We start from the raw sequence: 55,858 nt of genomic DNA, 5'->3' as shown, positions 1-55,858 counted from the left end.
TACAATCCGCATGGACTCTGAGTACCTGCCGGCCGGCGACCAGCCGACCGCGATTGCAGACCTCGTGGAAGGCATCAATTCCGGCGAGCGCAGCCAGGTGCTGCTCGGCGTTACCGGCTCCGGCAAGACCTTCACCATGGCCAAGGTCATCGAGGCAACCCAGCGCCCAGCCGTCATCCTCGCCCCCAACAAGACGCTGGCGGCGCAGCTCTATTCCGAATTCAAGAACTTCTTCCCCGACAATGCGGTGGAATATTTCGTTTCCTACTACGATTATTACCAGCCGGAAGCCTATGTGCCGCGCTCCGACACCTTCATCGAGAAGGAATCCTCTATCAACGAACAGATCGACCGGATGCGCCACTCCGCCACCCGCTCGCTGCTGGAGCGCGACGACTGCATCATCGTCGCTTCGGTCTCCTGTATCTACGGTATCGGCTCGGTGGAAACCTACACCGCCATGACCTTCCAGATGCAGGTGGGCGACCGGCTGGACCAACGCCAGCTTCTGGCCGACCTGGTGGCCCAGCAATACAAGCGGCGCGACATGGATTTCCAGCGCGGTTCGTTCCGTGTGCGCGGTGATACCATCGAAATCTTCCCGGCCCACCTTGAGGATGCCGCCTGGCGGATCTCGATGTTCGGCGACGAGATCGATTCCATCACCGAATTCGACCCGCTAACGGGCCAGAAGACCGGCGACCTGCAATCCGTCAAGATTTACGCCAATTCGCACTATGTCACCCCGCGCCCGACGCTGAACGGCGCGATCAAGTCGATCAAGGAAGAGCTGCGGGTTCGTCTCGCCGAGCTGGAGAAAGCCGGTCGCCTGCTGGAAGCCCAGCGACTGGAGCAGCGCACCCGCTACGATATAGAGATGCTGGAAGCGACCGGCTCCTGCGCCGGCATTGAGAACTATTCGCGTTACCTCACCGGCCGCAACCCCGGTGAGCCGCCACCGACTTTGTTCGAATATATCCCTGACAACGCGCTGCTGTTCATCGATGAAAGCCACGTCTCGGTCAGCCAGATCGGCGGCATGTATCGCGGCGACTTCAGGCGCAAGGCGACGCTGGCCGAATATGGCTTCCGCCTGCCCTCCTGCATGGACAACCGACCGTTGCGATTCGAGGAATGGGACGCGATGCGCCCGCTCACCGTCGCAGTTTCGGCCACCCCCGGCTCATGGGAAATGGAGCAGTCGGGCGGCGTCTTCGCCGAACAGGTCATCCGCCCGACCGGCCTCATCGATCCGCCGGTGGAAGTGCGTTCCGCCCGCAGCCAGGTGGACGACGTGCTCGGCGAAATCCGCGAGACCGCCGCCAAGGGTTATCGCACGCTCTGCACCGTGCTGACCAAACGCATGGCCGAAGACCTGACCGAATATCTGCACGAACAGGGCGTGCGCGTGCGTTACATGCACTCGGATATCGACACGCTTGAGCGTATCGAGATCATCCGCGACCTGCGCCTCGGCGCTTTCGACGTTCTCGTCGGCATCAACCTGTTGCGCGAAGGCCTCGATATTCCCGAATGCGGTTTCGTGGCGATCCTCGATGCCGACAAGGAAGGTTTCCTGCGCTCGGAAACCTCGCTGATCCAGACCATCGGCCGCGCCGCCCGTAACGTCGACGGCAAGGTCATCCTCTACGCCGACAACATCACCGGCTCGATGAAACGGGCGATGGAGGAAACCTCCCGCCGCCGCGAAAAGCAGATGGCCTATAACACCGAACACGGCATTACGCCGGAATCGGTCAAGGCGAAGATCTCGGATATTCTTGATTCAGTTTATGAGCGCGACCACGTAAGGGCCGATATTTCAGGCGTTTCCGGCAAGGGCTTCGCCGATGGCGGCCACCTCGTCGGCAACAATCTGCAGGCCCATCTCAACGCGCTGGAAAAATCCATGCGCGATGCCGCCGCGGACCTCGACTTCGAAAAAGCCGCCCGCCTGCGCGACGAAATCAAACGCCTCAAGGCCGCCGAACTGGCCACCATGGATGACCCCATGGCCAAGGAAGAAGCCCGCGCTGTTGAAGGCGGCGGAAAAAACAACAGACGCAGCCGCTTGCCAATCTCCCCCCCTGAGGGGGAGATGTCCGGCAGGACAGACGGGGATGAGCCACCCGCCGCAACCTCCCTCTTCGCCAAACCCGAACTGGACGAGATGGGTCCCGGCTCGGATGCTGGAAAGCCGCTGTTCCGCCGAAACACACTGGACGAAATGACCGTCGGCCGCACCGAAAAACCGGTGCGCGGCGAGGTTCCCGGCAAGCCCGAGACTGAAGCCGGCAAACGTTTCTCACCCCTGCTGGAAGGCCAGCCGGAGCGCGCGACGGACGATCCGAGGCCGCTGGTACGCGGCAAAGTCGGCGCAGGGTCTTATGAGGACCCCGGCGAACAGAAACGGAAAAGCCGGACGAAAGGGAAGACGGGACGGCCGGGACGCTGACCCGGACGACAGGCCGAACAGGCCCAATAGTTTCGAACACTGCTTCAGCTTCTTGCGCTGCAGGATGATCGTTCCGGGAGATAGCCAGAGCGCTACGTGCTCTGGCGACAACGACTAGCTTTCGCAGCGGCTGACCCGCGTCGCAATCTGCGCTGCTCCAAACACCTTCACCAGATCCGCATCGACGGACATCGGGATATAGTCCTCGTTTTCCGCGGGCTTGATATAGGTCGAGAAATAGATTGGCCCACTCGGCAGAGTGCCGGCGACGCAGACCCGCAATATCTCTATCTCCGTGCTGCCGCGGATACGCGGCCCATCAATGCGCGAGCGGCGCACCTTCTCCTGCAATGCAGTGAGCCGTGCAATATCCTCGGGCTTTATTCTCCACACGCTTGTGCCCCATCCGGCCCGGCTTTTTACGTTGAAGCGTGCGCGATCAGCCTCAGCCATATTTTCTTCGATCAGCCCGAATGTTTCGACAGACTTGTCCTTCACCCCATCAGTGGCGCTACGGATGATCATCACCGCATCACTGGAGCGTAATGAAAGGAAGGTTGGGAGCTGCAACCCCACCCGCACATGCTCAAAATTCATCGTCAGAAAATCGAGTCGCATCAGCTTGGGAATACTGGAAATCGGCGTGGTCATGCAGCCGGAGAGGAATACGAGCAAAATAAGCAATGGTTTGAAACGCGATAATGTCAATGTCATCATGAAACCTTGAAGGCTATGGCGCGATATGAACGACCGCCGCATCGAGGTTTCCGAAGCTGAAGCCATTAGATCGCCCGCAAACTTGCAAGGAGAGCATTACCGCAACATTATGCCCAGACCACGCGGTTCCCGCGATGTTGATTATCGTCTGGAAATGGCGGCAGGGAGACACGGCATGCATCGAAAAAATCTGGCAGCCTTCTGCCTTTTGCTTTCCTGCGGACCAGCCTTCTCCGGCCAGATCGAGGATGCCACTTTCCACAGCGCCGCCCTCAACGCACCGCTTGCCGTCAACATCTACCGCCCGGATGGCGCGCCGCCGGAAAACGGCTGGCCGGTGCTGTATCTCCTGCACGGCCATGATGGCGACCAGAACAGCTGGCGCGATCTTGGCAATATCGAAAAGACGCTCGATACCCTGATCGCGGCAGGCGCCATCCGCCCGCTGGTGGTTGTCATGCCCGGTGTCAAAAACAGCTGGTATGTCGATTCCGCCGCCGTTGGCGGTCCGGGCGACTACGAAACTGCCCTGACCGGCGATCTGCGCCACCAGATCGAAAAAACCCTGCCGGTGCGGAAAGATCGCGAAGGCCGCGCCATTGCCGGCCTTTCGATGGGCGGTTTCGGCGCATTGCATCTGGCCTATGGTCACGAAGACCTCTATGGCGCCGTCGCCAGCCTGTCGGGCGCGATCTGGCAGAACGTGCCCGCCTCCGATCTCGACAAGACACCCGCTGAACTCAAGCTCATTCAGGACAGTGCCTTCTTTCACCGCATCGACCGCACCACCGTCACCAGCGGCATCGTGCTGCCCTCCACCGGCGACCATTTCTCCGGCGCCTTCGGCACGCCTTTCGATGCAAGGCTCTTTAATGAAAAGAACGTCTTCACCCTCGTCGCACAACACGTCGCCGAAAGCCAGGATCTGCCCGCCACCTATCTGACCGTCGGCGACGATGACGGCTTCTTCCTCTGGCGCGGCGCCATCGCCCTGCATGAAACGCTACAGGCCGACAAGCGCAAATCCGAGCTGCGGGTCACCGATGGCGATCACGTCTGGTCGGTGTGGAAAGTCTCGATCATAGATGCGCTGAAATTCATCGATAGCGAATGGGACAAGGCGGCGGATGTCGCGCAAGATTGAGGAACCCGCTTGTCTTCTTACTGCCTGATCATTTCCCAGCCCGCTTTTTCCCGGTTTTTACCGACAGGTTCAACTCCACCGCCGCCCGGATCAGCGCCATCAGCGCTTCCTCATCCACCATGTCCCCTTCGTGAAAATCGATTGCCCGCCGCATATTGCCCTCAAGGCTCGAATTGAACAGACCCGCCGGGTCCGCGAGTGAAGCCCCCTTGGCAAAGGTCATCTTCACGGCACTTTTGTAGGTTTCACCGGTACACAGAATGCCCGCATGCGACCAGACCGGCACGCCGCGCCATTTCACTTCTTCAATCACCTCCGGATCGGCCTTTTTGATCAGCGCGCGGACATGCCCGAGCATGTCGCCCCGCCAGTCGCCAAGCTCCACGATCTTCCGGTCAATGAAGTCCGATGCTGCAATCTCCTCCGCAGCTATCGCCACCGTCGTTTTTGCCATGACACCCTCCCGATCTCACCGCGCCGCCGCTCCCGGCCTGCCTCGCGACTGTTTCATCTTTCAGCATAGACCAAATTTTCACGTCCTCCCACGCGGAACCAAATTCGCGCTTCACCGTTTCCTCCCCGAACGCAATGTTCAGCATACAAAGGGAAGAAACATCATGAAAATCAAAGTCATCGCGCTCGCTGCCGCGGCAGTGCTCTCTTCTTCCGTGGCTTTTGCCCAGACGGCAACCACGGCCCCTGCCGTCGGCGCGGATGCTACTTTGTCCGGCCCCGGCATCACCATGGGCACCAAGGCCACCGGCCCGCTGAAGTTCGTGAATGTCCAGAAGACCGATCTCACCGCCTCCCAGCTCGACGGTCTCGACATCTACAACGCCCAGAACGAAAACATCGGCGAAATCGAGGATGTCGTCATTGGCGACGGCAAGTCGGTGATTGGCCTTGTGGCCAGCGTCGGCGGTTTCCTCGGCATCGACAAGAGCTACGTGGTGCTCGACCCGGCCTCGGTCGCGGTCCACAACGACAACGGCACCTGGAAGGCCTATGTCGACACCACCAAGGAAGCGCTGCAAAATGCGCCGAAGCTCGACTACGACAAGCTGGACGACTGATTACCCCTGCAGTCGCAAGCTTGCCCCCGCGATCCGTCATCGCGGGGGTTTTTCATGCGTTATATTCCGGCCAGGCATCTGGCACTCCCATCGCACAGACCCTTGCCTGACAGCCCGCCTCTCGCCTATCTTCGGCTCGCAAATCACCAAGGATCCATGCGTGCCCGCCAAAATCGTCTCCGCCCTCACTACCAGCACCGTCATGATGTTGCTAAGCGCCGTTCCGCTGTCCGCGCAATCCACCGGCTGGAAACCCGCAGAGCAGATAAAAACCTATGCCCTCAGCGGCAATACCGGCGGTGCGTTGTACCAGTCGATCGGCGAACGCGGCCCGACCGCCGGTGTACAGGCGATCGCCCACACGACCTTCAAGCTGACCTGGCGGCGGGATTATCGTCCGCAGCCGGACGGCGCCTGTGTGCTGGCCACCGCAAGGCCCAATCTCACCATCATCTACACCTGGCCGAAAGCGCCGGCGCAATTGCCATCCGCCGTTGCCGCCAGCTGGAGAACCTTCATTTCCGGTGTCGAAACCCATGAGCGCGTCCATGGCGACCATATTCTCGACATGGTGCAGAAGATCGAAGCCTTCAGTACTGGTCTGAGGGCAGAAAACGATCCGAAATGCCAGAAGGTGCGCGTTGTCCTGCAGCAACGGCTAGGTGAGCTTTCCAACGAGCAGCGCCAGCGCGGCCGTGATTTCGACCGCGACGAGTTGTCCCCCGGCGGGCGGGTGCACAAGCTCATTCTCGCACTGGTCAACGGCCCCTGAAGAGCGATTATTCCGCCGCTTCGCCTTTCAGCAGCGGCTCGGAAAGCACCATGGTCTCCAGCTCATAGGAATAACCCTCGAGCATCGTATAGGCCTGCTCGATTGCCTCGATCTGAGCTTCCGCATTGCGGATGGCTTCGGCGATCGACTGGCTGCGGGCGCGCAGCATGGAACTCAGCACATCGGTCTCCGGCTTGCGGCCGAGACGATCCATGTGTTTGCGAACCCGCGTGCGGTGCCGTTCGAGTTCGAGAATATGGAAGCGGCTTTTGAGAATATCGTCGGTCAGCTTGCGGCGCATGGCCGCCACGGGATCAAAACTTCCCGGTTCGCGCTCATCCAGAATGAACTCGTTGACCAGTGTTTCCAGCATCAGCAGGCCCTTCAGGTCCTTGGCGTCGGCCAGCTGCGGGTCGTAACCGGTATCGTCGAACACCCTGCGCCGCACCGGGTCCTTCAAAAGCTCGTAAGCCGTCTGCAGCCGGGCGAATTGATCGGTATCGCCACCGCTGTCGGGGTGGGCGGCCTTGGCAACCTTGCGATAGGCCGACTTGATCGCCGCCTCGTCGGCATCACGCTCCACGCCAAGCAAAACATAGGGATCGATCACAAAAACACCTTCAAACGCAAACTGTTACCCGCATGCCTGATACCACCGTCACAGGACCTGCGGGCGGATCATAGGCCAAATCCACCCCGCGCGGCACCCCGCACCGGCGGTTAAACCGGCAAAGCCCACATAAAAGCCTCATGGCGCACCGCAGGACGACCGGCGGAAAAGCCCATGATGCCGAAATTTGTCGGACCCAAGGCGACTATAATGACAGGCGGGACAAAATTGTGGAAAGCGACAGCAAAACATGCCGCCACTCCACGCGTCGCCTTTGTGGCAGGCCACCGTAAAACACTTTTGCGAAGGCGTAAGGAGCGCGTTTTCAGGAGGTTATGGTGGAAACTCACCAACGGGTGTAAGCTCGGCTTTTGGATCTGAAGGGAGGGATGATCCGATGCCGCAAACCATTACCCAGACCGTCACGGACTATGTGCACGCCATGGCCTATGCCGATGAGGGCCTGATGCGTGACGTTTTCGATCCACGCGCCAACATCGTCGGCACCTTCGAAGGCGAAACCGAATGGCTGTCTCTGGAGGACTTCGTTGACCAGATGCGAAAAAACGAACGCGGCCTGCCCGATCACGACCCCACTTTCGAAATCATGGGCATCGACAAGGAGGGCGACAGCGCCTCGGTGAAGCTGACCACAAGTTTCGATGGCATGGATTTTTACGAATACCTGTCCCTGCTGGAACACGAAGGCAACTGGTCGATCGTGCACAAGCTTTACCACATCAAGCAGTAGCTGCGGTCAGGAAGAGCAACGGAAGTGCGAATGGGGCAGGCTCAAGCTATTGAAAATACTGGTGCCCCCGACAAGGTTCGAACTCGTGACCCCCTGATTACAAATCAGGTGCTCTACCAACTGAGCTACAAGGGCAATCCAGTGCCTTGCCAACTATCAGATTCTGACTTGGTGTAAAGCGAAAACTGATGACACGGCACCAGTGCATATCTTTTCCACATCACACGCGCCCATCGGTCCGAAGACCATCATCACGGCAAAGGCCCGGAAAATAAGCGAAGTATTTACGCAGCGCCGGTAAGATGGCGATGAAACATAACCATTGCAGTGAGAATTACGCCTCAGATGCGCGCGAGCATACAGAAAATACAGCTGACAGGCACGATCGTCATCGCCGCGAGTTCAATCCTGCTGGCCACTCTCGCCGCGGTGCCAAGTGTCTCCAATTATCTGCGTTACCGCACCAATGCCGCCCAGCTCACCCGTTTCGAAACCGCCCTTCAGTCCGCATGGCTGATCTCGGCCGAGCGCGGCCCTGCAAACAATCTGATGGGCGCACCCGCCCCCGATCCGAAGCTGGTCGAGGGACTTGCAGCTGCACGCAAGGCGACGGATGACAAGCTGTCGGAACTTGAAGTTTCCTTCATCGAGGAAATCAAGGCCCAGCCTGAATTCGCCAAATCACTTGCCGAAACCCGCCAGAAACTGGCGCAATCCCGCGAAGCGGTGGATCGCGTTGCCGCATCCCCCCCTTCCACACGCAGCCAAAGCGCCATGTCCAACGCGATTTTATCGATGTTCAACGCGGCTGATAGCGTCAACCTGCTGCGCGGCAAAGTGGCACGTGCCGTCATCAAGGTCACGCCCGACGTGGCGATCGACATCGCGATGACCGGCACCGCCGGCGTGATGCGCGACAGGATCGGGCGACTCGGCTCCTATGTGGTGATGAGCCTGCGGGCAAACAGGCAGGAAAAGCTGGGTTATCGCGCCAAATTCGATAATGAGATGCAGAGCCTGCTGTCGCTGAAAGCGTCGCTGATCAACTACACCGCCGCCTATCTGTCAACGCCGCAACTGGACACGGCGTTTCAGGATATGGAGACCTATTATTTCGGTCAGGCGCTGCGTTACGCGCAGAATACGATCGTGATAGCCATACCCTCCGCCCAGCCGGGCATTCTTGAATTCTCCAGGAACTATATTGCCGGCATGCGCTCGTCCGATGCGCTGCGCGATCTCATCCTCTCCGAAACCCGGGCAAGGCTCGAAAAAAGGAAGAATGAGGCTCTGGTGTTTGGCGGAGCATCCCTTCTTCTCGCCGCCTTCGCGGTTCTGGTTCTGCTGCGGCTCACGTCGGTCTATCGAACGATGCTGTTCCAGCCCATGCAATCCGTCCGGGCGCAGATCGCCGCGATCGCCGCCGGTGACCTTTCCGAAACCCGTTGTGAAGACAGGGTTGCCCCGGAAGTGAAGAAGATGTTCGAGGAACTTGATTTCCTGCGTGAGCAGCTTCGCCAGAAGGGCGAAATGGAAAACCAGCAGCGCGCGCTGGCAGAACAGCTGCGCACGCTCTCTGAAACCGATGCCTTGACGGGTGTCTTCAATCGCCGTGCGCTGGAACGGGCCGTTCGTGCCATATTGAGCGGCGAGGAACAGTATCAGTCGCTCGGCGTGATGATTGTCGATATCGACCACTTCAAATCGATCAACGACCGTTATGGCCACGCCATGGGCGACCTCGCGCTGCAAAAGACCGCGGGGCTTTTGCGCAGCGCATTGCGCAAGAACGATATTCTGGCCCGTTACGGCGGTGAGGAATTCGTCGTCGTGCTGCAGGACGTCAGCCACGCCACCGCGACGGCAACCGCCGACCGCCTTCGCCGCCTGATCGAAGCGCAGATGATCGATGAGCAGAGCGGCCTGTCGCTGACGGCAAGCTTTGGCGTTGTGTGGCAGGAAGCGCGGGCGATAAGCAGCTGGGACGAGTTGATCGCAATCGCCGACGACCGGCTTTATGAAGCCAAGCGCGCCGGCCGCAACCGAGTCTGGGCCACTTATTTCCCAAAGGTCGCCAACGGATAACCGGCATCAATCGGTATGCTGCCGGCGGCTAAAGCATTTCCACTAAAAACGGAATCGCTTTTATTTTGGAAAAAAACTTAAAAACAAATAGTTATAGCGCTTTCACGTTTTGAAGAGACGCAGAAATTCTCTAGATCAAGTCCAGCGTCATCACGACAGGGCAATGGTCGGAAGCCTTGGGACGGTCCCAGCCGGTGCGCGGATAACGCTCCACCTGCTGCCCCGGCGGAAAGATGGTGCGATACGGCTGGCCCGCCCGGATGATTTCAGGAGCCCTTGTAGCATTGATTTCAGCCAGACGCGGTGAAAGCCAGATATAATCCAGCTGGCACAGGTGCTGCTCCTGCGGCCCACGCGAATGGTAGAGTGTCCAGCGATCCATGACATCGCGGCGCAGCATCGGATTGGTGACGAAATCATCGGCGGTGAAGACATCGAGCGCGCTCCTCGCCTCCTCAACGGGCGCAAAACTATAGCCGTTGCGCCGGTCGCCGGAAATCGCCACACGCTCCTGATAGTCGTTCATATCGCCGCAAATGGCGAAATTCTTGTTGCGCGTATTGCCGACACCCCAGCGGTTTTCGATGATACGGCGCACGGCCATGGCTTCCGCCTCGCGGATCGGCATGGTGGCGAGCCGGGCGTCGACGGGGTCGCGGGAATTGGTCATGGATTTGAAATGCGTGACGTAAAGCGTCAGCGGCTTGCCGCCGATCCGAAGGTCAATTTCCAGGCAATCCCGTTTGAAAATCTTGTCATCGATCTGGTTGGTCGCAGCCAGCGCCGGATTGAAGAGATCGAGATTGCGATAGGTCAGCGCCGCATGGCTCTTGATGTCGACCACCTCGATCTTGTCGCCATCACGGGTCTGCTCGCGCATGACGACGGCGACGTCGATGCCGCGGCTGTCATTGCCCTCGACCAGATATTTCTGCAGATAGCCATTGCCGACCATGCGGTAAAGATAGCCATATTCGAAGGCCTGCAGCGCGGCCATGTTATCGACTTCCTGCAGGCAGAGAATATCCGCATCCGCGTCAGCTATGGCGAGCGCCGAAAGCTGGCGCGTATCGTCAGTTGAGGAGACGGTCCGCGCGCTTTCCAGCGCCTGATAGGTCGCCTCGTCCCTGATATCGAACAGCTGGATCGCCCTGTCGCGCCGTGTCTGGTTGCGAAAACCGGTGAAATCGAAACGGGTGAGAAGATTTTCGATATTGAAGGTGGCAAGCCGAAGCGACATGTTTCATTCCTGTTGCTGGAATAGGAGCTTAGCCGCTCCAACCCTGCCTCGCCAATAGTCTAAAGACGCCACGCCGCACGAATCGCAACCGGCACGCGATCTCCGACAGCGACCGCTTCCCGGGAATAGGCCCGAAGCGCCTGCCCGTCTGGCAGGTCGAGACGGAGAGCATAACGCTCGCCCTCGTAAAGAACCGAAGTAACTGTGCAGCTGACACCCTCCGCGTCCCGCACCACATCCTGCGGCCGCACGAGAATATCCGCCTGCGGCAAGTGTCTGCCACTCTCCATCGCCGCCCGAAGTGTCGTCCAGTCAAGATCGCGCGCAACCCCTTCCGCTACCGGCAGGGTCAGGATCGCCCCCTGCCCCACCAGCGAACCGACAAGCCTGCCCTCTGGCCGCGCATAAAGTTCTGCCGGTGCCGCCACCTGCAACAGCTTGCCCTGCGACATGACGGCAACATCGGTGGCGAGCGCCATGGCTTCGGCCTGATCATGGGTGACATAGATCATCGTCGCGCCGGAGCGGATGTGGAATTCGCGAAACGTCTCTTCCATCTCCTGGCGCAGATGGCGGTCGAGATTGGCGAGCGGCTCGTCGAGTAGCACCACATCAGGCTCGGTAACGAGGCAGCGGGCGAGCGCCACGCGTTGCCGCTGACCGCCGGACAATTCGGCAGGACGGCGGTCCGCAAAACTTTCGAGACGCACGGCGGCCAGCGCCTGACGGACCTTTTCGCGATATTTCTCGCCCGAAATGCCGCGGACTTTCAAAGGATAACCGGCATTGTCCGCAACCGACATATGCGGCCAAAGCGCATAGGACTGGAACACCATCGCCATGTTGCGCCGCTCCGGCGGCACCATGCTGCCGCCATCGGCCAGCACGCGTTCGCCAAGCAGGATGGAGCCGTCGGTCGGCTGTTCGAAACCGGCAATCATGCGCAGCACCGTCGTCTTGCCGCAGCCGGAAGGGCCGAGCAAGGCGAGAAAGCCGCCGTCGCGCACGGTGAGCGACACGTCGTCGACGGCGGGCTTCGATCCGGATCCGAAATTTTTCGACAGGCGGTTGAGGATCAGTTTCGCCAAGGGACCACTCCTTTCGGCAGATAGCGCCCCAGAATTTCGAGCAGCAACATGAGGAAAATCACCATGATGACGACGAGCACCGAAAGTGCCGAAGCAAGATCGAAGCTGCCGCTGTCATCAAGATTGTAGATGAGCACGCCGAGCGTCTGCGTGCCGGCCGACCACAGGAGCGCCGAAACCGTCAACTCGTTGCAGGCGATCAGGAAAACCAGGATGACCGACGCCCCCGCCGCAGGCCCGACCAGCGGCAGAATGATATCCGTGAGCCGCCGCCAGAAACCGGCGCCGGACAGCCGTGCGGCCTCTTCCAGCGACGGATCGAATTGCAGGAAGGCGCTTACCATGGGCTTCAGGCTGACGGCGAAGAAGGAGGAAAAATAGGCGAGCAGAATGATCCAGATCGTGCCGTAAAGTGTGAAGCCCAGCAGCGGAATGGGGGCTGCGAACAGCAGCACGAAGGACACCGAGATAACTACGCCCGGCAGCGCATAGGGAATATCCACCAGCGCCGAGAGCAGGAACATGAAGCGGCTTTTGCCCCGAACCAGAAAATAAGCGGTCAGCACCGTCACCGCCAGCAGGCAAAGCGATGTGGCGGTTGCCAGAAACAGCGAATTGCGGAAGGCGGTACGGGTGACACTCTGGCGATAAAGCAACTCCTCATAGGCATGCAGCGTCGCGGTCTTGAGGCTGAGCGGCACGCCATAGGCGGGAGCGAGCGAGCTCGCCATCAGCGCGGCAAGCGGCGCAACCAGCATGAAGAACAGCACAAGCCACAGGGCAAGCTCCGCCGGGACCCGCCAGCGCGCCAGCCCAAACGTCGCGGCCTTGCCGGAAAGGCCGATGATCCGATAGTCCCTGCCCTTCATCGCCCGCTCCTGAAGCGCAAGCCCGGCGACCGAGATGATGGCGATCATGGTGGAGAGGATGGCGATATCGCCGAAGGTGCTGGTGCCGAAACTGGCGAAACGGCTGTAAATCAGCGTCGGCAAGGTAAAGATCGAGCCAGGTATGCCGAGGATGGCCGGAATGCCGAAATTGCCAACATTGGACACGAAAGAAATCGCCGCGCCGGCGATCAGCCCCGGCGTGGAAAGCGGCAGGATGATATCGACCAGCACACGCCGTGGCGAAGCACCGGAAAGCTTGGCGGCCTCGATGCCATCCTGTGGCAGGGCCAACAGACCGGCGCGCAGCGACAGATAGACGAGCGGCGCATGCTGCACGCCGAGCAGCAGCGCGATGCCCGCAATGGAATAAAGCGGCTGCGGCGATCCCATCGGCGGCGCAAGGCCGATGGCCTTCAACAACGTACTCGACGGGCCGGTCATGCCGATCCACGACAGCGCCGTCACCTGCGGCGGTATCATCATCGGCAGCATGAACAGGAAGCTTAAAATCGACTTGCCGCGAATGTCGCAAAGCGTCAGCGAAAGCGCAAAAGCGCCGCCAATCGTCAGCGAGATCAGCATGCCGAAAAACGAGGTGGAGAGTGTGTTCAGCGCCGCATCCCAAAGGGCTGGATCCGCGAGAAGCCGCCATATGTCACCATTGAGTGATGAGATGATGCCGGTATAGGCGAGCCGGCCGAGCGGCAGGGCGCTGAGTGCGAAAACAACACTCACCACAAAAGGAAACAGCCAGCGCGGCTGGCTGTTTCCATAGACACTTGAACGGGACATGCCGCTATATCAGCCCTTGGAGCCGAAGATATCGGAGAAGGTCTTCAGATCCTGTTCGGAGTTCTTCAGCGCATCAGCGGCGCTGAGCGGCAGAACCTTGATCTTGTCGCGGGCCGGGAAACCTTCCGGCATGCCGGCGTCAGCCCGCACGGGGATATAACCGAGCTTGACGAAGCCCTGCTGGCCTTTTTCCGAAAGCACGTAGTCAACAAACTTCTTGGCCGCTTCTTCGTGCTTGGTGCCCTTGATGATGGCAACCGGCTCGGTGACGGCCGATACGCCCTCTTCCGGGAAAACGAACTCGACCGGAGCGCCCTTGGCCTTTTCACGGATCGGCATGTAATCGACGACGACGCCATAGGCCTTTTCGCCCGAAGCGACGGATTTCAGAACCGCACCGTTGCCGCCGCCGGCAATGGCTTCATTGGCCTTCAGCTGCTTGTAATAGTCCCAGCCGAGACCATCGGCAGCAGCAAGTGTCTGCGCATGGATCAGCGCCGCACCCGAGGTCAACGGGCTTGGCATGGTCACGAGACCCTTGGCTTCGGCCTTGGCCAGATCCTTCCAGCTCGTCGGCTTCATCGCGGCAGCGGTGTTGTACATGATACCCGTCGTGATGAGCTTGGTGGAGTAATAGAAGCCATCCGCATCATAGAGCGAAGCGTCGATGTTCTTGGCTTCGGCAGACTTGTGGGCCAGCAACTGGCCAGCCTGCTTCATGCGCTCGAGCGTTACGGTGTCGGCGATCAAGAGCACGTCGGCAACCGGATTGCCGGCGCTGATCTCAGCCATCAGCTTGGCCATGATCTTCGGCGTTCCGTCACGCACCCATTCGACTTCAAGACCGGGATTGGCAGCCTTGAAACCATCAACGGTCGCCTGCGCGTCCTCGTTCGGCTGGCTGGTATAGAGCACCAGATCGGCGGCATTGGCAGCGGTGGCGATGAAGCCGAGCGATACGATGGCGGTGAAAGCGGAGAGCAGCGTTTTCATGGGGTCGGTCCCTGTTGTTTGGTGGGACCGCTTAAACATGCTTGCATAACATGTATGTGACAGGCAGGATTTTTGGGGTGTGATCTCTACAGCAAGGTAGACATTGTGGCTTACCCCCCTCTGCCCTTCCGGTCATCTCCCCCACAAGGAGGGAGATTGGCAAGAGGCTCTCTTACCACTTCATTCTCTAACGTTGAGATGGGCAAAAACATAGCCACGGGTCGATCTCCCCCCTTGTGGGGGAGATGTCCGGCAGGACAGAGGGGGGTGAAGCCACACCCTCCGCCATTGCCGATAGCACCATCAAATCGCCGGAAGCACCTCACCCGTTTCCGCCTGCGCCGTCGTAATCAACCGACCCAGCCGCATCATCCCCTCCTCGATCATCGCCTCGTTGGCGCAGGAGAAGCTGATGCGCAGCGTGTTCGTACCCGAGCCATCCGCAAAGAATGCACGACCGGGAACGAAAGCCACCTTTTCCGTGGCGATGGATTTTGCCAGCAGTGCGGCGCCATCCATGCCTTCCGGCAACGTGACCCAGATGAACATGCCACCTTCCGGTTTCGTCCAGTGCGTGCCCTTCGGCATGTACTTGTCGAGCGCGGCCAGCATCGCATTACGGCGGGCGCTATAGGCGGCCTTGATCTTGGCCACCTGCTTGTCGAAGCCGCGCGAGGCGACGCGTTCGATGGCGATCTGGTTGATGGTCGAGGAATGCAGGTCGGCGGCCTGCTTCATCAGCACCAGCTTGCGGATAACAGGTGCGGAAGCAACGATGTAACCGACGCGAAGGCCAGGGGCGAGCGTCTTGGAGAAGCTGCCGCAATAGATGGTGCGGGTATTCTCGATGCCACCCGAGCGGGCGATATCGAGCGCCATGATCGGCGGCACCGCCTCGCCATCGTAACGCAGCGACTGATAGGCGGCATCTTCGATGACGGCGATGTCAAGCTCGTCGGCCAGCGCCAGAACCTTTTCACGGCCGGCCAGATCGACGGTTTCGCCGGTCGGGTTGGAGAAATCGGCCGAGAGATAAGCGAACTTCACCGCACCGCCATGCTTGGCGGCGGTTTCGCGATAAGCCTCCGGCGTGCGGTTGCCGCCCGGATTGAGCTGATCGTAATTCGGCTCATAGGCGTTGAAGGCGGAAAGCGCGCCGAGATAGGTCGGCCAGGTCACCAGCGCCGTGTCCTTCGGCGACAGGAACAGCTTGCCGAGATAATCAAGACCCTGCTGCGAGCCGGAAACGATGAAAACATTATCGGCGGTGCAGTCGATGCCGATCTCGGCCATCTCACCCGCCAGCCATTCGCGCAGCGGCTTGTAACCCTCGCTGACAGAATATTGCAGCGCTGCATTGACCTGCGCGCCGGAAAAAATTTCCGCATAAGCCTGCTGGAATTCCTCTGCGGGGAAGAGAGCCGGGTCCGGAATGCCGCCGGCAAAGGAGATGATATCAGGCTGTTCGAGCAGCTTCAGCAACTCGCGGATTTCAGACGCTTTCATGCGCGAAGAGCGCGTGGCGAAAATTTGTTCCCAATCTAGCATAGGTACGTTTCCTCTTGTGTCGTTTTTATGCGTGCATCTTTACAGAAATGTCGATATGTCAGCAATACTGACTTATCAGTTTTTCGAATTATTTCTGCCTCCCTGCACATTGCCCGCAACCGGCCCTCCTTGAGGCCCGATTTTACGGACAAAGCCAAATACACCCTCCCGCAAAGCTTGCCAATCTTCCGTTTGCGATTGACGCGGCAAGCTTTTCCGGGTGGATTGCGGGCCACGCCGCGATGCGGCGAAAGCATCCATGGAGTGAGACGACATGCTGAAAAATATCGACCCGGCGCTGAATGCCGATGTGCTGCATGCGCTGCGCGCCATGGGTCACGGCGATACGCTGGTGATCTCCGATACCAATTTCCCGTCCGATTCGGTTTCCCGTCACACCACGGTCGGCAGGGCGCTACACATCGACAATGTCTCCGCCGCGCGCGCCATGAAAGCCATCCTGTCCGTACTGCCGCTCGATACGCCGTTGCAGGCCTCGGTCGGCCGTATGGAAGTGATGGGCGCACCCCATCAGCTGGAGCCGGTCCAGGCCGAGGTGCAGAAGGAAATCGACGCGGCCGAGGGGAAGTCCGCTCCTATGTATGGCATCGAACGCTTTGCCTTTTACGAAAAAGCGAAGCAGGCCTATTGCGTCATCACCACTGGCGAGACGCGGTTTTATGGCTGCTTCCTCCTTACGAAGGGCGTCATCCAGCCGAAGTAAGCGGCTACTGGTAATGGAAGCGGCACTGAATAATTTCCAGCTTTTGCTCGCTTCCAGACCCGGACACCCGATAGACAAAGCGATGCTCGCCGGTAATCCGCCGTGACCAGTAACCAGCCATGTCGCCCTTCAAGGGCTCCGGCTTTCCAAGCCCCGAAAAGGGTGTTCGCTTCGCATTTCGAATAAGGTCGTTGATTTTCTCGACCATGCGCGCATCGGTTCTCTGCCAGAACTCATAATCGTCCCATGAACTCGTGGTCCAGACGAGTTTCATTCTTCGGTCGGGTCCCGCTCGACGGTATCACCACGTTCAAGCTCCTGCATGGAAGCACGAAGCCGTGACGCATTTGCAGGGTTGGATAGCAGATGCAACGTTTCCTGCATGCTTTCATATTCCCCTTCTGCAAGAACAACGACCGCCTCTTTGCCTTGCCGCGTGACAAGAAGAGGAGCGCGCGTCTCCAGAACCCGGTCGAAATGGGTCGCGAAGTTCTGACGGAATTCCGTAAATCGCACATTTGCCATGGAAGCTGCCTTTCGGAAATATGTACATATTTATGTACGTATTTGACGACGAAAGTCAAGGTTACGTAGTTTAGCCCGGAACGAAAAAGCCGGAGCTTTCGCCCCGGCCTCCATATCTTCCACCAAGCAATGAAGCTTAGTTGACGGCCTTGTCGACCAGCTTGTTCTTGCCGATCCAGGGCATCATGCCGCGCAGCTTGGCGCCGACTTCTTCGATCTGGTGAGAGTCGTTGTTGCGGCGGATACCCTTGAAGCGAGCGCCGCCGGCCTTCCATTCCTGCATCCACTCGGTGGTGAACTTGCCGGTCTGGATGTCGTGCAGAACGCGCTTCATTTCAGCCTTTGTTTCAGCGGTGATGATGCGCGGACCGGTGACGTATTCGCCCCACTCTGCCGTGTTGGAGATCGAGTAGTTCATGTTGGCGATGCCGCCTTCATAGATCAGGTCGACGATCAGCTTCACTTCGTGCAGGCACTCGAAATAGGCCATTTCAGGCGCATAACCGCCTTCGACCAGCGTTTCGAAACCGGCGCGGATGAGTTCGACGAGACCGCCGCACAGAACGACCTGTTCGCCGAAGAGGTCGGTTTCGCACTCTTCCTTGAAATTGGTTTCGATGATGCCCGAACGGCCGCCGCCAACGCCGCAGGCGTAGGAGAGAGCGAGTTCAAGAGCATTGCCCGAAGCGTTCTGGTGAACAGCAACGAGGCAGGGAACGCCGCCGCCCTTCTGGTATTCGCCGCGAACCGTGTGGCCGGGGCCTTTCGGTGCGATCATGACGACGTCGAGCGATGCCTTCGGCTCGATGAGGCCGAAGTGGACGTTGAGGCCGTGTGCGAAAGCAATCGCTGCGCCATCGCGGATGTTGCCGGCAATGTCGGCCTTGTAGATGTCGGCCTGCAATTCGTCAGGCGTCGCCATCATCAGGAGGTCGCCCCACTTGGCGGCTTCGGCAACGGTCATGACCTTGAAGCCGTCGGCTTCGGCCTTCTTGACGGTCGGCGAGCCGGCCTTGAGCGCAATAACGACGTTCTTGGCGCCGGAATCCTTGAGGTTCAGCGCATGGGCGCGGCCCTGGGAGCCGTAACCAACGATGACGACATTCTTCGCCTTGATGAGATTGAGATCGGCATCACGATCATAATAAACGCGCATTTTATGGTCCTTCCCTGATACTTGTATCTGTTGTCTTAACCGGAACCTTAAGCGACCTTGCCACCCAGTTCCGAATGTACCTTTTCCGTGCCGTAGAGGGTCAGAAAGGCGACGACCGCCTTCTTTGCCCGGGCGGAAAAATCCTTGTCCGGCGCCTCGCCCAGCAGCATGCGCACATGCAGATCCGAAACGATGAGACCGTAAAAACCGCGATATGCCTCTTCGGCATCATCGAAACGCAGGTAGCCGGAACGGCGACCCGCTTCGATCAGTCCACGGGCGCGACGATCGATCTGGCGACGGCCGCGTTCCAACAAAAGATCGCCGAGCTTGGAACCGTCACGGCTAGCCTGCCCGATGGCCAGACGGTTGAGCGCCAGCGACACGTCACCCGCGAGCACATCGAGCAGATCATGGGCGAAAACCTCGAGATGATCGGCAAGCTGCGGCGCGGAAACGCGGTCACCCGCCTTCTCGAAAGTGCGGACCTTGCTCTGCTGAAAGGTGATCATCGCCGCCAGCAGGCCGTCCCGGTCGCCGAACCACTTATAGAGGCTTTCCTTGGAACAGTTGGCGGCGCGCGCCAGCCCCGATGTGGTGAGCGCTTTTTCGCCGCCCTCGACCAGAAGACGCAATGCCTGGTCCAGAACAGCGTTCTGACGCGGCGAAAATTCCTGCGCTGTGATCGGGTCGGAAGCCAAGTCTTTCCACTCCAGGAGCTCGATTAATGTACCGTACGGTACGGTTCGAGCGCCATTTAAGCGGAGGCAGCGTTGCGGTCAAGCGGATTCTTCGGGGGATAAGAAGAATTGACGCGGTGCGGCGTAGTAGGAAATGGCGGTGGGGGGGGCTTCTTTGGGCGGTTGCGCGTTGGTAGCGGAGCGATGGCGCGTGGGGCTTACCCCCCTCTGCCCTGCCGGGCATCTCCCCCACACGGGGGGAGATCGGTAAGCAGCTTTGGCCCTGCTTCATTCTCTGTCCTCAAGATGGGCGAAGCGTAGCGGCATATCGATCTCCCCCCCTTGTGGGGGAGATGCCCGGCAGGGCAGAGGGGGGCAAGCCCCACGCGCCATCGCTCCACCATGCATGGACATCTACCCAGCCGCAATCTCGCGCGAAGCGTCGATATCCCGCGACGGCGACAATCCGTAAAAGCGGCTATATTCGCGGCTGAACTGCGACGGGCTCTGGTAACCGACACGATGGCCGGCCGTGCCCGCATCCAGCCGCTCCGCAAGCATCAGCCGGCGTGCCTCATGCAGCCGCAACTGCTTCTGATACTGAACAGGCGTCATGGCCGTGATCGTCTTGAAATGGTGATGGAAAGACGAGACGCTCATGCCGATATGCTCGGCAAGATCCTCGATGCGCAGCTGGCGCGCAAAATTCTCACGCAGCCAGGCGATGGCGCGGGCGATGCGATTGCCCTGGCTGCCGGCCGCGATGATGTTCATCAGCTGCCCGCCGGCTGGTCCGGTCAGGATGCGGTAGAGGATTTCCTGCTCGATCAAGGGCGCCATGGCGGCAATCTCTGCCGGACGATCGAGCAAACGCAACAGCCGGATGGCCGCATCCAGAAGCTCCGGCGTGGCGGCATTGACGACAATACCGCGCTGCGCATTCGCGGGCTCCGTCGGCGTATCGATCGGCACGCGACGCATGAGGTCGAGCAGCTTCTCGCTGTCGATGGCAAGCGCGATACAGAAATGCGGCGCCTCCCTGCTCGCCTCCACCACCCGCCAGGCGACCGGCAGCTCAAGCGAGGTCAGCAGATAGTCGCCAGCGCCGTAATTGATGGTATCCGTTCCCAATTGAACGCTTTTCGACCCCTGTATCACCATCGCAAGACAGGGACGATAGCTGCCGTGACACGGCGCGCTCGGCGCGGTGCGCCGGCTGATGCCGAGGGATTCGATGGCCGTCTGCACCTCACCGTCACGGGTAGCATGTCGTGCGGCGATGGAGGCGATCTCCTGATAGACATTGAACGGCAAGGACATGAGGGGAATCCCTTAAGTGAAGGAAGAGACGCGTCAGATGCCACTTATCTAGAAAGCCACCGGACTTCCGCAAAGAGCATGCCCGCATATTTTTTGCAGGATCGTGCAAAAAGCTCGGAGGATCGCTCTAACGCAGCGCCGCACTTCCATTGCATATTCCGCCGTCCCCAACCCCTCGATAAGGATATTCAAATGGCTACTGCAAGAGGTTACGCTGCGACCGACGCGTCCAAGCCGCTTACCCCGTTCACCTTCGAACGTCGCGAGCCGAACGACGACGACGTCGTCATCGACATCAAATATGCCGGCATCTGCCACTCGGACATCCACACCGTCCGCAACGAATGGAAGAATGCCGTCTACCCGATCGTTCCCGGCCATGAGATTGCCGGTGTCGTGAAAGCCGTCGGCTCCAAGGTCACGAAGTTCAAGGTCGGCGACCACGTCGGCGTCGGCTGTTTCGTCGATTCCTGCGTCGGCTGCGCCACCCGCGATCTCGACAATGAACAGTACATGCCCGGTCTTGTCGGAACCTATAACTCCGTCGATAGAGACGGCAAGACCGCCACGCAGGGCGGTTATTCCGACCACATCGTCGTGAGGGAAGACTACGTTCTGTCCATTCCGGACAACCTTCCGCTCGACGCTTCCGCGCCGCTCCTCTGCGCCGGCATCACGCTTTATTCGCCTCTGCACCACTGGAATGCCGGTCCGGGTAAAAAGGTCGCGATCGTCGGCATGGGTGGTCTTGGCCATATGGGCGTCAAGATCGGCTCGGCCATGGGCGCGGATATCACCGTCCTGTCGCAGACGCTGTCCAAGAAGGAAGACGGCCTCAAGCTGGGCGCAAAGGAATATTACGCCACCAGCGACGCTTCGGCCTTCGAAAAGCTAGCAGGCACATTCGACCTGATCCTCTGCACCGTTTCGGCTGAAATCGACTGGAACGCCTACCTCAATCTCCTGAAGGTCAACGGTACTATGGTGCTGCTCGGCGTGCCGGAAAATGCGATCCCCGTCCATGCTTTCTCCGTCATTCCGGCCCGCCGTTCGCTTGCCGGCTCCATGATCGGCTCGATCAAGGAAACCCAGGAAATGCTGGATTTCTGCGGCAAGCACAACATCGTGTCGGAAATCGAAAAGATCGATATCAAGGATGTCAACGAAGCCTATGAGCGCGTGCTGAAAAGCGACGTGCGCTACCGCTTCGTCATCGACATGGCGTCGCTCGACGCCTGATGGCCGTCAAGACAGCCAACTGATAAAAAAAGGGCGGGAAGCGATGCTTCCCGCCCTTGTCCTTTGCCGGCCCGGCCCTCAGGCCTCGTCCTTCAGCGTCTCTTTCTGGGTAATCAGCCGCGCGCTGTGCTGGCCGCTCAGATAAATCCACAGCCAGCTCCACGCCACAGCCAGCCGCGAACGCGTTCCGATCAGGAAGTAGATGTGGGCAAGGCCCCAGATCCACCATGCCAGAACGCCCTTGAGCTTGAACCTGCCGAAATCGATCACCGCTGCGCGTTTGCCGATGGTGGCGAGATTGCCCTGGTGGCTGTAGCGGAAGGGTGCAGGCGAAGGTTTGCCGGAGAGCCGGGCCTTGATGACCTTCGCCACATAGGCGCCCTGCTGCTTTGCCGCAGGTGCGATGCCCGGCACCGGTTTGCCGTTTTCCTGATTGACGGCGGCCGTATCGCCAATAACGAAAATATCAGCGTCATCTTCCAGATTGAGGTGAGGTCCGACGATGACACGCCCGGCCCGGTCGGCGGCGGCATCCAGCCATTTAGCAGCGGGAGACGCCTGCACGCCGGCGGCCCAGACAACCGTGCGGCAGGGATAATGGGTCTCGCCCACCGTCACGCCTTCATCGCTGCAGGCCGTCACCGGCGTACCGAGCAGAACCTCGACGCCGAGCTTCTCAAGCGCTTCCTTGGCATAAGCAGAAAGATCCTCGGTGAAAACAGGCAGGACGCGGGGGCCGGCCTCGACAAGCAGCACGCGGGTCTTTCGGGTATCCACATTGCGGAATTCCGGCGGCAGCGCCTTGTGGGCCAGTTCGGCGATCATGCCCGCCATTTCCACGCCCGTCGGTCCGGCGCCGATGATGACGAAGGTCAGCAGCGCCTGCCGTTCCTCTTCGCTGGTGGCAAGCTCGGCCCGTTCGAAGGCCAGAAGCAGACGGCGGCGGATTGTCGTCGCATCCTCCAGCGTCTTGAGGCCGGGGGCGGAACGTTCCCACTCGTCGCGGCCGAAATAGGCGTGGCGCGCGCCGGTGGCCAGCACCAGCGTATCGAAACCGATCACCTGGCCCGAACTTAAATGCACGGTCCGCGCCGCCCGGTCTATGCCGGTCACTTCCGCAAGCAGGGTCGTTACCTCCTTGCGGTCGCGGTAAAGATGGCGGATCGGCCAGGCGATTTCGGATGTCGCCAGCGCCGTTGTCGCAACCTGATAAAGCAGGGGCTGGAACAGGTGATGGTTGCGGCGATCGATCAGTGTGATGCGGACAGGGGCTCCCTCCAGCCCGTGTACCAGTTGTAAACCGCCGAAGCCTCCACCCACGACGACAACATGAGGTTCTTGCATATGTCTCTGCCTTCAAAAGCGCGCGCACGGAGCATGCGCAAGCCAAAGCATAGGCGAAAAAATTGACTTTGGTTATGAAATAGGCTGACCGCAGGCCTGACAAAAACGCCGGACTGTTTCAGCCATGCCATATTCCAGCGCATCCGCCGTCAATCCGTGGCCTATAGAAACTTCAGCCAGATAAGGAATGCGTTTCATCAGCCTGGGCAGGTTCGCGACAGTCAGGTCATGGCCGGCATTGACGGCAAGCCCGAGTGCCGCAGCATGGTCCGCCGTCTGTCCCAGCTTCTCAAGAAGCGCCTCGCCCTTTTGCGGATCGTCAAAGCAGCCGCCATAGGGGCCGGTGTAAAGCTCGATACGCGCCGCACCCGTTTCAGCCGCCAGTTCCACCGGCTCGCGTTCCCCGTCACCATCGGCAAACAGCGAAACCCGCATGCCGCCGGCCTTCAGGCGTCCGACGACTTCCTTCAGGAAAACGTCGTGCTTGCGGAAATCCCAGCCATGGTCCGACGTTGCCTGCGAGGGATCATCCGGCACCAGCGTCACCTGTTCCGGCTGGGTCTTTTCGCAAAGAACGAGAAAATCCTCGGTCGGATAGCCTTCGATGTTAAACTCCGCCTTGGGGAAGCTGTCATCGATCAAAGCGCGCAGCACCGGCAGGTCTGAAAAGCGGATATGGCGCTGATCGGGACGAGGGTGTACAGTCAGGCCGCTTGCACCCGCAGCGAGTGCCAGTTGTCCGAAATGCGCGACATCCGGCCACGGAAGATCGCGGCGGTTCCGCAGCATGGCGATTGCATTGAGATTGACGGAAAGTTTTGCGGGCATGGCGTCTGGCTCCGGTTCGGAATCTGCATCCTGTTTCACGCAGGTTGACGCTGACCGCAAGGAGGCCGATAAAATTTTTTGGAATACGGGAACGAAAACACACAATACACGTTACGGTTCTTATGTAGCGTTTGGCATGATGTCTTGATCAGAAGACAGATCGTTGCGGGGGAACAAGCGACGGATGTCTTTTAAAAGCAGGCACGCCGCCAAAGAGCGCAAAGGGGGAAACGATGCAGGATGGCCGTATGCCGTTTGAAAACGGCGACGAGGACAAACCCAATCTAAGGCTCAGCAGCTTTTTACCGGACATAAGCCTGCCCTCTTTCCTGCCCGCCGAACCGGTGCCCATTGCCGATATGGCCAATATCTTTGGAGTGACCCACCGAACGCTTCATTTTTACGAAGAAAAGGCGCTGCTAACCTCGAAGCGCATCGGCCAGATGCGGGTCTATACCCACCGCAACGTCCAGCGCATGGCCGTCATCAACGTCTGCCGCGAAGTCGGCATTTCGGTTGCCGCCATTACCGAGATCATGGAAAAACTCGTCCGCTCGCTGTCGCAGGAAGAGGCGGACGACATATTTCACGTCGCGCTAAGGCAGCGCAAGAGAGAATTGACCGCCGAGCTTTCCACCCTTCAGCGCCAGGCCCAGCAGATCGAGGAATTGCTTGTCAGCGATGGCGATGCGGATGGCTTCGACGGCGCTGAAAGCGGTCCGGCCAACGACATCGCCCTCACCGATACCGAACGGAAATGTCTGGAATTGATGGCGGAAGGTTATGCCCCGGTGCGGCTCGCCCGGGCTCTTGGCCTTTCGGGCAGCGATCTCAACCTGCTTGAGGCAAAAATCATCGGCAAATTCAGCGCCAGCAACCGTTTTCAGGCGGTCGCCAAGGCGGTTCTGCTTGGCGTTATCCGGGCTTGAAAGCATGTGCAGGAAAAGTGCGCAGCACGTCCGGACAAGGCGCAGAAAAGGAGATTGAGCAAATGCTCTATCTCAACGAACGATGGTAAGCGTCTCTGCCGCGCGGGTAATGGCGGTATAAAGCCATCTTTCGCGTGAATCCCGGAACGCATAGCTCTCGTCGAAAAGAACCACATTGTTCCACTGCGAACCCTGCGCCTTGTGCACGGTCAGCGCATATCCGAAATCGAACTCGTCGTAGCGCTTGCGGGTGGTCCACGGTATTTCGGTCTCGACATCCTCAAACGCCGCCTTCAGCAATTTGATCTTGGCTGCACCGCGATCCATATCGTCGTCTTCCGGCCGGATCATCAGATTGATGCCGGGCTTCACCGTCTCGCGCGACGAACTCATCACCTGCCAGAGCGAGCCGTTCAGCAGGCCCTTGGCCGGATCGTTCCTGAGGCAGACCAGCTTGTCGCCCGATTGCGGGTAATCGGCCGAAAAACCCTTGAGTTCGCGAAGCCGCTGATTATAACGCCGGCGCGTTCGATTGGTGCCGACCAGCACCTGATCGGCTTCCAGCACCAGCGACTGCGTCACCTCGGATTTCGAAATCACCTGCGCCGTGCCGTAGTCGCCGCGCATGATCTCGCGGCCTTCGCGCACATCCATGGCAAGATGGATGATGGGATTGTCCTTGGCCTGACGGTGGATTTCCGACAGAAGATAATCCGGCTCCTGCTCGGTAAAATAACCGCCGCCCGATACCGGCGGCAGCTGCCCCGGATCACCAAGCACGAGGATCGGCGTGCCGAAACTCATCAGATCCTTGCCAAGCTGTTCATCCACCATCGAACATTCGTCGATGATGATCAGCGCCGCCTTGGCAAGCGGGCTCTGGCGGTTGATGGAGAACATCGGCGCGACCGAGGTCTTGCCGGTTTCCTCGTCTTCAACCGTTTCTTCGCCACGCGGTCGGTAGATCAGCGAATGGATGGTGCGGGCGTTGGTCGCCCCGCGCGAACGCAGCACCTGCGCCGCCTTGCCGGTGAAGGCCGCAAACAGCACCTCGCCATCGACATTTTCCGCGAAATGTTTGGCAAGCGTCGTCTTGCCCGTTCCGGCATAACCGAACAGCCGGAAAACCGGCGTCCGGCCTTCCTTCAGCCAGCGGGAAACAGCCTTGAGCGCTTCGTCCTGTTGCGGTGAAAATAACATGCGCCCTCATCGCAGGATTCGAGCACCCTGCGCAACAGAAAAAGAACGAAAGATGAATCGTGAGACCATAATGCGGCAATAAAACACGGCTGGTTTCTAAACCACGGCGGCTATCATGCCGTGCATGAAGATATTGATTCTCGGCGCGACAGGTTTCATCGGTTCGGAGGTGATGCGTAGTCTCCATGGCAGAGGCCATTCCGTCACCGGGCTGGCCCGCTCCGTCAGACACGGCAAAGACAAGTGGCCTTTCGCGAACTGGATTTCCGCCGATCTCGCCCGCATGACGCAAGCCCCAGACTGGGAAGTGCTGGTCAGGGGTCATGATGCCATCGTCAATTGCGCCGGCGCGCTTCAGGACGGTCTTTCGGACGATCTTGCCGCGACGCACGAAAAAGCCATGCTGGCGCTTTACGAGGCGGCGGCGCAGGCGGGCGGCAGGCTGCTGATCCAGATATCGGCCCGCACGGCGGGAGCGGCAGCCGACCTGCCCTTTCTCGCCACCAAACGCCGCGCCGATGGAGCACTGGCCGCAAGTGGCCTGCCTTATGTCATTCTCCGGCCTGCGCTGGTTGTCGGGCGCAATGCCCATGGCGGCACGGCACTGGTGCGCGCGCTTGCCAGCTTTCCCCTCATGCTGCCGCTCGTCAATGGCACGATGCCGGTCCGCACGGTCGCGGTCGAGGATGTGGCGGAAGCCGTCAACGCGGCGATCAACGGCGACATTCCACCGGGCAGCGATCTCGAACTTGCTGCAGACGAAGCACTGACATTGCAGGATGTGGGCGTCACCCACCGGCAATGGCTCGGCCTCACCCCTGCCCCTGTCATAAACCTTCCGGCAGCCTTCATGCGGCCCGTCAGCCTTGTGGCGGATGCCGCGGGCGCGCTCGGCTGGCCCTCGCCGCTGCGTTCGACCGCCATGACAGTCATGTCGGAAGGCATCGTGACGGAGGATGAGGCGCGACCGAGGACGTTGTCACTCAAGACATTGACGCAAACGCTGGCCGCCCACCCCTCCGGCGTGCAGGACCTGTGGTTTGCCAGATTATATCTGCTCAAACCGCTGGTCATCCTCTGCCTGTCTCTATTCTGGTTGCTGTCCGGCCTCGTGCCGCTGCTGAACATCAATGGAGCAGCGGCGCATTTTCTGCCCTTCATGCCGCAGACACCGGCCGTGACCCTCACACTCGCCACCTGCCTCATCGATATCGCCCTCGGCGTCACCGTCCTGCTGCGGTCGCTCGCCAGAAAGGCGCTCATCGGCATGCTGCTGGTCAGCGCCGCTTACCTCGCCGGCGGTAGCCTGCTGGAGCCGGGCCTGTGGCTCGATCCGCTCGGTCCCCTCGTCAAGGTTCTGCCTTCCATCACCCTGACGCTTGTTGCCCTTGCCACGCTGGATGAACGCTGATGACGCTTGAGGAACTGCTGCGGCTTGCCCATGTCATCGGCGCAACGGTGCTGTTCGGCACCGGTGCCGGCATCGCATTTTTCATGGTCATGGCACGGCGAACGGCAAACCCGGCGCTGATCGCCCATGTCGCCGGCACCGTCGTCATTGCCGATACGATCTTCACCGCCACGGCGGCGATCATCCAGCCGGTGACCGGTTATTTTCTCGCGCGCATCATCGGCTGGCCGCTGACCGAAGGCTGGATAGCCCTTTCGCTTGGCCTCTATGTCTTTACCGGCGTCTTCTGGCTGCCGGTGGTGTGGATCCAGATCCGGCTGCGCAATATCGCCCTAGACTGCGCCGCCACGGGACAGGCCTTGCCGGCGCAGTGGTTCCGTCTTTACCGCATCTGGTTCGCCTGCGGTTTCCCCGCCTTCTTCGCGGTTGTCGGCATCATCTGGTTGATGCTCACCAAACCGGATATCGCCCTGTTCGGCTGATGCCGCTCAATGGGCCACCTGCTTTTCGACAAGCTGCGCCAGCTGCTCCGCAACCGTGTTCCAGCCGTCGAAGAAACCCATCTCCGCGTGCTTATCGCGATCCCCGGAGTTTCGGTGCATGGCATAGGCCACATATTCCATACCCTCCGGGTGATCACGGAACGTCATCACGGCGGTGAGGAACGGGCGGGCGGAGGGGCGGAAACCCGAGGTCAGCGCATCGGTGAAAACCAGACGCTCGCCATCATCCACCACCAGAAAACAGCCGCTTATATGGTCGCCAAATGCCTTGCCGTCCTCGCTGTAGCGCGTCTCGAACGCGCCGCCGGGGTGAAGCTCCATCTTCTCGACGCGGCACTGGCCGGGATGCGGTACCCACCATTGTTCAAGACTGTTCTTATCGACCCATGCATTCCAGACGAGCTGTCGCGGCGCCCTTATGATCCGTGAAATCTTCAGGTCGAGATCGGGATTGAAAGTTTCGGTCATGTGTCATTCTCCCGTTTGCGTGTGGCGGCCATATCTTTTTGCGCCATGACGAATTGTTCGAGCCGGTCCGTGCGGCCTTCCCAGATGGCGCGCTGTTGCGACAACCAGCCATCGAGCATGGAAAACCGCTGTTTCTCCAACGAGCAGAACCGCACTCGGCCCTGCTTGCGGGTCACGATCAGCCCGGCCTCTTCCAGCTGGCGAATGTGTTTCATGAACGATGGCAAAGCCATATCGAAAGGTTCGGCCAGCGTTCCGATGCTCGCTTCCCCACCGCCCAGCTTCAAAATCACCGCCCTGCGGGTCGGATCGGCAAGAGACTGGAAGATATCGTCGAGCGCGGCTGAATAGTTTTCCATAAGGCTAACTATCACGATAAAATACTTAGCTCAATGGATAAGTTTTAAAATCACAAAAATCGTGCCGCGACAGGGAATAAACCGGCCACCTGCGGTGTCTCTTGATCTGTTGGCGGCACAGCCCGCCCGAACCAAGGAGGATATGTCCATGAAGATCCGCTTTATCGTTCCCGCCCTCATTCTGGCTTTTGCCGGAACGGCCTATGCGGCCCCGGCGGTCGAAACGGTCAAGACCGACAAAGGCAATGTACTTGCCGGCGAAAAAGGCATGACGCTCTACACTTTCAAGAACGACAAGAAGGGCGTATCCAATTGTTATGACAAATGCGCCACGAACTGGCCGCCGTTTTTCGCGAGCATGGGCGACAAGGCCGAGGGGGCCTATACGACCGTGACGCGCAAGGACGGCAAGATGCAATGGGCCAAGGACGGTATGCCGCTCTATTACTGGGTCAAGGACATGAAAAAAGGCGACGCCACCGGTGACGGTATGAACGGTGTATGGGATGCCGCAAAACCCTGATGGCATGAATGGCAAAACGCGGGGGAGCCACTCCCCCGCAGCCGGCACCTTCGAAGCGGAGGTGCTGGCTCTGATACCCATGCTGCGCCGTTATTCCCGCAGCCTTTCCCGCTCGGACGCCGATGGCGAAGACCTTTTGCAGGACTGCGTGGAAAAAGCGCTCGTCAGTAAAAGGCAATGGCGCGGAACGGGTTTGAAATCATGGGCTTACACGATAATGACGAATCTTTATCGCAACCGCCACCGCGCCGAGAAACGCCACCCGTCCGAGAGCCTTGATGGCCATGAGACCATCGCCGTCACCGATCAGCTATCCGATACGCTGGAGAACGACCGGCTGCACGGCGCGCTCGCGCTTCTTTCGCCCGACATGCGGGCCGTGCTGATGCTGGTGACGGTGGAAGGCTACAGCTATCAGGAGGCAGCCGAGACGCTGTCGATCCCGCTCGGCACTGTCATGTCCAGACTGTCCCGCGCCCGCGAAACCCTTCGCCAGCAGCTGGCGGCGGACAATATCATTCCTCTGCGGAGACCACGATGAAACGGCCCGACGCCATAACCGAAGACGACCTGCACGCCTATGTCGACGGGCTTCTTTCCGACGATGACCGCGCGGCTGTCGAGGCGTGGCTCGCAGAAAGACCTGAAGAGCAGGCCCGCGTGCAGGACTGGAAACAGCAGGCCAACATTCTTCGCAATGCCTTCGCTTCCTATGCCGCCGCCCATCCGCACGACGCATCGATGCTCAGCCCAGCAAAGCCGGTCCGCACGTGGCGGCTGAAACCGGCTCTTGCGAAAACAGCAGCCGCCCTCATGATCTTTGCTGCGGGCGCCGCAACCGGCAGGTTTCTGCCGCCATCCGTCTCCACACCGCAGGACGTGACGCTGGCGTCGCTGACGACGGATATTCCGGCACAGGCAAAATCCGCCTATCTCATCTATGCAAGCGAAGTGCGCCACCCCGTCGAGGTTGGCGCGGGAGAGCAGCAGCATCTTGCGACATGGCTCGGCAAGCGGCTCGGCTATCCCTTTGCGATCCCTGATCTTTCCAAAATCGGATACGACCTCGTCGGCGGACGCCTCATCCCCGTCAGCGGCAAGCCGGGCGCAATGCTGATGTATCAGGACAAGACCGGCAAACGCGTGACGGTGCTGATTGGTCATAACGAGGAAAACCGCACCACCAGTTTCCGCATGGCGAGCGCCGACGGCATCGAGACTTTCTACTGGATAGACAACGAACTGGGCTATGCCGTTTCCGCCGAACTGACGCGCGACGAAGTGCAGAAGATCGCCGAGGAATGTTATCGGCAATTCCCGACGTAAAGGCTGTTATTTCAGCATCGGCCAAAGGCTGACGACGAGCAGCACGGCCATGGTGATGTTGAACCATTTGAGCCGGACCGGCACGGACAGCCAGTCGCGCAGCGCAGAACCGAAGCCCGCCCAGGTCGAAACGCTGGGAAGATTGACGGCGGCGAAGGCCACGCCGACGACCAGAACAGTGACGAAATATTGCGCCTCATTGGTATAGGTCGCCATTGCCGTCACCGCCATCACCCAGGCCTTCGGATTGACCCATTGAAAGGCAGCGGCGGCAAGGAAGCTCATCGGCTGCGATGCGGCCGTCCCCTCGTTCAGGCTGCGGGAAGTACCGATCTTCCACGCGATCCAGACGAGATACAGCCCGCCCGCAAATTTCAGCCCGGTGTAAAGCGCCGGCACCGAATGCAGCACCGCACCTAGACCGAAACCGACACCGATCAGCAGCGAAAAGAACCCCACGCCGATGCCCAGCATATGCGGGATGGTGCGGCGGAACCCGAAATTCACGCCAGAGGTAAACAACATCATATTGTTCGGACCGGGCGTGATGGAGGTGGTGAAGGCAAACAACACCAGTGCAGCGAAGGTTTCAACGGTCATGATCTCTCCTGTGAGAGAGACCCTACCCACCCGACCACTATCAAACCAGCCCGGCAAGCCGATGGCCGGGGTCAATTTTTTTGATGGATCGATCCCACCCGTGCCGGGTTTGAGAAGTCAGCACAAAGGGCTATTCTCTCCCGACAACCGCTGGAGCGAACCGATGTATGACGACATTCCTTCCGTTACCCTGCCATCTGGAAAAGAGGTTCCAGCCCTTGGCCTCGGCACCTGGAACATGGGAGAAAACAGATCGTCCGCGTCTCAGGAGGTCGACAGCATCCGCAAGGCGATCGATCTCGGCATGACGCTGATCGATACCGCCGAGATGTATGCCGATGGCCGATCCGAAGAGGTGGTCGGCACGGCAATTGCCGGCCATCGTGACGACGTGTTTCTGGTCAGCAAGGTCTACCCGTGGAACGCCAGCGCCAAAGGCACGGTGGAGGCCTGCGAGCGCAGCCTTGCAAGGCTCGGCACCGATCATATCGACCTCTATCTGCTGCACTGGCGTGGCGAACACCCGCTGAACGAAACGGTGGCGGCTTTCGAAAGACTGAAGAGCGACGGCAAGATAGGCGACTGGGGCGTCTCCAATTTCGATACCGACGACATGGAAGAGCTTTTCGCGGTGCCAGATGGCAAAAACTGCGCCGCCAATCAGGTCCTTTACAACCTGTCGCGGCGCGGCCCCGAGTTCTCGCTGCTGCCCTGGTGCCAGGAGCGCGGTGTACCGCTGATGGCCTATTCGCCCATCGAGCAGGGCCGAATCCTGAAGAACCACGAGCTCATCCGCATCGCCAAGGCCTATCAGGCGACCCCGGCGCAACTGGCGCTGGCCTTTCTGCTGGAAAGAGACGGCGTCATCGCCATCCCGAAATCCGCCAGCGCCTCCCGTGTGGAAGAAAACCGCGGTGCGACCGATCTTGAAATAAGTGACGAAGACTGGACCGCTCTCGATGCCGCCTTCCCGCTGCCAACGCGAAAGACGGCGCTGGAAATGCTCTGATGGAGCAAGGAGTTAAGAGACATTTCGGAATCGGGCGCTGAGGCGGTTGAATCAGAATGTGAGAGCCGGAGCTACCGCGCTAAGCCTCCCTTTGAACGGCGCGGACCAGCCGCGCCGTCAGGCTTGACGTATTTTATGAGGTTATGCGCTGCTCATACTCTTTTCTCAGTTTCAGCCATGCATCCCAGAAGGGGCCGGGCTCCTTTTCCTGAAGGCAGTCCGCAAGAATATCGAGATGCGCGTGCCAGCCGGAACTGACATCGAGCTTGCTCTTCCGATCCGAAAGCCGACGATGAATCAGCGTCAGAAGCACATCCCTGCCGAGGGACTGGAGTTCGATTGACACCTCCCCGCCTTCGCCCCAGCTGAAGACAAGGCGATGCGGCGGAACGACGGTAATGATGCGGGACGCCATCTTTTCCTCTTCGGAAAAGCCCTCCGGGCGGCGACCCGGCGGATCGGAAAGCTCGTCATTGCGCCAGACCAATTCGAACGGTGCATCCGGCGCGAGTTTCATTTCGCCGGATGCCAGCCAGCGGCGGCGAAGATCGCTTTGTGTCAGAAAGGCCCACACCCGCTCAATCGGTCCCGGCAACAGCCGTTCGATCTTCAGGGTCGCAGGCTCCACGAGCCGGCCATAGATGTCGGGTATTGCGATATCAGCCATTGTCATTTCCTCCATTTGCAGGGGTTTTCCCCTGCTCATCCTCCCGGAGCATTTGCTCAAGAATATCGAGACGGCTGTTCCAGAACTGCCGGTAGAAGCCCAGCCATTCATGCGCTTGCGCCAGGGGTTCCGGCGCAAGCCGGCACACATGGGTGCGCCCCCTCACCTCACGGCGGATAAGCCCGGCATTCTCCAGCGCTTTGATGTGCTTGGAAGCTGCGGCGAGCGAAATGTCGAACGGCTCGGCCAACTGGCTTACCGTTCGTTCGCCAAGAGAAAGGTCCCGCAGCATCGTGCGTCGCGTCGCGTCGCCAAGAGCATGAAAGACAGTGTCGAGTTGTGGAACAGATAATTCAACCATGTTGTTGAATATAGCTCACCGGCCCAGAAAGTCAACCATATGGTTGAATATAAATCCATCAACCGAAGGCGCGCTGGGATGGCTGCGACAAACCGCAGGCCGAACGGCTGACAGCGGCGGATCGAGCTTTCGGAGCGGAACCGGATTTGGAGAAACTCCAATGCCCGACGGGCTGTCTTTGAAATGTAGATACCAAGGCACAAAGAAAGAAATATACGCACGACATATATAAATATACAATAATGCTAATGATCTTAATCACAGACAAATAAAAAATTTTACATTGATTAAATTGCGTGAGTTATATTTACGAGAGCGCAACCCAGATGCGTGATGATACTGGCATATTCATCGGGATCACCATTATTATGATCGGGAAATATACCAACAAGATGCAAGCAGCCATCCTTTTGGAAGGCAACATCCCCTCCTCGCCACTACCGGATCTGGTCAAGCAGTTCCAGACCGTGTTCAACCGGCTCGGCATTCCCCTGACATGCCCCGGAATGTCTTCGTCCTATGTACAGATGTTCGGGCCGAACGATCTTCAGGTCACCGTCGAATTCATAGCCGGGTCGGCGGATCACGGCGTTTTTGCTGGCACGCTCGGCTCACCAATCTCCACCATGCTGGTGCCTGATGCCACAGACCGTATCAGACATCACAAATCCCATCTGCTCGTCTATGTACAGCACGGGGTATTTGGCGGCGTGATCCGGGAAAAAGGTATTTCGAGCCTGTTCGACGAACTCGGCATGCACCAACCCGGCCATTCGCTTGCCGAGTTTCTCGAGCGGATCAAAGTCCTGTCAATTGCCTGCGAAACGATCTGCACAGGCATGCCGGCAAGCCTGATCCACTGGACCCAGAGCAACATGGTGTTTTCGCCCGACAATTTCACGACATTGGTGGGAGAGCCTATCGGCCCGCTGACGGTTCATCCCTGCATTTACGGTGAGGAGCCGCCCCGGGGAACGACGGGGCAATATGTCGGCATTCACACCTTGGGGGCGGCAGACTATATCGGGCGGGAAATCCATGTTGAAGCCGCTCCCGTTCCATGGCCCGAACTGTATGAAGGCGCGCTCACTTTCATCAAAATTGCCACCCAGAAAAACGGATATATCATCCCCGATGGCGACATCTTCGGGATAGAAGACGACACCGTTTCCTACCGGGTTCGCCATGTCGAAGCGAACGCCGAAGAAGGCATGCCGGATTGCTATCAGCTAACCCTTCGCTACTCTCGTCAACATGGCTATATGGCGCAGGATCTCGAACACCGGCTCACGGTCCCGGGTGGCGTCAACGGCGTTGAACGACTGATCGGCACGGCGACGCCGGAAGCCCGAGCCAGGCTTCGCAAAATGCGCGAAAGCGAGGCGTTGGCCGAAGGTACCGGCGGCCGTCTCGTCGTGACGCGTCCTGCGGATGACCCGCCGCAAAACCCAGGCAGGACCGGAAACGCACGCATCATTCCCTTTGGAAAACGCACCGGACGGTAGCTAGGAAAACGACAAGCCCGCGACGTAGCGCGGGCTTGGATAATTCCGAGGCATTTGCCTGACGTGCGGAGATTACATCCCCTGCGAACCCCGATTCATCGCGGCAATCCCCGTGCGGCAGATTTCGATCAGGCCGAGCGGCTTGATGATGGCGACGAACTGGTCGATCTTCGATGACTTGCCGGTGATTTCGAAGATGAAATGCTCGACAGTCGCATCCACCACCTTGGCCTGAAACGCATCGGCAAGGCGCAGCGCTTCAGCGCGAACTTCGCCCGTGCCTGCGACCTTGATCAGCGCCACTTCGCGCTCTATCGGCCGTTCCTGCCCCAGTTCGCGGGCGCGAACGGTGAGATCGAGAACCCGGTGCACCGGCACGATACGCTCCAGCTGCGCCTTGATCTGCTCCAGCACGATCGGCGTGCCGCGCGTGACGATGGTGATGCGCGACAGATGCGCCTCATGCTCGGTTTCCGAAACCGTCAGGCTTTCGATATTGTAGCCCCGGCCGGAAAACAGGCCGATGACCCGGGCGAGAACGCCCGGCTCGTTGCTGACGAGAACCGACAGCGTGTGATTTTCGACGGCAGCCGTTTCCTTCTGAATGAAATAGGCGGAGCCGGTGGGTTGTAGGTGTGCGTTCATGTCCTTTTCCTCTCCCGGCTCAGACTAGCTGACGGCCCTTGGCATCGATGGCGTTGGCAACAGCTTCATCCGTCGCCTCATCCGGCAACAGCATCTCGTTATGGGCTTTACCAGACGGGATCATCGGGAAGCAATTGGCAAGATTGGCAACGCGGCAATCGAAGATAACCGGTTTGTTGACGGCAATCATTTCTGCAATCTTGTCGTCCAGCTCCTTCGGATCGTCGCAATACATGCCGACTCCACCATAGGCCTCCGCCAGCTTGACGAAGTCAGGCATGGCTTCGGTATAGGAGTTCGACAGGCGGTTGCCATGCAGCAATTGCTGCCATTGGCGGACCATGCCCATATACTGGTTGTTGAGGATGAAAACCTTCACCGGCAGGCCGTACTGGATGGCGCAGGACATTTCCTGAATACACATCTGGATCGAGGCATCGCCAGCAATGTCGATGACCAGCGCTTCCGGATGCGCGACCTGCACGCCGATCGCCGCTGGCAGGCCGTAACCCATGGTGCCGAGACCGCCCGACGTCATCCAGTGGTTTGGCTCCTCGAAACCGAAGAACTGCGCCGCCCACATCTGGTGCTGGCCGACTTCAGTGGTAATGAAGGTCTCGCGTCCCTTCGATGCCTCATAAAGCCGCTGCAAGGCATATTGCGGCATGATGACATCTTTGGAATTCTTGTAGGCGAAGGAGTTGCGGGCGCGCCAGCGCTCGATCTGCGACCACCAGTCCGCCGTCTGGGCTTTTTCTGGCTTCTTCGGCAAAGCGCGCCACAGGCGAACCATATCTTCCAGAACATGGCCGACATCACCGATAACAGGCACCTCGACACGCACCGTCTTGTTGATCGAGGACGGGTCGATATCGATATGGATCTTCTTGGAGTTCGGCGAAAACGCATTCAGGCGTCCGGTAATCCGGTCGTCGAAACGCGCGCCGACGCAGACCATAACGTCGCAATCATGCATCGTCATATTGGCCTCGTAAGAACCGTGCATGCCCAGCATGCCGAGCCAGTTCTTGCCGGATGCCGGATAAGCGCCGAGACCCATCAGCGTCGAGGTGATTGGGAAACCGGTCAGCTCCACCAGTTCGCGCAACAACCGGGTCGCGTCCGGGCCGGAATTGATGACGCCGCCGCCGGTGTAGAAAACCGGCTTTTTCGCCTTGGACATCAGGTCGATGGCAGCGTGAATGGCATTGAGGTCGCCCTGAACCTTCGGCTTGTAGCTTTTCTGCTGAACGGCAGCGGAAGGCGGCGTGTAGGTGCCGGTGGCGAACTGGATGTCCTTGGGAATGTCAACGACGACAGGACCGGGACGACCCGTCTGGGCGATGCGGAAGGCCTCATGGATGATGCCAGCCAGCTCGTTGACGTCCTTTACCAGCCAGTTGTGCTTGGTGCAGGGGCGCGTGATGCCGACCGTGTCGCATTCCTGAAACGCGTCAGAACCGATCAGCGATGTCGGAACCTGGCCGGAAAGGCAGACGAGCGGAATGGAATCCATCAGCGCATCCTGCAGCGGCGTTACCGCATTGGTGGCGCCGGGACCTGACGTGACAAGCATGACGCCGACCTTGCCGGTGGAGCGGGCATAACCTTCGGCGGCGTGGCCGGCACCCTGCTCGTGGCGCACGAGAATGTGCTGGATATCTTCCTGCTGGAAAATCTCGTCATAGATCGGAAGCACGGCACCGCCGGGATAACCGAAGATGTGCTCGACGCCATTGTCCTTCAGCGCTTTGAGCACGATCTCCGCACCTGTCATGCGATTGCTGTTTTCCGTATTGTCCTTATCCGTCATTGCCTGTTTCCATCCCGCATTGGCTTTGGATATCGAGGAGCCCGAAGGCCTGTTTGAAGACATAAAAAAAGGCCCCTAGAGGAGCCTCGTTCAGCGCATGGGTGCTTTCGCCGGATGGTTACACCATCCTGCCCATGCGCCGTCCCACCACGATAAGTACGTTAAGATTTTTCATGGGCCGGAGTGTTAGCCACAAAACCATAAGCCGTCAACGCATATTGCGGAAAAAATCGGCAGCCACTTCTTTTATTACCCAAAAAGTGCCGTTGACGAAATTTTCGAACCCAATTGATACACCTGTTGTTAAATATAATCTTTTATGATCGAAAGCGCAGATACTGCCCGAACCACCGCGATCATCCGCATGTACCGGGATAAGACGTGAATAACGACGAGTTTCATAAAACGTCCCCCATGGACGACAACGAACGGCGATCCGGCCAGCAACCGGCAAACCGCATGCTTGGCCGCGTCATCGCCTGCAATGGCGCCCATGCGACCATCGCCGCCGAAACAGAGATGGGCTCAACCGATGTCGCCCAACTCTGGTCTGTCGGGCGCCTGATCTCCATCGAAATGGGCACGAGCCGTGTTACGGCGCTGGTCTTTTCCATGCGCACCGGCGAAGAATACTGGTCGTCGGAGAAGTCGAACAGGTTGCTGATCGACGTGGAACTGGTGGGCGAAATTTACCGCACTGAAGACGGCAGCGAACGGTTTTCCACCGGCATCTCCCGTTACCCCTATCTCGGCGCAGTAGCCCATCGCATCCGCACCACCGACCTTGCCAAGATTTATGACAGCGGCAAGCGCGACAGCTGCGTCATTGGCAAGCTGACGCAGGACGACACGATCGGCGCGGCCATCAATATTCCGCAGATGCTTTCGAAACATTTCGCCGTCGTGGGTTCGACCGGGGTCGGCAAGACCACTGCGGTTTCCCTGCTCTTGAACAAGGCGATCGAAACGGACCCGAAACTGCGCGTCCTCATTCTCGATCCGCACAATGAATTCGCAGCCGCCTTTCCCGATCATTCAGTTGTCATCGATACCGATACGCTCGACCTTCCCTTCTGGCTGATGCGCCTTGAGGAATTCGCGGAAGTGGTTTTCCGTGGTCGCAAGCCCGTGCCGGAAGAGATGGACGTTCTGCGTGAAGTCATACCCGAGGCGAAAAAGGTATTTCGCGGAACGGATGGTTCCGCCGTCCGCCGCACCTCCGACAAGAGCGCGATCACACCGGATTCGCCGGTGCCCTACCGCATGGCTGATCTTCTGGCTTCCATCGATGAGCGTATCGGGCGGCTGGAAGGACGCGGCGAAAAGCCGGCGCTCCGCTCCCTGAAAGGCCGCATCCTCTCGGCCATCAACGACCCGCGCTATAATTTCATGTTCTCCAGCAATACGATCAGCGACACCATTCTAGAAACGGTGGCGCATATCTTCCGTATTCCGGGGGAAGGCAAGCCGATTTCAGTGTTCCAGCTGTCGGGAATTCCCTCCGAAGTGGTGAACTCGGTGGTCTCCGTTCTCTGCCGCATGTCGTTTGAGCTGGCGGTGCTGGCACGCGGCTCGCTGCATATGCTTGTCGTCTGCGAAGAAGCCCACCGTTATGTCCCGGCCGATCCCGAGCGCGGCTTTTTCCCGACCCGGCAATCCATCGCCCAGATCGCCAAGGAAGGCCGTAAATACGGCATCTCGCTCGGCGTCATCAGCCAGCGGCCAAGCGAGCTGGATCAGACCATCCTGTCGCAATGCTCGACCGTTTTCGCCATGCGGCTGTCAAACGAGATCGACCAGAAGATCATTCTGTCGGCCGTGCCCAACGCCTCGGCCTCGACCACCAGCTTTCTTTCCTCCATCGGCAATGGGGAGGCCATCGCCTTCGGTGAAGCGGTGGGGGTGCCGATGCGCATGCGCTTCGACCGTGTGCCGACAATCAAATTGCCGAAGGCGAGCGGTACGGTGAGCCACGCGCCCCACGAAACACCTGACACCGTCGACCTCAACAGCATTGTCACCCGCATGCGGGCCACAGCGAGGCCAGTCATCACCGGCTTCCAGCAAAGCGTTGAAGCGGCCTTTTCCGATCTGCCGGAATCGCTGGTGGCGCCCGGAGAAGCAGACGACATCGATCGCTGGAAGCGAGAATTGGGAACGCCCGCAACGGAGGGCTATGAGCCTTACCGCCCGGACATGCTGCCCGGACGCACATCGCCACCGCCACAAAACCCGGAGAGGATGGACAGCGCCTCCGGTGCCGTCAACGACTTGCGCCGGGCCGGTTTCCAGATGCAGACGCAAAGTGGTCCCCCGCCGGCCGATACACGCCCGTCGCTGCGCGAAAGCCTCCTGAAAAAGCCGCTCGGCAGTCTTTATCGCAAGGACTGACGCCAGCCTTCAGGGCTGGATGCGCGTCCAGTCCTCTGCCATCTGGTTGCGGAACCAGGTCATCTGCCGTTTGGCATATTGGCGGGTCGCAGCGGCCGATTTTTCGATGACCTCCGCCTCGCTGATGCGCCCGGCCAGCATATCAGCGATCTGAGAAACGCCGATCGCCTTCATCACCGTCGCATCGGGCGCGAGTTTGAGAGCCAGAAGCGCCTCGACCTCCTCCACCGCACCGCTTTCCATCATGGCCTCGAAACGACGGTTGATGCGATCATGCAGCACCGGCCTCTCAGGCAAAACGACGAATTTCTGCGCCCGGTCGGGATTAACGATCACCGGGCCGCTGGCCTTCTGGTAATCCCGGATCGATTTTCCGGTCGCTTCGATCACTTCCAACGCTCGAACAATACGCTGGCCGTCTCCCGGCTGCAGACCCTCCGCCATCGCAGGATCGCGTCGCGACAATTCGGTGTGGAGAACCACCGGCCCCTCTTCAATCAGCCGGCCGCGCAGCCTGTCGCGGATCTCATCCGGGATGGAAGGCATGTCGGACAGCCCCCCGGTCAGCGCCTTGAAATAAAGCCCCGTGCCGCCAACGATGACGGGAAAACGCTCCTGCTTGCGCAGATCCGAAAGCAGGACTGAAATATCCCGCAGCCATTCGCCAGTGGAATAAAGGCTGCTTGCCGGCACATGGCCGTAGAGCAGATGTGGCACACCGTGCATTTCTTCTTCCGAAGGCCGGGCGGTCAGCACCCGCAGAGTGTCGTAAACCTGCATGCTGTCGGCATTGATGACGACGCCATTCCGCTCCCGCGCTAAGCGAAGCGCAAGCGCGGACTTGCCGCTTGCCGTCGGGCCGGTTATCAGGATCGCATCAAAATTCTCATCAAGGTTTTTCATCATGGCTTTCGTTGCCACGCTTATCGCCAATCCGTCAAATCCTGTTCTGACATCGGCCCTCGGCGAAGCCGCGGCAAAGGCCGTCAATGCGTCAGGTCTTTACTGGCTGGCGGATGGTGTCGCCTGCGATATCGCTTTGCCTTCCGGCACCAATGCCGAAGAGGCCCGCAACGCGATTGCCGCCACGATCGCCGGCCAGCCGATCGATATCGTCATCCAGGAACAGGATAACCGCCGCAAGAAACTTCTGATCGCCGATATGGATTCGACCATGATCGGCCAGGAATGCATCGACGAGCTGGCCGCCGAAGTTGGCCTGAAGGACAAGGTCTCCACCATCACCGCCCGCGCCATGAATGGCGAGATCGCCTTCGAACCGGCACTGCGTGAGCGCGTGGCGCTGCTGAAGGGTCTGCCGGTCTCGGTGGTCGATGAGGTCATCGAAAAGCGCATCACCTTGACCCCCGGCGGCAAAGAACTGATCGCCACCATGAAGGCCAAGGGCTATTATACTGCGCTGGTTTCCGGCGGCTTCACGGTCTTTACAGGCCCCGTCGCAGCCATGCTCGGTTTCGATGAGAACCGCGCCAATCTGCTCGGCGAAGCCAATGGCGAGCTTGACGGCACGGTTGCCGAACCGATCCTCGGCAAACAGGCCAAGGTGGACGCGCTGAACGACATTGCCGCAAAGCTTGGCATCTCGCCGGAAGAGGCGATTGCGGTCGGCGATGGCGCCAACGATCTCGGCATGCTGCATCTGGCTGGCGCGGGTGTTGCCCTGCACGCCAAGCCCGCCGTTGCGGCTGAGGCGCAGATGCGCATCGACCATGGCGACCTGACCGCGCTTCTTTACATCCAGGGCTACCGCAAGACGGATTTTGTCACTCCATGATCATCCGCGAAACACAAAGGCTCATTCTGCGCGAGTGGAAGGAAAGCGACCGCGACCTGTTCCGCGAAATCAACGCGGACGAAAAGGTCATGGAATTTTTTCCCTTCCGCCGCAGCCATGCGGAAGCGGATGCGGTTCTGGAAACCATCAACGGCATGATCCGTGGCAGCGGTTATGGCTTCTACGCCATGGAACTGCGCGAAACCGGCGACGTCATGGGTTTCTGCGGCATATCGCCCGTCATGAACCTCGATCCGCCTTTCCCGCTCGGCACCATGGAGATCGGCTGGCGGCTGGCTACCCGTTATTGGGGCCATGGTTATGTCACCGAAGCCGCACAATCGCTGCTCGTCATGGCCTTCGATGAAAAGGAAACGCCTGAGATCGTCTCCTTCGCTGTCCATAACAATGAGCGTTCGACGCGTGTGATGGAGCGCATCGGCCTGAAACGGGACCCGTCACGCGATTTCGACCATCCGCGCGTGCCTGATGACACCCATCCGCATCTGCGTCCGCATGTGACCTATGCGCTGACGCTGACGGAATGGCGGGAACGGCAAGCGCAATAACGCCCTCCCCGCCAGTCTGGAACCTTACTTCACCGCCGCATTGCCGCCATCCGCAAACAGGGCCGATCCGGCGACGAAACTCGACATCGGGCTGGCGAGGAAAAGTGCTGCCTGCGCCAGTTCTTCCGGCTCGGCGATGCGTTTCATCGCATGCAGGCCCGCAGCCCATTCCTTTTGAGCCGCATCTCCGGCCATGGGCGTGTCTACCCCGCCGGGAAGCAGCCCGTTGGCGCGAATGCCCTGCACGGCATAATCGGCGGTAATGCCTTTCACCAGCCCCATCAACGCCGCCTTCGACGTACCATAGGCCGCCATTCCCGGGATGCCGGCACTGGTGCCGACGAAGCTGGAGATAAAGATGATCGAGCCACCGCCCCGCTTAAGCATCAACGGAATCTGGTGACGCGCACCGAGATATGCGGAAGTGAGATTGGCTGTGAGGACATGATCCCATTCCTCGGCGGAAATCTCCGCCATCGGCTTCATGGCTCCGACCGCGCCCGCATTATTGACGGCGATATCAAGACCACTGAAAACGCTTGCGGCCGCATCCGCCAGTCGGGAATGGGTTTCCTCAAGATTAGCGTCGCCGACAACGGCATGGACCCGGCCGCCGATCTCGCGAATCTCAGCGGCAACCTCTTCCAGTGCTGCAGCACCCCGCGCATTGATGACGACGGCTGCCCCTTCAGCGGCAAACAGCCTCGCCGTCGCCCGGCCGATGCCGGATGACGCGCCAGTGATGATGGCAACCTTGTTTTCGAGTAATTTCATATCCTTGGCCTCCGTTGATGGAGACCAAGGATTAGAGAGAGGCCGGGATCACAACCACCCGATTCCTGCCGAACCGGGTGGAAAGCGCTCTATTCCAGCGCCAGCGCCACCACGCGCAGATTGCCCTGCGCATCGGCAACCATCATATGCGCATTCTTGCGGCCTTCGGATTTCAGGCCGTTGATCCGCACCAGCACGTCACCGGGAACTTCCATGAAGTCCTGGCCGACTTCGACGATGATATCGCCCGGTTTCATGCCCTTCTGTTCGGCGGGCGAACCCGGATCGACGCTGGCGACCAGCACACCTTCGACGCTTTCGGCAATGCCCTTTTCCGTGCGCAGTTCATTGCTGAGGACGACCAGATTCATGCCAAGCACGCTCTGCGGCGCTTCACGCACTTCCGGCGTCTGGTCCTGCGCCTGATCGTCGGTGCCGCCATCATCTTCAGGCGCAACCACGCCGCCATCGCCATCCTCGGCCTGCGGGTCTTCGGTCGCGGCCTTTTCGTCGGTCGTATCCTGCAACTGGCCGAGCTTGACCTTGACGGTCTCCTCCTTGCCGTCGCGCAGGATCACCACATCAACTTCCTTGCCAACCGGGCTTTCCGCCACGATCCGCAGAAGGTCGCGCATTTCATGAATGTCCTTGCCGTCGAATTTCAGCACGACATCGCCAGCCTGGATAGGGCCGTTCTCCACCGGGCCGCCCTTGGCGACGCCGGAGATCAGAGCACCCTTGGCGCTTTCCATGCCAAGGCTTGCGGCCACATCGTCGGTAACAGGCTGGACGCGAACGCCGAGCCAGCCGCGACGGGTTTCGCCGAATTCGATCAGTTGCTGCACGATATTCTGCGCCAGTTCCGTCGGAACGGCAAAACCGATGCCGATCGAACCGCCGCTCGGCGAAATGATCGCCGTATTGATGCCGATCACCTCGCCCTTCATGTTGAAGAGCGGACCACCGGAATTGCCCTTGTTGATCGCCGCATCCGTCTGGATGAAATTGTCGTAGGGGCCGGCATTAATGTTGCGGCCGCGCGCGGAAATGACGCCGACCGTCAGCGACCCGCCAAGTCCGAAGGGATTGCCGACCGCCATCACCCAGTCGCCGATGCGCATGCTGCGCGAATCGCCGAACTTGACGGCCTTCAGCGGCGTTTTCGGCTCTACCTTCAAGACCGAAAGGTCGGTCTTGGTATCGGTGCCAACAAGCGTTGCCTTCAGCTTCGAACCATTAGGGAAAATCACCTCGATGGCATCAGCACCCTCGATGACGTGATTATTGGTGACGACATAACCGGCGGGATCAATGACAAAGCCGGAACCCAGTGAGTTGACCTTTTCACCACCCTCCGGCTTCTGGCTGTCGAAATAATCCTTGAAGAATTCCTGGAAGGGCGAGCCCTCCGGCAGCTTTGGCGGAACAGGCCCCTTGCCCTCGGTCTTGACGTTCTGCGACGTGGAAATATTCACCACCGCATCCAGAAGCGGCTCGGCAAGATCGGCCACCGATTCCGGCCCATGGCTCTGCGCCCATGCCGCAACCGGTGCCGAAAGGCTACCCGCCACAAGCGCGATGCCCGCGACTGCGGCAATGCTGCTGCGAAAGGGCGAAAGAAGGGTCACGGCCATAAGCGTCCTCGCGTTTCAAATAGTCTCGCCTTGCTATATCGACAAAGCATAAGGCGGAATGATGAAGTGTAAAAATACCTTTTCGTGAACAGGCGGATGCCGCCTTGCCCGGTGCGTACAGCATTGGCACGAAAACGGAGTGAAAAGAAAGGGCCGGCCAAAACCAGTCCTCAAATTACCAACATTGGTGGTCGAGCCCCTGCTCCGTCGAGAATGAGGATAACTTTGCCAAAAAAGAAAGGGCCGGTAAAAACCGGCCCCTCCAACATCATTTTATCCGCTATCAATTCGCCGGCGCGGGCGCTGCAGGTGCGGCCGGGGCCGCAGACGGCGCGCCGTCGATATTGTTGAAATAACGGAAGAAGGTCGAATCCGGGGACAGGACCAGCGTCGTGCCGGTGCCGTTCAGCGACGTGGCATAGGCCGCCATGGAGCGATAGAACTCGAAGAAGTTCGGGTCCCGCTGGAACGCTTCACCGAAGATGCGGTTCCGGTTCGCATCGCCTTCACCGCGAAGGACTTCGGACTGGCGACGTGCGTCGGACTCGAACTCGACAACCTGACGGTCAGCGATAGCGCGGCGACGCTGGGCTTCTTCATTACCACGAGCGCGGATCAGTTCGGCTTCAGCCAGACGTTCCGACTTCATGCGCTCGAAGGTCTGCTGCGACACTTCCTGCGTCAAGTCAGTACGGCGGATGCGGACATCCACGATGCTGATGCCGAGCGATTCTGCATCGGGACGCAGATCGTCACGCACTTCCTGCATCATCGATGCACGTGCGTCCGAAAGCGCCGATTCAAAGCCGCGAAGGCCGTAGACCCGGCGCAACGATGCGTCGAGACGGGTGCGAAGACGCGATTCGGCCGACATCTGGTCACCCGAGACCGTCTGGCGGAACCGGCGTGCATCCGTGATGCGATAGACCACGAAGGCGTCTACTTCATAGAACTTGCCGCCTGAAACCTGAACGCGGATATTGTCGTGATCGAAGCGTAGCGCCCGGTTCTCGACATATTGCACCCGGTCGGCATCCATGAAGGCGAAGGGCATCTTGAAGTAGAGGCCCGGCGCGGTTTTCACGTCCTGAATCTGACCGAAGCGGACAACGATTGCCTGCTGGCGTTCGTTGACGACGAAGATCGACGAATAGCCGAGGAAAAGCAGGACGGCGAGACCGACGAGAACGGCCGTAAGACGGTTGCTCATATCAGTTGCCTCCCTGCTGTGCTGCGCCTGTATTGCCGCGCATGATCTCGTTCAGAGGCAGATAAGGCACCACGCCCTGTTTTTCGTCGATGATGACCTTATTGGAGCCCTTCAGGACCTGTTCCATGGTTTCAAGGAACATGCGCTGACGGGTCACATCAGGCGCCGTGCGATACTGGTCGTAGATGGAGATGAAGCGCTGTGCCTCACCCTCGGCCTCGTTGACAACACGCGACTTGTAGGCGTTCGCCTCTTCGACGATCTGTGCTGCCTGACCGCGTGCCGCACCCAGCTTCTGGTTGGCATACTGGTTGGCTTCCTGAACGAAGCGATCTTCGTCCTGTTCCGCACGCTGCACTTCATCAAAGGCATCGGCCACTTCGCGCGGCGGTGCCGCATCTTCGATGGCGACCGCATTGATGGAAATGCCGGCGCCGTAACCGTCCATGGTGGACTGGATGATGGCGCGCACATCGCCCGCAATCGCCTGACGGTTATCGCGGAAAATATCCTGTGCCGGACGACGACCGACGACTTCACGCATCGCGCTTTCGGAAACCTGTTGCAGGGTTTCCGCCGGGCTGTCGACGTTGAAGAGATAGGATTTCGGATCCGAAACCGTATAGAGCACCGAGAACTGCACGTTGACGATGTTCTGGTCGCCGGTCAGCATTACGCCGCTCGATGAGGAAGACGAGGCGCGCGAACCGATATTCTGCTGTTGCTCGGTGACCTTGACGATTTCAACCGTCTCGATCGGCCACAGATGGAAATGCAGACCCGGCATCGAGATTTCGTCCTTGGGACGTCCGAAACGCAGCTCCACGCCGCGCTCGTCCGGCTGGACGGTATAGATGGACTGAATGCCGAGGAAAACGAGCACGACGAGAACGAGGATCGCAACCACGCCGCCATTAAAGCCGCCCGGCAGGACATTCCTGAAACGGTCCTGACTGCGCCGGATGATCTCTTCCAGATCGGGCGGGCCGCCATTGTTGCCGCCGCCACCGCCGCGAGGCCGGTTAGGCCCCTGTCCCCACGGGCCGCCGCCGCCGCCCTGGTTGTTTCCTCCACCGCCGCCGCCCCAAGGGCCGCCGCCGCCATTCTGATTGCTCCAGGGCATCAATACCTCTTTATAAAAGCCTCTCCCGGTTCCGTTCGAAAGCGATTGCTCGCGTGCGGCGGGAATATCGACCCGTTATAAGAAGGAGAAGCGTCCGTTTCAACGCAGAGGTGGTAACTAAATACCCAATCGCGGTAAATAGTTCACTTTGACGCGGCTCTTCGCAAATAAGTGGTGAACAGAACCGGATAATTGTCCCTTTCCCCTGCGGGAACGGCATTCTCGTCGATTTTTTCAAAGACGGCGGGATCGATATCCGGAAAAAAAGTGTCGCCATCGAGCTTTACCGCCACATGGGTGACGGAAAGTTGATCGGCAAACGGCATGGCCTGACGATAAATCTCGCCGCCGCCAGCCACAAAAACCTCATCCACATCAAGTTCCGCAGCCTTGTCTTTGGCGAGCTTCAAAGCCTCTTCCAGCGACGAGACGACATCAACGCCCTCCGGCCTGTAATCGGCATTACGGCTGACGATGATATGCGGCCGGCCCGGCAAGGGGCGCTCGCCGACCGACAGAAACGTCTTGCGGCCCATGATGAGCGGCTTGCCCATCGTCATCGCCTTGAAGCGCTTGAGGTCAGTGGAAAGTTTCCACGGCATGTCGAGGTCACGGCCGATAACGCCGTTCTCCGACACTGCGACAATGATGGTGACGCGCGGCTCACTCATACCGCAATCGGCGCCTTGATGCTTGAATCGGCCTCGTAATTCTCAAGCGTAAAGTCTTCGAACTTAAAGCCGAAAAGGTCTTTCACGTCAGGATTGAGGCGCATCGTCGGCAGGGCCTTCGGGGTCCGCGTCATCTGCAGCCGCGCCTGTTCGAAATGGTTGGCGTAGATATGCGCGTCGCCGAGCGTGTGGACAAAATCGCCCGGTTTCAGACCGGTCACCTGCGCCACCATCAGCGTCAGCAGCGCATAGGAAGCAATGTTGAACGGCACGCCGAGGAAGATATCGGCCGAGCGCTGGTAAAGCTGGCAGGACAATTTGCCATCCGAAACATAGAACTGGAACAGGCAATGGCAGGGCGGCAGCGCCATTTCGTCCACCAGCGCCGGGTTCCAGGCCGAAACGATGTGGCGGCGGGAATTGGGATTGGTTTTCAGCGCCTCGATCAGAAGCGCGATCTGGTCGATACGACGGCCATCCGGTGCCGGCCACGAGCGCCATTGCGCGCCATAGACCGGGCCGAGATCGCCATTCTCATCGGCCCACTCATCCCAGATGGAAACGCCATTGTCCTTGAGATAGGCGATATTGGTGTCGCCCTTCAGGAACCACAGCAATTCATGGATGATGGAACGCAGATGCAGTTTCTTGGTGGTGAGAACCGGAAAGCCCTGCGAAAGATCGAAACGCATCTGGTAACCGAAGACCGAGCGCGTGCCGGTGCCGGTGCGGTCTCCGCGGTCGGAGCCGGTATCCATCACATGCTGGAGAAGATCGAGATATTGTTTCATGCGTTCTGCCGCCGATTCCCTGATATCCAGAGAATATAATAGCACAGGGCGGCAGAACCAATCACCTAATGCGGGCTTATCCCCGGCTCAAATCAAAGCGACTGGAGTTTGCCCAGTTCCTTGGCCACCAGATAATAAAAGGTGACGCGCGACTTGGAGCGGTCCGCAGCCATGGTCTTGCAGACGGCGTCGATCGCCTTGTCGGCGCTATCGTCGGTCACGCCGAGCTTTTTGCCGCACCAGCTTGTCTTGACGCGCGCAAGCTCTTCCGGATCGGAAGCGGACACCAGCGATGAATCCCGGTTGCGCAACGCAATGCCGAGATGCTTGACGATTTTGCCTACGATGGCTTCATCGGCTGCCGCATCGTATTTCTTCACATCTGCGAGATAGTCGGTCATATCAACTCCTTCGTGTGTCCCCGGCGCCACGTTGCTTCTGGTGACCGGTTGCATGGAGAATGTGTCAGCAATCTCTCGTCGTCAAGAATTGTCTAAATAGCCAAGGTCAAACACGAAACCTTTTCATCGAATTGTCATAGCCCCCCTTTTCTCCGCCGGGCGAAACGCCTATATGAGCTTTGCCGGGGCAACCCGGCTATGGCGATAAACGGACGATGTAATAAACCTATTGGACCCGGGGGCGGTACCCGGCGCCTCCACCAAAAACCGGCGGGCTTTGTGAGAACGAGGCCGGCTTTTGATGGGGGCGAAATAGGATCGACAAGGGCGTAAAGATCGAACTTTTGCTCGGCATGATACCGCCGTTATCGGGTCACAAGTGTAGTTGCAAACGACAACAACGCTAAGGAATACGCTCTCGCTGCCTAATGGCGGTGCGGGAATTCCGCTCTAAGTCCTTACGGTTAGCCCCGTAAGGCGGGGTTCGGAGGTACCTGGCAACAGAAACCTCCACCTTCTCCATTTTGCCTGAATTGGTTATATGATAGCTGACTTGCGAACGGCATCGGCTTTTCCGTTGCTGCCGTTCAGGACATTGCGTATACTTGGGCAAAGCGCAGCCGTCTGGATCGAGTTCGATCTCCGGTTCAGGATTGCGCAAAGATTCAAAGTGTTACAGCGTCCTTGGCGCGCAAGGCGCGCAGCGCATTAAAAGACGTTCGAATAAGGGAAAGACAGGACCGCATGGGGCAGGATCATATCCGTTACGACATTCTCGCACAGGATGCCCTTCGCGGCGTTATTCGCAAGGTTTTGGGTGAAGTGGCCGCAACCGGCCGCCTGCCGGGCGACCATCATTTCTTCATCACATTCCTGACTGGCGCGCCGGGTGTGCGGATTTCCCAGCACCTCAAGTCGAAATACGCCGAACAGATGACAATCGTCATCCAGCACCAGTTCTGGGACATGAAGGTGACGGAAATCGGCTTCGAAATTGGCCTGTCCTTCTCGGATACGCCGGAAAAGCTGGTCATTCCCTACAACGCCATTCGCGGTTTCTACGATCCTTCCGTCAATTTCGAGCTCGAGTTCGATGTGCCCCTGGCCGACGAGGAAGAGATCGAAGAAGCGGAAATCACCGCTTATCCCGTTTCCAACGAGGCAAAGCCCGCTTCCACCTCCGAGACACCCAAATCCGGTGAGGAAAAGAAGGAAGGTTCCGTCGTTTCGCTGGATGCCTTCCGCAAGAAACAATAACGACCTTTTTTCCGCCCCCGAAACCCAAGGATACATATCCGCATGGCTGCCGATATCGTCAATCTGCGTCAGTTTCGGAAGCAGAAAGCCCGTAACGAAAAGGAAAAACAGGCGGAACAGAACCGCCTGTCCTTCGGCCGCAGCAAGACCGAAAAAAATCTTACATCGGCCCTCAATGAGAAAGCTGAAAAAGCGCTCGATCAGGGACGGCTCGAAAAGGATGATGGCGGGGCCGACAGGGACTGACGATCGGACCTGCCGCAGCGAACTCCCCGCAAAATCGGAAATCAATCGCGAAACAGAGGCTTGCCGGCGAAACATGATTCAGATTTCCAGCCGGAGGCCGATCTGATGATCCGCAAGCACTCAGCCACATTGCACGGCCACCGCACCAGCATTTCACTTGAAGATGCCTTCTGGGAAGAACTGAAGACGATTGCCGAAAAGCGCAAGATCAGCTTCGCCGCCCTGCTCGCGGAAATAGATGACAACCGGCCCGCCGACAGCAATCTGTCCTCGTCTTTGCGCGTTTATGTGCTGAACTGGCTGAAGACCCGGTGATTTTTCCCTCCAGCCGACGACATGTGCACCGGCCCTGATCTTCCAGCCCACAGACTACAAACATTCCTGCCAAAAAACTCGTAACGTCGCGAAAGCATTCATTAAACATTAGCAGCCTAATCTGCGCTGCAAGGCATTCCCGTATTGCGTAGCCTTGTTTTCAGTCTTTGTTTCATGGTTTTCCAATCCACACATCCGCCACGAAGCGACCAATGGTTTCTGCCGTTTCGGGAACAAGCGCCGCTGTTTCCGTCCTTTCCTCTTCATCCACCTCCTCTTCAAGCGTTTCCGAGCTAAAATCGCAGATTGCCGAAAAGCAGTCGGAGCTGGCCCAGACCACCGAAGCGAAAGCCCTGGAAGAACTGAAAAGCGCCATCGCATCGCTCAAGGCTCAGCTTGAAACTCTCGAAAACAGCGCCGACAAATCGGCAGCTTCAGGCGGCAGCGCGGATAAGCCCAGCCTGTCTGGAGAGAGCAGCAGGATTGGTACGAAAAATTTCGATGCCGAGACGCCCTTCGGCGAACGCGAGAGCTGGATTTGATCGGCTGCCGGGTAATTCGGGAAAGACCGCCAAAAACACAAGTATCCAGATCGCGCCAGCATTTGTCCTGAGCCAATGTCATGAGCCGTTGCCAGACACCCTTCCTCTGGCTTGACCGAGGTCGCGCAACCGGGCGCAACGATGGCCATAGATCCCCGGGAAAAGGAATGACCCCGTTTTGGGTGCCAGATTCCACATCCTGCAAATCTGAATGCAATCTACCTTCACTTTTCAAACAGGCTATGGATTGACTGGCGCATTTTCCGGCGCCAGGTCCCGGATCGCATTTTCCGTCGGCGGCACGACCAGAACTGGCGCAGATTGCCGCTCGGGCACGGGCTGCTGCTGTTGTTGCTGTTGCTGCAACCGTTCCTGCTGTTCTTTTTCCTGACGAAGACGTTCCTCGGCGGCAGCCTTCAGCCGGGCCTCCTCTTCCGCCTTTGCTTTAGCCTCCGCCTCCACCCGCTCCTTTTCAGCCTGCCGCTCGGCCGCCTGGGAGCGGTAAAGCGCCACTTCGCGGCGCAGGCGCTGCTTTTCAAGAACGCTGGCCTGCATGGCTTCCACCCGGCGGCGCTCCTTTTCGAAAGACCTGAGCGACAGGTAATTGCTGAGTGCCGAAACATCGGTCGTCAATGCAGGCGCTGCCAGCGGACCGTTATAGTTAAGGCGTAGCGAAGGTTCGGCTCCCGCAACCGCTTCGGCACCGGGATTGAAGAGAAGATCGAGATCACCATTCACGGTCGATGCGGCAATATCCACCGTCGCATCACCGGCAAGCGTCACCGGATCGATCCCGGCGCGCAGATTCTGGAAATGAAGCGCACCGCCATTCAGCGAGAACGGCAGAGCCACATCACCGAGCCCGATTTCACCCTGCCACAGGTTCTGGTCCACCAGCGGCCGCACTTTGGGCGCATCGATCGGCTGCTGCAAACCATCCGCCGCCTGCAGGATCGGCGGCAGGGCGCCGGGATTGAGCCCCTTCAGCACCAGCCCGCCAGCACGGATTTCACCTGAACCACCTGCCGATTTCAGAATCTCACCGACACTCTTGCCCGTCGATTCGGCCGTCAGGTCGATGGCAACCCGGCCGGTCGCCACCGGGCCATTGGCGTTCGCCCACAGGATAGGCTCCGGATTGGCGTCGGTCACCGCGATCTTGGTGCGGAAAATCCCCGCCCCTTCACCCGTGGACATGGCAAGCCGGCCCGTGAGCTTGCCGCCCATGAAACCGCCAGTGACATCGTCGAGTGAGAGACTGCCCGAATCATGCGTGACCTTGGCCGCCAGACCGGTGATCGTGCCAAAGGGACCCGCTTCGAAATTCTCCGCTTTCAGCGACAGCGAGGCCTTGAGCTGCGGGAAAGCGGCCATGGCCAGCGGCTTGGCGTTGAGCGCGCCACTTTCCGGATCGATCACCGGCCCGTAGATCGCATCCCCCAGCCAGGCGAGATCGGCGGTCCTGACCGACAGATCACCGCTGACAGGATAAGGCGCGGCGCGCTGAACCGCGAGATTGCCGGAGAACGGATTGCCACCCACCTGCCCGCCAACGGAGGAAAAAGCGATTTTCTGCGCGTCGATCGCCACTTTCGCATTGGCCTTCACGGCCATGCCGCCGCCGAGTTGCGGCAACCCCACCGCATTCATGATGAGATAGGGCTCGATATCAGCACTTTCGAGCGCCACATCCGCGCTGCCTTCGCCAAAATTGGCGGCAGCCACGGCAAACGAACCATTCATCGAAAAATGCGTCCGCTCCGTCGAGAAGCGGATATCGGTCTGGGCGGGTGAGCCGAGCGTGCCATTGAGCTTGACCGAGAGAAGCCCCTCGCCATCCGCATCGAACGGCAACGGGTCAAGCCCCGCCTGTCCGAACAGGATCGCCGTCGACTGGTTTTTCAACACCGCTTCCAGCGACATCGCCGTATCGTCGGTGATCGACAGGAAATCCGGCATCTTGGCAACGGCCGACAGGCGGCTGCCATTGACGGTGCCTGACACGGCAACATTTGCCCCGCCATTGTCGCTGTTGACCGAGACATCCATGGCAAGGTCCGAATTGGCGTACCAGGGCGCACTCGCCGCCAGACGGCTGAGGAACGGGTGGTTCGGCAACTTCTGCTGCAACATGGTGAAGAACGGCTGCATGTCCGTCGCATGCAGGTTCACCGTGCCCTTGCCCGCATATTTCAGCAATGAGCCCTGCAGCTGCCCTGTGGCCTTGACCTCGGCGCCGGCAATATCGCCAGCCGTCATGTTTTCGAGCGTCAGAACACCGCCAGCCATGGTGAAGGCGGTTTCGACATGGTTTGCAGTCACGCCGGCCATGTTGAACCGGTCGGCCTTGAACTTGGCATCGATGCGATGATCGAGAACCGAGCTTCCAACCTGATCGCCCAACGCCAGACTGCCGAGCGCCTTCAGCGCATCGAGATCGATTTCATTGCCGGCAAGATCGATGGAAAGATTGGAGGTCTTGCCATCGGAGCGCCGCTCCAGCTCACCCTTCAGCGAAGCGTCGCCGATGGCAAGCTCGAGATTGTTGAACCGCTGGTTGAGCGTCGTCAGCGAAACATCGGCAGAAAAACCGGCCGCATTCAGCTGCCGGATCGCCGGATCGACGGAACCGGAAAGCCAATTGGCAAGCCCCGAAGGCTGGTTGGAGGCGAGAAGCAGATTACCGTTGAAGGCCGGGCCGCCAAGTAATGTCAGCGATCCCTTGGCTTCCAGCTGCGTCCTGCCCGGCAGCGTCGCAACCGCATTCACCACCTGCCAGCCGCTGCCTTCCGGGCGCACATCCAGCCGGATGTCACGAATGGTCGTGTCGTCGGAAACCAGCGCCGGAAGGCTGATGCTGGCCTTGCCCGGCACCTGCGGCACCGGAATGCGCGCCACCATGGCCGCAAAGGCCTCGATGCGCTGGCGCACCGAGACGGTGGGCTGGCGCGAGGTCTTGCCCGTTTGCACGACGGGTGGTGCAAAGCGGGCGACATCGATCTGCTGGCCATCCGCCGTCAGCAGGAATTCCGGCTTCGCGCCGGTATCAAGCGTCGCCTCGCCGGTCACGACGTAAGGATTTTCGCTGCCGCCGAGTTCCATACGGTAGCTCGGGATGCGCACACTTTCGTTCGTCAGTTCGAAACTGCCGCGGGTGCGCGGCGAAGAAAAGAGCGATTGCCCGGCCTGCTGCTTCTGCTTTTCGTCTTCGCGGAAGATAAACGAGAAAGAGCCGCTAAAGGCAGGCTTTCCGGCCGTTGCGGCAATCGCGCCGTCCAGATCGACCTCGACCGGATGTTCGTCCGGCACCACGCGGACCCTCAGGCCCATGCGGCCAGCAGCATAATCCGGCTCGCTGCTGGAGAGCGAGAAGGAACCCGGATGCCCGTCAACGGCAGCACGGCCCTCCGCCTTCCACGGCCCGGCCAGCGAATTGGCGGACATGTCGGCGTTAAGGCCGGTCACGACACGGTTGCGGCCGGATTGCTCGTCGATGAATTCGATCTGCCCGCCTTCGATCTGCACGCTTTCCAGAACCACGGTGCGGGCGGGAATTTCCGCCCGGCTGCCACGCATCCAGTCCAGCGTGCCGTCTTTCAACAGCCGGATCTTGGCCTTGGGTTCCTCAATGCGCATGTCGAAGATGCGCGCCTCGCCGGAAAGGAAAGGTGCCAACTCGGCATCCATGGAAAAACGCGCCACCTGGATCAGCGGCGATCCATCCGCATCCGTTCCGGCGCGCACATCATGCAGCGTCACCGAAGGGAAAGGCAGAATACGTGCCTCGACCCGGCCGTGCACCACCACCTTCTTGCCCAGAATGCGGCTTGCCTGATCCTCGAAATCGCGGCGGAAATCCGTCCAGTCGACGAAATAGGGAATGAGCAGCGCCGAAAACAGCACCAAGGCCAGCAGTCCGCCCAGAAAAACCAGAATACGCCCGAGCACTGACCTGCATCTCCCTTCGCGAACGCTGCAAACCTATTCTTTTCTGCCTTAACGGCAAGCAGCCTTTTGTACCAATCAAATGTGAGGATGATCAGACAAGACGGAACAATTTGCCCGGATTGAAGATATTATCCGGGTCGAGCGACGTTTTGATGGCACGCATCACATCCAGCGCATTTCCTGCTTCTTCGGCCAGAAAACTCATCTTGCCCTGACCGATGCCATGTTCGCCGGTGCAGGTGCCGTCCATGGCGATCGCCCGGCGGTTGAGGCGGGCGACGAACGCTTCGGTTTTCGCAACGCTTTCGGCATTCTTGCCATCGAACAGAATAAGGACATGAAAGTTCCCGTCCCCCGCATGGCCGACGATTGGCGCCAAGAAGCCGTTTTCAGCAATATCCCGCTGCGTTTCAACCACGCAATCGGCCAGTCTTGAAATCGGCACGCAGACATCGGTCGATAGCCCGTCGAGGTCAGGCGCGAGCGCCCGCGAGGCCCAATAGGCGTCATGCCGTGCCTTCCACAGCTTGTTGCGCTCGGCCGCATCGCCCGTCCAGCGGAAATCGACGCTGCCACATTCGGCTGCGATCTCGGCAAATTGCTGCGATTGCAGCGCCGCTGTCTCTTCCGTGCCGTGAAACTCCACGAAAAGTGTCGGCTTTTCTGCGTAGTTCAGACCGGAATAGGCGTTGCAGGCGCGCACCTGCACCTCGTCCAGCAATTCGATGCGGGCAACCGGAACGCCCATCTGGATCGTCATGATAACGGCGTCACAGGCCGCCTTGATGCTATCGAAGGTGCAGACCCCGCCGGCGATCTTTTCCGGTATGCCCTGCAGCCGCAGCGTGACCGAGGTGATGACGCCGAGCGTCCCCTCCGCACCCACGAAAAGCCGCGT

The 55,858-nt window shown here is 59.3% G+C and carries 56 protein-coding genes, 1 tRNA gene and 1 other RNA gene (2 of these 58 cut by a window edge); 24 read left to right on the top strand and 34 right to left on the bottom strand.

Annotation, left to right across the window (positions count from 1 at the left end; genetic code table 11):
* On the top strand, positions 1–2,455 hold the 3' portion of the coding sequence (uvrB, locus tag JZX89_RS09970) for an excinuclease ABC subunit UvrB (RefSeq protein WP_207133977.1). It extends 506 nt beyond the left edge of the window; the window shows 2,455 of its 2,961 coding nt (coding positions 507–2,961); the start codon falls outside the window, past its left edge; its stop codon occupies positions 2,453–2,455.
* Positions 2,456–2,569: 114 nt separating this feature from the next.
* Here the strand turns inward: uvrB and JZX89_RS09965 are convergent, their stop codons facing one another.
* On the bottom strand, positions 2,570–3,238 hold the full coding sequence (locus JZX89_RS09965) for a hypothetical protein (protein ID WP_246746687.1): 669 nt from the start codon (positions 3,236–3,238) through the stop codon (positions 2,570–2,572).
* A gap of 109 nt (positions 3,239–3,347) precedes the next feature.
* Here JZX89_RS09965 and JZX89_RS09960 point away from each other — a divergent pair, with 109 nt between their 5' ends.
* On the top strand, positions 3,348–4,316 hold the full coding sequence (locus JZX89_RS09960) for an alpha/beta hydrolase (RefSeq protein WP_207133976.1): 969 nt from the start codon (positions 3,348–3,350) through the stop codon (positions 4,314–4,316).
* Between the two features lie 28 nt (positions 4,317–4,344).
* Here JZX89_RS09960 and JZX89_RS09955 read toward each other — a convergent pair whose 3' ends face one another.
* A complete protein-coding gene (locus tag JZX89_RS09955; RefSeq protein ID WP_207133975.1) occupies positions 4,345–4,770 on the bottom strand; it encodes a DUF1801 domain-containing protein in 426 nt (141 codons plus the stop codon).
* Between the two features lie 163 nt (positions 4,771–4,933).
* Here JZX89_RS09955 and JZX89_RS09950 point away from each other — a divergent pair, with 163 nt between their 5' ends.
* Complete coding sequence (locus JZX89_RS09950) at positions 4,934–5,389, top strand: PRC-barrel domain-containing protein (protein ID WP_207133974.1); 456 nt, start codon at positions 4,934–4,936, stop codon at positions 5,387–5,389.
* A 202-nt stretch (positions 5,390–5,591) separates the two neighbouring features.
* The gene (locus JZX89_RS09945; RefSeq protein WP_207134043.1) at positions 5,592–6,161 is read left to right on the top strand and encodes a DUF922 domain-containing Zn-dependent protease; all 570 of its coding nucleotides are present in this window, start codon (positions 5,592–5,594) and stop codon (positions 6,159–6,161) included.
* Positions 6,162–6,168: 7 nt separating this feature from the next.
* On the opposite strand, the gene JZX89_RS09940 is transcribed toward JZX89_RS09945, so the two are convergent.
* On the bottom strand, positions 6,169–6,771 hold the full coding sequence (locus tag JZX89_RS09940; protein WP_149900255.1) for a J domain-containing protein: 603 nt from the start codon (positions 6,769–6,771) through the stop codon (positions 6,169–6,171).
* 397 nt (positions 6,772–7,168) lie between these two features.
* Here JZX89_RS09940 and JZX89_RS09935 point away from each other — a divergent pair, with 397 nt between their 5' ends.
* Positions 7,169–7,522 carry a nuclear transport factor 2 family protein gene (locus JZX89_RS09935; protein ID WP_207133973.1) on the top strand — a complete coding sequence of 118 codons (354 nt, stop codon included), beginning with the start codon at positions 7,169–7,171 and terminating at the stop codon, positions 7,520–7,522.
* A gap of 59 nt (positions 7,523–7,581) precedes the next feature.
* Here JZX89_RS09935 and JZX89_RS09930 read toward each other — a convergent pair.
* Positions 7,582–7,657: transfer RNA gene (locus JZX89_RS09930), tRNA-Thr, on the bottom strand.
* A gap of 210 nt (positions 7,658–7,867) precedes the next feature.
* Here JZX89_RS09930 and JZX89_RS09925 point away from each other — a divergent pair.
* Positions 7,868–9,607 carry a GGDEF domain-containing protein gene (locus JZX89_RS09925; RefSeq protein ID WP_207133972.1) on the top strand — a complete coding sequence of 580 codons (1,740 nt, stop codon included), beginning with the start codon at positions 7,868–7,870 and terminating at the stop codon, positions 9,605–9,607.
* A gap of 130 nt (positions 9,608–9,737) precedes the next feature.
* On the opposite strand, the gene JZX89_RS09920 is transcribed toward JZX89_RS09925, so the two are convergent.
* The 5 genes from JZX89_RS09920 to JZX89_RS09900 form a co-directional block, all read right to left on the bottom strand.
* A complete protein-coding gene (locus JZX89_RS09920; protein WP_207133971.1) occupies positions 9,738–10,847 on the bottom strand; it encodes an endonuclease/exonuclease/phosphatase family protein in 1,110 nt (369 codons plus the stop codon).
* Positions 10,848–10,906: 59 nt separating this feature from the next.
* Positions 10,907–11,935, bottom strand: a complete 1,029-nt coding sequence (locus JZX89_RS09915) for an ABC transporter ATP-binding protein (protein WP_207133970.1) — start codon at positions 11,933–11,935, stop codon at positions 10,907–10,909.
* Positions 11,923–13,617 (bottom strand): ABC transporter permease, encoded by a 1,695-nt coding sequence (locus tag JZX89_RS09910; protein ID WP_207133969.1) that lies wholly within the window; start codon positions 13,615–13,617, stop codon positions 11,923–11,925. Before JZX89_RS09910 ends, JZX89_RS09915 begins: the two co-directional genes overlap by 13 nt.
* A gap of 9 nt (positions 13,618–13,626) precedes the next feature.
* Positions 13,627–14,610: an ABC transporter substrate-binding protein gene (locus JZX89_RS09905; RefSeq protein ID WP_149900249.1), complete on the bottom strand. Its 984-nt coding sequence runs from the start codon at positions 14,608–14,610 to the stop codon at positions 13,627–13,629.
* A 303-nt stretch (positions 14,611–14,913) separates the two neighbouring features.
* The gene (locus JZX89_RS09900; RefSeq protein WP_149900248.1) at positions 14,914–16,158 is read right to left on the bottom strand and encodes an aminotransferase-like domain-containing protein; all 1,245 of its coding nucleotides are present in this window, start codon (positions 16,156–16,158) and stop codon (positions 14,914–14,916) included.
* A gap of 274 nt (positions 16,159–16,432) precedes the next feature.
* On the opposite strand from JZX89_RS09900, the gene JZX89_RS09895 reads away from it, so the two are divergent.
* Positions 16,433–16,882, top strand: coding sequence for an RbsD/FucU family protein (locus tag JZX89_RS09895; protein ID WP_207133968.1), 450 nt, complete (start codon positions 16,433–16,435; stop codon positions 16,880–16,882).
* 4 nt (positions 16,883–16,886) lie between these two features.
* On the opposite strand, the gene JZX89_RS09890 is transcribed toward JZX89_RS09895, so the two are convergent.
* The 5 genes from JZX89_RS09890 to JZX89_RS09870 all read right to left on the bottom strand — a co-directional run bounded on the left by JZX89_RS09890 (position 16,887) and on the right by JZX89_RS09870 (position 20,563).
* Positions 16,887–17,156 (bottom strand): Txe/YoeB family addiction module toxin, encoded by a 270-nt coding sequence (locus JZX89_RS09890; protein ID WP_149900246.1) that lies wholly within the window; start codon positions 17,154–17,156, stop codon positions 16,887–16,889.
* Positions 17,153–17,407: a type II toxin-antitoxin system Phd/YefM family antitoxin gene (locus tag JZX89_RS09885; protein ID WP_142840208.1), complete on the bottom strand. Its 255-nt coding sequence runs from the start codon at positions 17,405–17,407 to the stop codon at positions 17,153–17,155. The genes JZX89_RS09890 and JZX89_RS09885 overlap by 4 nt, the downstream gene beginning before the upstream one ends.
* Before the next feature lie 136 nt (positions 17,408–17,543).
* Complete coding sequence (ilvC, locus tag JZX89_RS09880) at positions 17,544–18,563, bottom strand: ketol-acid reductoisomerase (protein WP_149900245.1); 1,020 nt, start codon at positions 18,561–18,563, stop codon at positions 17,544–17,546.
* A gap of 47 nt (positions 18,564–18,610) precedes the next feature.
* Positions 18,611–19,264: a TetR/AcrR family transcriptional regulator gene (locus tag JZX89_RS09875; protein WP_110760222.1), complete on the bottom strand. Its 654-nt coding sequence runs from the start codon at positions 19,262–19,264 to the stop codon at positions 18,611–18,613.
* A gap of 393 nt (positions 19,265–19,657) precedes the next feature.
* Positions 19,658–20,563 (bottom strand): AraC family transcriptional regulator, encoded by a 906-nt coding sequence (locus JZX89_RS09870; protein ID WP_149900244.1) that lies wholly within the window; start codon positions 20,561–20,563, stop codon positions 19,658–19,660.
* 192 nt (positions 20,564–20,755) lie between these two features.
* Here JZX89_RS09870 and JZX89_RS09865 point away from each other — a divergent pair, with 192 nt between their 5' ends.
* Entirely contained in the window at positions 20,756–21,802 is a 1,047-nt protein-coding gene (locus tag JZX89_RS09865; protein ID WP_207133967.1) for an NAD(P)-dependent alcohol dehydrogenase, read from the top strand.
* Positions 21,803–21,880: 78 nt separating this feature from the next.
* On the opposite strand, the gene JZX89_RS09860 is transcribed toward JZX89_RS09865, so the two are convergent.
* Together JZX89_RS09860 and JZX89_RS09855 are read right to left on the bottom strand one after the other, a co-directional pair.
* Positions 21,881–23,146, bottom strand: coding sequence for an NAD(P)/FAD-dependent oxidoreductase (locus JZX89_RS09860; protein ID WP_207133966.1), 1,266 nt, complete (start codon positions 23,144–23,146; stop codon positions 21,881–21,883).
* Between the two features lie 72 nt (positions 23,147–23,218).
* Positions 23,219–23,974 (bottom strand): pyridoxine 5'-phosphate synthase, encoded by a 756-nt coding sequence (locus JZX89_RS09855; protein WP_149900241.1) that lies wholly within the window; start codon positions 23,972–23,974, stop codon positions 23,219–23,221.
* A 233-nt stretch (positions 23,975–24,207) separates the two neighbouring features.
* On the opposite strand from JZX89_RS09855, the gene JZX89_RS09850 reads away from it, so the two are divergent.
* Positions 24,208–24,903 (top strand): MerR family transcriptional regulator, encoded by a 696-nt coding sequence (locus JZX89_RS09850; protein WP_207133965.1) that lies wholly within the window; start codon positions 24,208–24,210, stop codon positions 24,901–24,903.
* 72 nt (positions 24,904–24,975) lie between these two features.
* Here JZX89_RS09850 and JZX89_RS09845 read toward each other — a convergent pair whose 3' ends face one another.
* Positions 24,976–26,103 carry an ATP-dependent DNA helicase gene (locus tag JZX89_RS09845; RefSeq protein ID WP_174373508.1) on the bottom strand — a complete coding sequence of 376 codons (1,128 nt, stop codon included), beginning with the start codon at positions 26,101–26,103 and terminating at the stop codon, positions 24,976–24,978.
* Positions 26,104–26,227: 124 nt separating this feature from the next.
* Between JZX89_RS09845 and JZX89_RS09840 the strand changes: the two genes are divergently transcribed.
* On the top strand, positions 26,228–27,514 hold the full coding sequence (locus JZX89_RS09840; protein ID WP_207133964.1) for an SDR family oxidoreductase: 1,287 nt from the start codon (positions 26,228–26,230) through the stop codon (positions 27,512–27,514).
* Positions 27,514–27,996 carry a DUF2269 family protein gene (locus tag JZX89_RS09835; RefSeq protein WP_207133963.1) on the top strand — a complete coding sequence of 161 codons (483 nt, stop codon included), beginning with the start codon at positions 27,514–27,516 and terminating at the stop codon, positions 27,994–27,996. Before JZX89_RS09840 ends, JZX89_RS09835 begins: the two co-directional genes overlap by 1 nt.
* A 6-nt stretch (positions 27,997–28,002) precedes the next feature.
* Here the strand turns inward: JZX89_RS09835 and JZX89_RS09830 are convergent, their stop codons facing one another.
* Both JZX89_RS09830 and JZX89_RS09825 read right to left on the bottom strand, forming a co-directional pair.
* The gene (locus tag JZX89_RS09830) at positions 28,003–28,485 is read right to left on the bottom strand and encodes an SRPBCC family protein (RefSeq protein ID WP_207133962.1); all 483 of its coding nucleotides are present in this window, start codon (positions 28,483–28,485) and stop codon (positions 28,003–28,005) included.
* Positions 28,482–28,844 carry an ArsR/SmtB family transcription factor gene (locus JZX89_RS09825; protein ID WP_207133961.1) on the bottom strand — a complete coding sequence of 121 codons (363 nt, stop codon included), beginning with the start codon at positions 28,842–28,844 and terminating at the stop codon, positions 28,482–28,484. Before JZX89_RS09825 ends, JZX89_RS09830 begins: the two co-directional genes overlap by 4 nt.
* Before the next feature lie 142 nt (positions 28,845–28,986).
* Between JZX89_RS09825 and JZX89_RS09820 the strand changes: the two genes are divergently transcribed.
* The 3 genes from JZX89_RS09820 to JZX89_RS09810 are packed head-to-tail and all read left to right on the top strand — an operon-like array spanning position 28,987 to position 30,693.
* Positions 28,987–29,367 carry a COG4315 family predicted lipoprotein gene (locus JZX89_RS09820; RefSeq protein ID WP_369809542.1) on the top strand — a complete coding sequence of 127 codons (381 nt, stop codon included), beginning with the start codon at positions 28,987–28,989 and terminating at the stop codon, positions 29,365–29,367.
* A complete protein-coding gene (locus tag JZX89_RS09815; protein WP_207133960.1) occupies positions 29,351–29,908 on the top strand; it encodes an RNA polymerase sigma factor in 558 nt (185 codons plus the stop codon). Before JZX89_RS09820 ends, JZX89_RS09815 begins: the two co-directional genes overlap by 17 nt.
* Positions 29,905–30,693, top strand: coding sequence for an anti-sigma factor family protein (locus JZX89_RS09810; RefSeq protein ID WP_207133959.1), 789 nt, complete (start codon positions 29,905–29,907; stop codon positions 30,691–30,693). Before JZX89_RS09815 ends, JZX89_RS09810 begins: the two co-directional genes overlap by 4 nt.
* A gap of 6 nt (positions 30,694–30,699) precedes the next feature.
* On the opposite strand, the gene JZX89_RS09805 is transcribed toward JZX89_RS09810, so the two are convergent.
* Complete coding sequence (locus JZX89_RS09805) at positions 30,700–31,293, bottom strand: LysE family translocator (protein WP_207133958.1); 594 nt, start codon at positions 31,291–31,293, stop codon at positions 30,700–30,702.
* Between the two features lie 163 nt (positions 31,294–31,456).
* On the opposite strand from JZX89_RS09805, the gene JZX89_RS09800 reads away from it, so the two are divergent.
* Entirely contained in the window at positions 31,457–32,302 is an 846-nt protein-coding gene (locus tag JZX89_RS09800; protein WP_207133957.1) for an aldo/keto reductase, read from the top strand.
* Positions 32,303–32,435: 133 nt separating this feature from the next.
* On the opposite strand, the gene JZX89_RS09795 is transcribed toward JZX89_RS09800, so the two are convergent.
* Both JZX89_RS09795 and JZX89_RS09790 read right to left on the bottom strand, forming a co-directional pair.
* A complete protein-coding gene (locus tag JZX89_RS09795; RefSeq protein ID WP_207133956.1) occupies positions 32,436–32,969 on the bottom strand; it encodes an SRPBCC family protein in 534 nt (177 codons plus the stop codon).
* Entirely contained in the window at positions 32,962–33,330 is a 369-nt protein-coding gene (locus tag JZX89_RS09790) for an ArsR/SmtB family transcription factor (RefSeq protein ID WP_207133955.1), read from the bottom strand. The genes JZX89_RS09795 and JZX89_RS09790 overlap by 8 nt, the downstream gene beginning before the upstream one ends.
* A gap of 326 nt (positions 33,331–33,656) precedes the next feature.
* On the opposite strand from JZX89_RS09790, the gene JZX89_RS09785 reads away from it, so the two are divergent.
* Positions 33,657–34,835 (top strand): hypothetical protein, encoded by a 1,179-nt coding sequence (locus JZX89_RS09785; RefSeq protein WP_207133954.1) that lies wholly within the window; start codon positions 33,657–33,659, stop codon positions 34,833–34,835.
* Between the two features lie 72 nt (positions 34,836–34,907).
* On the opposite strand, the gene ilvN is transcribed toward JZX89_RS09785, so the two are convergent.
* Complete coding sequence (ilvN, locus tag JZX89_RS09780; protein WP_003507555.1) at positions 34,908–35,480, bottom strand: acetolactate synthase small subunit; 573 nt, start codon at positions 35,478–35,480, stop codon at positions 34,908–34,910.
* Positions 35,481–35,499: 19 nt separating this feature from the next.
* Positions 35,500–37,293 carry an acetolactate synthase 3 large subunit gene (locus JZX89_RS09775; RefSeq protein WP_153515081.1) on the bottom strand — a complete coding sequence of 598 codons (1,794 nt, stop codon included), beginning with the start codon at positions 37,291–37,293 and terminating at the stop codon, positions 35,500–35,502.
* Positions 37,294–37,674: 381 nt separating this feature from the next.
* On the opposite strand from JZX89_RS09775, the gene JZX89_RS09770 reads away from it, so the two are divergent.
* A complete protein-coding gene (locus JZX89_RS09770; RefSeq protein ID WP_207133953.1) occupies positions 37,675–39,684 on the top strand; it encodes an ATP-binding protein in 2,010 nt (669 codons plus the stop codon).
* A 9-nt stretch (positions 39,685–39,693) separates the two neighbouring features.
* On the opposite strand, the gene miaA is transcribed toward JZX89_RS09770, so the two are convergent.
* On the bottom strand, positions 39,694–40,590 hold the full coding sequence (gene miaA, locus JZX89_RS09765) for a tRNA (adenosine(37)-N6)-dimethylallyltransferase MiaA (protein ID WP_207133952.1): 897 nt from the start codon (positions 40,588–40,590) through the stop codon (positions 39,694–39,696).
* Between miaA and serB the strand changes: the two genes are divergently transcribed.
* Both serB and JZX89_RS09755 read left to right on the top strand, forming a co-directional pair.
* Complete coding sequence (serB, locus tag JZX89_RS09760; RefSeq protein WP_207133951.1) at positions 40,589–41,479, top strand: phosphoserine phosphatase SerB; 891 nt, start codon at positions 40,589–40,591, stop codon at positions 41,477–41,479. The two genes, miaA and serB, sit on opposite strands and share 2 nt — an antisense overlap.
* Positions 41,476–42,048, top strand: a complete 573-nt coding sequence (locus JZX89_RS09755; RefSeq protein WP_207133950.1) for a GNAT family N-acetyltransferase — start codon at positions 41,476–41,478, stop codon at positions 42,046–42,048. The genes serB and JZX89_RS09755 overlap by 4 nt, the downstream gene beginning before the upstream one ends.
* 24 nt (positions 42,049–42,072) lie before the next feature.
* Here JZX89_RS09755 and JZX89_RS09750 read toward each other — a convergent pair whose 3' ends face one another.
* The 7 genes from JZX89_RS09750 to JZX89_RS09720 form a co-directional block, all read right to left on the bottom strand.
* Positions 42,073–42,822: an SDR family oxidoreductase gene (locus JZX89_RS09750; RefSeq protein ID WP_153515076.1), complete on the bottom strand. Its 750-nt coding sequence runs from the start codon at positions 42,820–42,822 to the stop codon at positions 42,073–42,075.
* Between the two features lie 89 nt (positions 42,823–42,911).
* A complete protein-coding gene (locus JZX89_RS09745; protein WP_207133949.1) occupies positions 42,912–44,456 on the bottom strand; it encodes a Do family serine endopeptidase in 1,545 nt (514 codons plus the stop codon).
* A gap of 283 nt (positions 44,457–44,739) precedes the next feature.
* Positions 44,740–45,666: a protease modulator HflC gene (gene hflC / locus JZX89_RS09740; RefSeq protein WP_149900221.1), complete on the bottom strand. Its 927-nt coding sequence runs from the start codon at positions 45,664–45,666 to the stop codon at positions 44,740–44,742.
* A 1-nt stretch (position 45,667) separates the two neighbouring features.
* Entirely contained in the window at positions 45,668–46,789 is a 1,122-nt protein-coding gene (gene hflK / locus JZX89_RS09735; RefSeq protein WP_149900220.1) for an FtsH protease activity modulator HflK, read from the bottom strand.
* Positions 46,790–46,932: 143 nt separating this feature from the next.
* A complete protein-coding gene (locus JZX89_RS09730; protein WP_174373491.1) occupies positions 46,933–47,460 on the bottom strand; it encodes a dihydrofolate reductase in 528 nt (175 codons plus the stop codon).
* Positions 47,457–48,251, bottom strand: a complete 795-nt coding sequence (locus tag JZX89_RS09725) for a thymidylate synthase (RefSeq protein ID WP_207133948.1) — start codon at positions 48,249–48,251, stop codon at positions 47,457–47,459. The genes JZX89_RS09730 and JZX89_RS09725 overlap by 4 nt, the downstream gene beginning before the upstream one ends.
* Positions 48,252–48,343: 92 nt before the next feature.
* The gene (locus tag JZX89_RS09720; RefSeq protein ID WP_207133947.1) at positions 48,344–48,652 is read right to left on the bottom strand and encodes a DUF2853 family protein; all 309 of its coding nucleotides are present in this window, start codon (positions 48,650–48,652) and stop codon (positions 48,344–48,346) included.
* A gap of 142 nt (positions 48,653–48,794) precedes the next feature.
* Here JZX89_RS09720 and ssrA point away from each other — a divergent pair.
* The 5 genes from ssrA to JZX89_RS09695 all read left to right on the top strand — a co-directional run bounded on the left by ssrA (position 48,795) and on the right by JZX89_RS09695 (position 51,012).
* Positions 48,795–49,167, top strand: a transfer-messenger RNA (tmRNA) gene (ssrA, locus tag JZX89_RS09715).
* 229 nt (positions 49,168–49,396) lie between these two features.
* Entirely contained in the window at positions 49,397–49,909 is a 513-nt protein-coding gene (locus JZX89_RS09710; RefSeq protein WP_207133946.1) for an SspB family protein, read from the top strand.
* 42 nt (positions 49,910–49,951) lie between these two features.
* The gene (locus tag JZX89_RS09705; RefSeq protein WP_149900216.1) at positions 49,952–50,155 is read left to right on the top strand and encodes a DUF4169 family protein; all 204 of its coding nucleotides are present in this window, start codon (positions 49,952–49,954) and stop codon (positions 50,153–50,155) included.
* A gap of 105 nt (positions 50,156–50,260) precedes the next feature.
* Positions 50,261–50,470 carry a ribbon-helix-helix domain-containing protein gene (locus JZX89_RS09700; RefSeq protein WP_065113731.1) on the top strand — a complete coding sequence of 70 codons (210 nt, stop codon included), beginning with the start codon at positions 50,261–50,263 and terminating at the stop codon, positions 50,468–50,470.
* Between the two features lie 212 nt (positions 50,471–50,682).
* Entirely contained in the window at positions 50,683–51,012 is a 330-nt protein-coding gene (locus JZX89_RS09695) for a hypothetical protein (protein WP_207133945.1), read from the top strand.
* Positions 51,013–51,252: 240 nt separating this feature from the next.
* Here JZX89_RS09695 and JZX89_RS09690 read toward each other — a convergent pair whose 3' ends face one another.
* Positions 51,253–54,960 carry an AsmA family protein gene (locus JZX89_RS09690; RefSeq protein ID WP_207133944.1) on the bottom strand — a complete coding sequence of 1,236 codons (3,708 nt, stop codon included), beginning with the start codon at positions 54,958–54,960 and terminating at the stop codon, positions 51,253–51,255.
* A 91-nt stretch (positions 54,961–55,051) separates the two neighbouring features.
* Positions 55,052–55,858: the 3' portion of an FAD-binding oxidoreductase gene (locus JZX89_RS09685; protein WP_207133943.1), read on the bottom strand. It continues 606 nt past the right edge of the window; only the last 807 of its 1,413 coding nucleotides appear in the window; the start codon falls outside the window, past its right edge; it ends in the stop codon at positions 55,052–55,054.

Origin of the sequence: Agrobacterium burrii, assembly GCF_017313405.1 — a bacterium.
Lineage (GTDB): Bacteria > Pseudomonadota > Alphaproteobacteria > Rhizobiales > Rhizobiaceae > Agrobacterium > Agrobacterium burrii.
Note: the sequence above shows the minus strand (reverse complement) of the source record. Positions and strands in the feature narration are given on the sequence as shown.

Bases quoted from the DNA above. Each gene is read 5' to 3' on its own strand.
- JZX89_RS09965 (WP_246746687.1), bottom strand. From the start codon at position 3,238: ATGGCTTCAGCTTCGGAAACCTCGATGCGGCGGTCGTTCATATCGCGC.
- JZX89_RS09960 (WP_207133976.1), top strand. From the start codon at position 3,348: ATGCATCGAAAAAATCTGGCAGCCTTCTGCCTTTTGCTTTCCTGCGGA.
- JZX89_RS09955 (WP_207133975.1), bottom strand. From the start codon at position 4,770: ATGGCAAAAACGACGGTGGCGATAGCTGCGGAGGAGATTGCAGCATCG.
- JZX89_RS09950 (WP_207133974.1), top strand. From the start codon at position 4,934: ATGAAAATCAAAGTCATCGCGCTCGCTGCCGCGGCAGTGCTCTCTTCT.
- JZX89_RS09945 (WP_207134043.1), top strand. From the start codon at position 5,592: ATGATGTTGCTAAGCGCCGTTCCGCTGTCCGCGCAATCCACCGGCTGG.
- JZX89_RS09935 (WP_207133973.1), top strand. From the start codon at position 7,169: ATGCCGCAAACCATTACCCAGACCGTCACGGACTATGTGCACGCCATG.
- JZX89_RS09925 (WP_207133972.1), top strand. From the start codon at position 7,868: ATGCGCGCGAGCATACAGAAAATACAGCTGACAGGCACGATCGTCATC.
- JZX89_RS09920 (WP_207133971.1), bottom strand. From the start codon at position 10,847: ATGTCGCTTCGGCTTGCCACCTTCAATATCGAAAATCTTCTCACCCGT.
- JZX89_RS09910 (WP_207133969.1), bottom strand. From the start codon at position 13,617: ATGTCCCGTTCAAGTGTCTATGGAAACAGCCAGCCGCGCTGGCTGTTT.
- JZX89_RS09905 (WP_149900249.1), bottom strand. From the start codon at position 14,610: ATGAAAACGCTGCTCTCCGCTTTCACCGCCATCGTATCGCTCGGCTTC.
- JZX89_RS09900 (WP_149900248.1), bottom strand. From the start codon at position 16,158: ATGCTAGATTGGGAACAAATTTTCGCCACGCGCTCTTCGCGCATGAAA.
- JZX89_RS09895 (WP_207133968.1), top strand. From the start codon at position 16,433: ATGCTGAAAAATATCGACCCGGCGCTGAATGCCGATGTGCTGCATGCG.
- JZX89_RS09890 (WP_149900246.1), bottom strand. From the start codon at position 17,156: ATGAAACTCGTCTGGACCACGAGTTCATGGGACGATTATGAGTTCTGG.
- JZX89_RS09885 (WP_142840208.1), bottom strand. From the start codon at position 17,407: ATGGCAAATGTGCGATTTACGGAATTCCGTCAGAACTTCGCGACCCAT.
- ilvC (WP_149900245.1), bottom strand. From the start codon at position 18,563: ATGCGCGTTTATTATGATCGTGATGCCGATCTCAATCTCATCAAGGCG.
- JZX89_RS09870 (WP_149900244.1), bottom strand. From the start codon at position 20,563: ATGTCCTTGCCGTTCAATGTCTATCAGGAGATCGCCTCCATCGCCGCA.
- JZX89_RS09865 (WP_207133967.1), top strand. From the start codon at position 20,756: ATGGCTACTGCAAGAGGTTACGCTGCGACCGACGCGTCCAAGCCGCTT.
- JZX89_RS09860 (WP_207133966.1), bottom strand. From the start codon at position 23,146: ATGCAAGAACCTCATGTTGTCGTCGTGGGTGGAGGCTTCGGCGGTTTA.
- JZX89_RS09855 (WP_149900241.1), bottom strand. From the start codon at position 23,974: ATGCCCGCAAAACTTTCCGTCAATCTCAATGCAATCGCCATGCTGCGG.
- JZX89_RS09850 (WP_207133965.1), top strand. From the start codon at position 24,208: ATGCAGGATGGCCGTATGCCGTTTGAAAACGGCGACGAGGACAAACCC.
- JZX89_RS09845 (WP_174373508.1), bottom strand. From the start codon at position 26,103: ATGTTATTTTCACCGCAACAGGACGAAGCGCTCAAGGCTGTTTCCCGC.
- JZX89_RS09840 (WP_207133964.1), top strand. From the start codon at position 26,228: ATGAAGATATTGATTCTCGGCGCGACAGGTTTCATCGGTTCGGAGGTG.
- JZX89_RS09835 (WP_207133963.1), top strand. From the start codon at position 27,514: ATGACGCTTGAGGAACTGCTGCGGCTTGCCCATGTCATCGGCGCAACG.
- JZX89_RS09830 (WP_207133962.1), bottom strand. From the start codon at position 28,485: ATGACCGAAACTTTCAATCCCGATCTCGACCTGAAGATTTCACGGATC.
- JZX89_RS09825 (WP_207133961.1), bottom strand. From the start codon at position 28,844: ATGGAAAACTATTCAGCCGCGCTCGACGATATCTTCCAGTCTCTTGCC.
- JZX89_RS09820 (WP_369809542.1), top strand. From the start codon at position 28,987: ATGTCCATGAAGATCCGCTTTATCGTTCCCGCCCTCATTCTGGCTTTT.
- JZX89_RS09815 (WP_207133960.1), top strand. From the start codon at position 29,351: ATGCCGCAAAACCCTGATGGCATGAATGGCAAAACGCGGGGGAGCCAC.
- JZX89_RS09810 (WP_207133959.1), top strand. From the start codon at position 29,905: ATGAAACGGCCCGACGCCATAACCGAAGACGACCTGCACGCCTATGTC.
- JZX89_RS09805 (WP_207133958.1), bottom strand. From the start codon at position 31,293: ATGACCGTTGAAACCTTCGCTGCACTGGTGTTGTTTGCCTTCACCACC.
- JZX89_RS09800 (WP_207133957.1), top strand. From the start codon at position 31,457: ATGTATGACGACATTCCTTCCGTTACCCTGCCATCTGGAAAAGAGGTT.
- JZX89_RS09795 (WP_207133956.1), bottom strand. From the start codon at position 32,969: ATGGCTGATATCGCAATACCCGACATCTATGGCCGGCTCGTGGAGCCT.
- JZX89_RS09790 (WP_207133955.1), bottom strand. From the start codon at position 33,330: ATGGTTGAATTATCTGTTCCACAACTCGACACTGTCTTTCATGCTCTT.
- JZX89_RS09785 (WP_207133954.1), top strand. From the start codon at position 33,657: ATGCGTGATGATACTGGCATATTCATCGGGATCACCATTATTATGATC.
- ilvN (WP_003507555.1), bottom strand. From the start codon at position 35,480: ATGAACGCACACCTACAACCCACCGGCTCCGCCTATTTCATTCAGAAG.
- JZX89_RS09775 (WP_153515081.1), bottom strand. From the start codon at position 37,293: ATGACGGATAAGGACAATACGGAAAACAGCAATCGCATGACAGGTGCG.
- serB (WP_207133951.1), top strand. From the start codon at position 40,589: ATGGCTTTCGTTGCCACGCTTATCGCCAATCCGTCAAATCCTGTTCTG.
- miaA (WP_207133952.1), bottom strand. From the start codon at position 40,590: ATGATGAAAAACCTTGATGAGAATTTTGATGCGATCCTGATAACCGGC.
- JZX89_RS09755 (WP_207133950.1), top strand. From the start codon at position 41,476: ATGATCATCCGCGAAACACAAAGGCTCATTCTGCGCGAGTGGAAGGAA.
- JZX89_RS09750 (WP_153515076.1), bottom strand. From the start codon at position 42,822: ATGAAATTACTCGAAAACAAGGTTGCCATCATCACTGGCGCGTCATCC.
- JZX89_RS09745 (WP_207133949.1), bottom strand. From the start codon at position 44,456: ATGGCCGTGACCCTTCTTTCGCCCTTTCGCAGCAGCATTGCCGCAGTC.
- hflC (WP_149900221.1), bottom strand. From the start codon at position 45,666: ATGAGCAACCGTCTTACGGCCGTTCTCGTCGGTCTCGCCGTCCTGCTT.
- hflK (WP_149900220.1), bottom strand. From the start codon at position 46,789: ATGCCCTGGAGCAATCAGAATGGCGGCGGCGGCCCTTGGGGCGGCGGC.
- JZX89_RS09730 (WP_174373491.1), bottom strand. From the start codon at position 47,460: ATGAGTGAGCCGCGCGTCACCATCATTGTCGCAGTGTCGGAGAACGGC.
- JZX89_RS09725 (WP_207133948.1), bottom strand. From the start codon at position 48,251: ATGAAACAATATCTCGATCTTCTCCAGCATGTGATGGATACCGGCTCC.
- JZX89_RS09720 (WP_207133947.1), bottom strand. From the start codon at position 48,652: ATGACCGACTATCTCGCAGATGTGAAGAAATACGATGCGGCAGCCGAT.
- JZX89_RS09710 (WP_207133946.1), top strand. From the start codon at position 49,397: ATGGGGCAGGATCATATCCGTTACGACATTCTCGCACAGGATGCCCTT.
- JZX89_RS09705 (WP_149900216.1), top strand. From the start codon at position 49,952: ATGGCTGCCGATATCGTCAATCTGCGTCAGTTTCGGAAGCAGAAAGCC.
- JZX89_RS09700 (WP_065113731.1), top strand. From the start codon at position 50,261: ATGATCCGCAAGCACTCAGCCACATTGCACGGCCACCGCACCAGCATT.
- JZX89_RS09695 (WP_207133945.1), top strand. From the start codon at position 50,683: ATGGTTTCTGCCGTTTCGGGAACAAGCGCCGCTGTTTCCGTCCTTTCC.